This window comes from Pseudochelatococcus contaminans (genome assembly GCF_014195635.1).
Lineage (GTDB): Bacteria > Pseudomonadota > Alphaproteobacteria > Rhizobiales > Beijerinckiaceae > Pseudochelatococcus > Pseudochelatococcus contaminans.
Window position 1 is genome coordinate 1 of the sequence record NZ_JACICC010000011.1, and the last position, 57671, is coordinate 57671.

44 protein-coding genes, 1 tRNA gene and 4 pseudogenes are annotated in these 57671 nt (G+C 60.3%); 20 read left to right on the forward strand and 29 right to left on the reverse strand.

Annotated elements, in window-relative coordinates; translation table 11 throughout:
• Window positions 1–18 precede the first annotated feature (18 nt).
• Window positions 19–95, forward strand: a tRNA-Met gene (locus FHS81_RS15570).
• A 367-nt stretch (window positions 96–462) separates the two neighbouring features.
• Here the strand turns inward: FHS81_RS15570 and FHS81_RS15575 are convergent.
• Both FHS81_RS15575 and FHS81_RS15580 read right to left on the reverse strand, forming a co-directional pair.
• Entirely contained in the window at window positions 463–687 is a 225-nt protein-coding gene (locus FHS81_RS15575; protein WP_183754519.1) for a hypothetical protein, read from the reverse strand.
• A gap of 236 nt (window positions 688–923) precedes the next feature.
• Window positions 924–2275, reverse strand: a protein-coding gene (locus FHS81_RS15580; protein ID WP_183754520.1) for an IS3 family transposase whose coding sequence is annotated in 2 segments (ribosomal slippage) — window positions 924–1939 and window positions 1939–2275 — 1353 coding nt in all. Because the reading frame shifts where the segments join, the coding sequence is not laid out codon by codon here.
• Between the two features lie 92 nt (window positions 2276–2367).
• On the opposite strand from FHS81_RS15580, the pseudogene FHS81_RS19040 reads away from it, so the two are divergent.
• The 6 genes and pseudogenes from FHS81_RS19040 to FHS81_RS15605 all read left to right on the forward strand — a co-directional run.
• A pseudogene (locus FHS81_RS19040) lies at window positions 2368–2505 on the forward strand (IS630 family transposase); the annotation flags it as partial.
• A gap of 107 nt (window positions 2506–2612) precedes the next feature.
• On the forward strand, window positions 2613–3443 hold the full coding sequence (locus tag FHS81_RS15585) for an IclR family transcriptional regulator (RefSeq protein WP_343052520.1): 831 nt from the start codon (window positions 2613–2615) through the stop codon (window positions 3441–3443).
• Window positions 3444–3743: 300 nt separating this feature from the next.
• Window positions 3744–4043, forward strand: coding sequence for a hypothetical protein (locus FHS81_RS15590; RefSeq protein WP_183754521.1), 300 nt, complete (start codon window positions 3744–3746; stop codon window positions 4041–4043).
• A 3-nt stretch (window positions 4044–4046) separates the two neighbouring features.
• Entirely contained in the window at window positions 4047–5192 is a 1146-nt protein-coding gene (gene ribB, locus FHS81_RS15595; protein WP_183754522.1) for a 3,4-dihydroxy-2-butanone-4-phosphate synthase, read from the forward strand.
• Window positions 5193–5517: 325 nt separating this feature from the next.
• Entirely contained in the window at window positions 5518–6060 is a 543-nt protein-coding gene (locus tag FHS81_RS15600; RefSeq protein WP_183754523.1) for a TetR family transcriptional regulator, read from the forward strand.
• A gap of 24 nt (window positions 6061–6084) precedes the next feature.
• Window positions 6085–7185, forward strand: coding sequence for an enolase C-terminal domain-like protein (locus FHS81_RS15605; RefSeq protein ID WP_183754524.1), 1101 nt, complete (start codon window positions 6085–6087; stop codon window positions 7183–7185).
• A gap of 298 nt (window positions 7186–7483) precedes the next feature.
• Here the strand turns inward: FHS81_RS15605 and FHS81_RS15610 are convergent, their stop codons facing one another.
• Window positions 7484–8344 carry an HpcH/HpaI aldolase family protein gene (locus tag FHS81_RS15610; RefSeq protein WP_183754525.1) on the reverse strand — a complete coding sequence of 287 codons (861 nt, stop codon included), beginning with the start codon at window positions 8342–8344 and terminating at the stop codon, window positions 7484–7486.
• A gap of 423 nt (window positions 8345–8767) precedes the next feature.
• Between FHS81_RS15610 and FHS81_RS15615 the strand changes: the two genes are divergently transcribed.
• The 7 genes and pseudogenes from FHS81_RS15615 to FHS81_RS15640 form a co-directional block, all read left to right on the forward strand.
• A complete protein-coding gene (locus FHS81_RS15615; protein ID WP_210281761.1) occupies window positions 8768–10207 on the forward strand; it encodes an LLM class flavin-dependent oxidoreductase in 1440 nt (479 codons plus the stop codon).
• A 660-nt stretch (window positions 10208–10867) separates the two neighbouring features.
• Window positions 10868–11455 carry a flavin reductase family protein gene (locus FHS81_RS18760; protein ID WP_210281763.1) on the forward strand — a complete coding sequence of 196 codons (588 nt, stop codon included), beginning with the start codon at window positions 10868–10870 and terminating at the stop codon, window positions 11453–11455.
• On the forward strand, window positions 11452–11868 hold the full coding sequence (locus FHS81_RS18765) for an ester cyclase (RefSeq protein WP_210281764.1): 417 nt from the start codon (window positions 11452–11454) through the stop codon (window positions 11866–11868). The genes FHS81_RS18760 and FHS81_RS18765 overlap by 4 nt, the downstream gene beginning before the upstream one ends.
• A 9-nt stretch (window positions 11869–11877) precedes the next feature.
• Window positions 11878–12666: a 2-keto-4-pentenoate hydratase gene (locus tag FHS81_RS15625; protein ID WP_183754527.1), complete on the forward strand. Its 789-nt coding sequence runs from the start codon at window positions 11878–11880 to the stop codon at window positions 12664–12666.
• The gene (locus FHS81_RS15630; RefSeq protein ID WP_210281765.1) at window positions 12667–14151 is read left to right on the forward strand and encodes an aldehyde dehydrogenase (NADP(+)); all 1485 of its coding nucleotides are present in this window, start codon (window positions 12667–12669) and stop codon (window positions 14149–14151) included.
• A gap of 565 nt (window positions 14152–14716) precedes the next feature.
• Window positions 14717–16204, forward strand: coding sequence for an MFS transporter (locus tag FHS81_RS15635; RefSeq protein WP_183754529.1), 1488 nt, complete (start codon window positions 14717–14719; stop codon window positions 16202–16204).
• 41 nt (window positions 16205–16245) lie between these two features.
• Window positions 16246–16581, forward strand: a pseudogene (locus tag FHS81_RS15640) (integrase core domain-containing protein); the annotation flags it as partial.
• Between the two features lie 151 nt (window positions 16582–16732).
• Here the strand turns inward: FHS81_RS15640 and dsbD are convergent.
• Window positions 16733–18547, reverse strand: a complete 1815-nt coding sequence (gene dsbD, locus FHS81_RS15645) for a protein-disulfide reductase DsbD (protein ID WP_183754532.1) — start codon at window positions 18545–18547, stop codon at window positions 16733–16735.
• Between the two features lie 71 nt (window positions 18548–18618).
• A complete protein-coding gene (locus tag FHS81_RS15650; protein ID WP_210281767.1) occupies window positions 18619–19254 on the reverse strand; it encodes a DsbA family protein in 636 nt (211 codons plus the stop codon).
• Between the two features lie 196 nt (window positions 19255–19450).
• Here FHS81_RS15650 and FHS81_RS15655 point away from each other — a divergent pair, with 196 nt between their 5' ends.
• Window positions 19451–20188 (forward strand): L,D-transpeptidase, encoded by a 738-nt coding sequence (locus tag FHS81_RS15655; RefSeq protein WP_183754534.1) that lies wholly within the window; start codon window positions 19451–19453, stop codon window positions 20186–20188.
• Here FHS81_RS15655 and FHS81_RS15660 read toward each other — a convergent pair.
• A complete protein-coding gene (locus FHS81_RS15660; RefSeq protein ID WP_183754536.1) occupies window positions 20148–21554 on the reverse strand; it encodes an ATP-binding protein in 1407 nt (468 codons plus the stop codon). The genes FHS81_RS15655 and FHS81_RS15660 overlap by 41 nt on opposite strands.
• A complete protein-coding gene (locus FHS81_RS15665; RefSeq protein WP_183754538.1) occupies window positions 21554–22216 on the reverse strand; it encodes a response regulator in 663 nt (220 codons plus the stop codon). The genes FHS81_RS15660 and FHS81_RS15665 overlap by 1 nt, the downstream gene beginning before the upstream one ends.
• 271 nt (window positions 22217–22487) lie before the next feature.
• On the opposite strand from FHS81_RS15665, the gene FHS81_RS15670 reads away from it, so the two are divergent.
• From FHS81_RS15670 to FHS81_RS15680, 3 genes are all read left to right on the forward strand, one after another.
• A complete protein-coding gene (locus FHS81_RS15670; protein ID WP_183754540.1) occupies window positions 22488–22694 on the forward strand; it encodes a YgaP family membrane protein in 207 nt (68 codons plus the stop codon).
• A gap of 114 nt (window positions 22695–22808) precedes the next feature.
• Window positions 22809–23066, forward strand: coding sequence for an ArsR/SmtB family transcription factor (locus FHS81_RS15675; RefSeq protein ID WP_428982460.1), 258 nt, complete (start codon window positions 22809–22811; stop codon window positions 23064–23066).
• A gap of 70 nt (window positions 23067–23136) precedes the next feature.
• Window positions 23137–23460 (forward strand): DUF5368 domain-containing protein, encoded by a 324-nt coding sequence (locus FHS81_RS15680; RefSeq protein WP_343052521.1) that lies wholly within the window; start codon window positions 23137–23139, stop codon window positions 23458–23460.
• 45 nt (window positions 23461–23505) lie between these two features.
• On the opposite strand, the gene FHS81_RS15685 is transcribed toward FHS81_RS15680, so the two are convergent.
• From FHS81_RS15685 to FHS81_RS15735, 12 genes are all read right to left on the reverse strand, one after another.
• A complete protein-coding gene (locus tag FHS81_RS15685; protein ID WP_183754542.1) occupies window positions 23506–24912 on the reverse strand; it encodes an SLC13 family permease in 1407 nt (468 codons plus the stop codon).
• 74 nt (window positions 24913–24986) lie between these two features.
• Window positions 24987–25418 (reverse strand): OsmC family protein, encoded by a 432-nt coding sequence (locus FHS81_RS15690; protein WP_183754544.1) that lies wholly within the window; start codon window positions 25416–25418, stop codon window positions 24987–24989.
• 59 nt (window positions 25419–25477) lie between these two features.
• Complete coding sequence (locus FHS81_RS15695) at window positions 25478–25879, reverse strand: DsrE family protein (protein WP_210281771.1); 402 nt, start codon at window positions 25877–25879, stop codon at window positions 25478–25480.
• Window positions 25866–27659, reverse strand: coding sequence for a SulP family inorganic anion transporter (locus FHS81_RS15700; protein ID WP_183754546.1), 1794 nt, complete (start codon window positions 27657–27659; stop codon window positions 25866–25868). Before FHS81_RS15700 ends, FHS81_RS15695 begins: the two co-directional genes overlap by 14 nt.
• Window positions 27660–27684: 25 nt before the next feature.
• Window positions 27685–28125, reverse strand: coding sequence for a DUF6691 family protein (locus FHS81_RS15705; RefSeq protein ID WP_183754548.1), 441 nt, complete (start codon window positions 28123–28125; stop codon window positions 27685–27687).
• Window positions 28125–28556: a YeeE/YedE family protein gene (locus FHS81_RS15710; protein ID WP_183754550.1), complete on the reverse strand. Its 432-nt coding sequence runs from the start codon at window positions 28554–28556 to the stop codon at window positions 28125–28127. Before FHS81_RS15710 ends, FHS81_RS15705 begins: the two co-directional genes overlap by 1 nt.
• Before the next feature lie 3 nt (window positions 28557–28559).
• Complete coding sequence (locus FHS81_RS19310) at window positions 28560–29456, reverse strand: MBL fold metallo-hydrolase (RefSeq protein WP_343052518.1); 897 nt, start codon at window positions 29454–29456, stop codon at window positions 28560–28562.
• Window positions 29457–29498: 42 nt separating this feature from the next.
• Window positions 29499–29927 (reverse strand): protein tyrosine phosphatase family protein, encoded by a 429-nt coding sequence (locus FHS81_RS19315; protein ID WP_343052519.1) that lies wholly within the window; start codon window positions 29925–29927, stop codon window positions 29499–29501.
• The gene (locus tag FHS81_RS15720) at window positions 29905–30279 is read right to left on the reverse strand and encodes a hypothetical protein (protein WP_183754552.1); all 375 of its coding nucleotides are present in this window, start codon (window positions 30277–30279) and stop codon (window positions 29905–29907) included. Before FHS81_RS15720 ends, FHS81_RS19315 begins: the two co-directional genes overlap by 23 nt.
• 468 nt (window positions 30280–30747) lie before the next feature.
• Window positions 30748–31065: a hypothetical protein gene (locus tag FHS81_RS15725; protein ID WP_183754554.1), complete on the reverse strand. Its 318-nt coding sequence runs from the start codon at window positions 31063–31065 to the stop codon at window positions 30748–30750.
• Window positions 31066–31218: 153 nt separating this feature from the next.
• Window positions 31219–33324, reverse strand: a complete 2106-nt coding sequence (locus tag FHS81_RS15730) for a hypothetical protein (RefSeq protein WP_183754556.1) — start codon at window positions 33322–33324, stop codon at window positions 31219–31221.
• A 290-nt stretch (window positions 33325–33614) separates the two neighbouring features.
• Window positions 33615–33866 (reverse strand): hypothetical protein, encoded by a 252-nt coding sequence (locus FHS81_RS15735; RefSeq protein ID WP_183754558.1) that lies wholly within the window; start codon window positions 33864–33866, stop codon window positions 33615–33617.
• 192 nt (window positions 33867–34058) lie between these two features.
• Between FHS81_RS15735 and FHS81_RS15740 the strand changes: the two are divergent.
• Window positions 34059–34815 (forward strand): annotated as a pseudogene (locus FHS81_RS15740) (IS5 family transposase).
• A gap of 180 nt (window positions 34816–34995) precedes the next feature.
• A complete protein-coding gene (locus tag FHS81_RS15745; RefSeq protein ID WP_183754560.1) occupies window positions 34996–35760 on the forward strand; it encodes a 4'-phosphopantetheinyl transferase family protein in 765 nt (254 codons plus the stop codon).
• A 236-nt stretch (window positions 35761–35996) separates the two neighbouring features.
• Here the strand turns inward: FHS81_RS15745 and FHS81_RS15750 are convergent.
• From FHS81_RS15750 to FHS81_RS15795, 10 genes and pseudogenes are all read right to left on the reverse strand, one after another.
• Window positions 35997–36149: pseudogene (locus FHS81_RS15750) on the reverse strand (transposase); the annotation flags it as partial.
• A complete protein-coding gene (locus FHS81_RS15755; RefSeq protein WP_183754562.1) occupies window positions 36140–36859 on the reverse strand; it encodes an alpha/beta fold hydrolase in 720 nt (239 codons plus the stop codon). The gene FHS81_RS15755 and the pseudogene FHS81_RS15750, both read right to left, overlap by 10 nt.
• A gap of 13 nt (window positions 36860–36872) precedes the next feature.
• Entirely contained in the window at window positions 36873–38648 is a 1776-nt protein-coding gene (locus FHS81_RS15760; RefSeq protein ID WP_183754564.1) for a fatty acyl-AMP ligase, read from the reverse strand.
• Window positions 38641–38910, reverse strand: a complete 270-nt coding sequence (locus FHS81_RS15765; protein WP_183754566.1) for an acyl carrier protein — start codon at window positions 38908–38910, stop codon at window positions 38641–38643. Before FHS81_RS15765 ends, FHS81_RS15760 begins: the two co-directional genes overlap by 8 nt.
• A 22-nt stretch (window positions 38911–38932) precedes the next feature.
• On the reverse strand, window positions 38933–40861 hold the full coding sequence (locus tag FHS81_RS15770; protein ID WP_183754568.1) for an acyltransferase domain-containing protein: 1929 nt from the start codon (window positions 40859–40861) through the stop codon (window positions 38933–38935).
• Window positions 40858–43662, reverse strand: coding sequence for a beta-ketoacyl synthase N-terminal-like domain-containing protein (locus FHS81_RS15775; protein WP_183754570.1), 2805 nt, complete (start codon window positions 43660–43662; stop codon window positions 40858–40860). Before FHS81_RS15775 ends, FHS81_RS15770 begins: the two co-directional genes overlap by 4 nt.
• The gene (locus FHS81_RS15780; RefSeq protein ID WP_183754572.1) at window positions 43659–48692 is read right to left on the reverse strand and encodes an aminotransferase class III-fold pyridoxal phosphate-dependent enzyme; all 5034 of its coding nucleotides are present in this window, start codon (window positions 48690–48692) and stop codon (window positions 43659–43661) included. Before FHS81_RS15780 ends, FHS81_RS15775 begins: the two co-directional genes overlap by 4 nt.
• Window positions 48689–50014 (reverse strand): flavin-containing monooxygenase, encoded by a 1326-nt coding sequence (locus FHS81_RS15785; protein ID WP_183754574.1) that lies wholly within the window; start codon window positions 50012–50014, stop codon window positions 48689–48691. Before FHS81_RS15785 ends, FHS81_RS15780 begins: the two co-directional genes overlap by 4 nt.
• A 38-nt stretch (window positions 50015–50052) precedes the next feature.
• Entirely contained in the window at window positions 50053–56760 is a 6708-nt protein-coding gene (locus tag FHS81_RS15790) for an SDR family NAD(P)-dependent oxidoreductase (protein WP_183754576.1), read from the reverse strand.
• Between the two features lie 180 nt (window positions 56761–56940).
• Window positions 56941–57639, reverse strand: a complete 699-nt coding sequence (locus FHS81_RS15795; protein ID WP_183754595.1) for an acyl-homoserine-lactone synthase — start codon at window positions 57637–57639, stop codon at window positions 56941–56943.
• Window positions 57640–57671: the final 32 nt, after the last annotated feature.

Sequence of the window (57671 nt, forward strand, 5' to 3'; positions counted from 1 at the left end):
AACCACCCAACATAATAACGCGGGGTGGAGCAGCCCGGTAGCTCGTCAGGCTCATAACCTGAAGGCCGCAGGTTCAAATCCTGCCCCCGCAACCAAAAATATGCAATAATGTCAAACGTTTAACCCGCCCCACAGGCGGGTTTTTGCGTTTATAAACCCATTGCCACCAAATCCAAAATTCTTCGTTCAGTACCAGCCACTTACAAATAATCCCCCAAACCGTACCATTCCGTACAAATTCCTCCGTGGCACACGCACAGCACATGAAACAGAACAAATAATCATAAAACGTTCCTCGTATGAGCTGTCAGGATGACTTGATTTACGGCCTCCTCATGAGCAGGAGCGATCATCACCTTTGCCCGGCGCGACGCGATTGCGACCGCGCCGGCATCAGCATACGGGTTGTAATCGACACGCCATACACAACAAGAGGAGGGCACAGCCTCTCCGGCGGCTGACCTACTGCTCGCATACGACCAAGGCTGAAAATGATTTCGCCCGGTCCGCAATGTCTGGCGGTTTGAGCGTCGTGGCACCGGGGGCGCCGATTTTAAGCTGAATGCCTTGGGCTTCCAGGAAGCCCTGTACGACACTTGCTTTGATGGCGAAGTTTACATTTTGCGCCAGATCATCTGTAGCCGCTGCAACTTTCAGGGCATTCAGCTTTGAAACTACCACACCCACGACATTACCGGCATCATCAAGCAGTGGCCCGCCGCTATTCAGGGTTGAACTGGTGCAGAAATCTGAAGCATACGGGTGTCGTCCCCCAAACTGACAAGCGCCGTCACGCTGCCTTGCGTGAAGTTGCCGCTCGATGTGAGAATACCCGTCAGAGGGTAGCCGTGTCCGTCGTCGAATGATTTGAGACTTTTTGGGCTCTGGAAGACTGGAGTTTCCGGCTCGGTTTGCGTGTTTATTTAAGCCGCTTTGGCTTGGTGGTTCAAGCGGCGCTGTTTGATCGTGTCTCGTTTGCCCCTTTCGCGTTCGAGCAGAATGGTCTGACCACGCCCGAAGTAGACGTCGGCCGGGGTGAGATTGTCGAGGCTCTCGTGGTATCGGCGATGATTGTAATGCTCGACGAATGCTGCAATCTGGGCTTCGAGATCTTCCTGAAAGAAGTAGTTTTCCAAGAGGATGCGATTCTTCAGCGTCTGATGCCAGCGTTCGATCTTCCCCTGCGTTTGTGGATGGCGGGGAGCGCCGTGGACGTGATCGATCTTGTATTTCTCCAGCCATTCACCGAGATCGGAAGCGACGTAACATGGACCGTTGTCGGACAGCAGGCGCGGCCGGTGTTCGACCTTGACATTGTCGCAGCATGAGGCTGCCAGCGCCAGGTCGAGCGTGTCAGTGACATCGTCCACCTTCATGCTGGTGCACAGCTTCCAGGCGATGATGTAGCGGGAGTAATCATCGAGAATGGTCGACAGGTAGAACCATCCCCATCCGATGACCTTCAGATAGGTGAAATCGGTCTGCCACATCTCGTTCGGCCTCGTGGTCTTGTCCTTGAACTCGTCATTAGCCTTGATGACGATATAGGCGGGCAACGTGATCAGGTCATGGGCCTTGAGCAAGCGATAGACAGAAGCCTCTGATACGAAATAGCTTTCCGTATCGGTGAACCTCATCGCCAGTTCGCACGGCAAAAGATCGGCATGATCCAGCGCCATGGTGATGATCCGATCCCTGATATCGTCGGGGATGCGGTTCCACACCCGTGATGGCGCGGACGGCCGGTCTTCCAGCCCCTCGACGCCATGGGTCAGGAAGCGATCATACCAGCGATAGAACGTCGGCCTTGGAATGCCCAGCTTGTCGAGGATTTGCCGGGCCGACAGATGCGACTGCTCCACAAGCCGGATGATCTCAAGTTTCTCAGCGGCGGGGTATCTCATTCGTCGTCGCCCCCATCCCCGATCATGCTTTTTTTGAGCAGGCGGTTTTCCAGGGTGAGGTCGGCCAGCGTCTTTTTCAGGTCGCGGCTTTCACGGCGCAGCGCCTTGACCTCGTCACTGATCGCCGGGCGGGCCGTGTCGCCAGCAAGCCGCTTCTTACCTGCTTCGAGAAATTCCTTTGACCAGCTATAATAAAGGCTCTCGGCGATCCCTTCCCGGCGGCAGATCGCAGCGATGCTGTCCTCGCCACGCAAGCCTTCCAGAACGATGCGGATTTTCTCCTCCGACGAATGGTGCTTGCGCGTGGCGCGGCGGATATCCTTGATCGTCTTGTCGGCCGCCGATGTCTGCGGCCCGGTTTTCTGTCTCATCTTCGCTTCCTTTGAGGGAGCTACGATGAGCCGAAAATCTTCTCTTCTCAATTAAACCAATTCTGTCTCATGGGCGCTGATGTCGAACAGGGGCCAACATCGCCGCCTTCATCGACGCGCACAACGATAACCCAAAACCCTACTGATGGGTTAAATCCGCCGAAGAAATCCTGGCCTCCATCAAACGATTCTACCAGCGAGCACAGCAGAACCTGTGCCGAGAACTTTAGATTCAAGTGGCCAGAAAAACTGGCGGGCGCAGACGAGTATGTGGGGCGCTTGAGTCAGAAGGAAGAATTCCCTAATATGCACGCCGCAATGGAAAAAAGGTTTGGGCGTGAAGATTAGCGATAAAGACACTGATGCCATCGACGAAACTATCGACGATCAGTCGGAGAATAATGACGCTCAGCCTGCCGATCTTATAAACAAATCGGTCATCAAGGCGGTGACCATTCTTAATGAACTTGGCCGCCATCCCACTGGTATCAGTGTTACAGAGTTGGCCAAGATTGTGCGTATGTCTAGGCCGACAGTCTTTCGACTGCTCCTCAGCCTTGAACAGACGGGCTTTGTCGAGAGGGAGGAGAATAAGTACACATTGGGCTGGAAAGTCGCGAGACTTGGGCGACTGGCTGACCCGCATGGGGGTATCATTGCCCGTGTCCAACCCGCTCTGCGCCAGTTGGCCGACACCTTTAATGAGATGATCGGCTACGCCGTTTATAATGGAGACGGCGAGTTCGATCTGATTGCAGAGGCTCATGCGTCGCGCATGGTAACCGTGCAAGGTTATCTCGGCACGGATTTCCCTCTACATGCCACTGCAACCAGTAAAATAGCGCTCTCAAACCTCACGGATAAAGAGATCATATCCCGTCTACCTAAGAAGCTGACGCGATACGCCAGTGCAACAATTGTTGATCACGATAAGTTTCTGCAAAATATTCATGAAATCCGCAAACTTGGATACGCTATTATTGATGATGAGCTTGAAGAAAGTCTATTCTCTCTCGCCGTTCCTGTGCGGGACAGGCGCGATAATATAATTGGAATTCTCTCTGTATCCGGCCCGTCCGAGAGAATGCGCCAGCGCCCTGCCGGGGATATAGCGCGCGAGTTGTCAGCCGGTAGTCATGCCATTGTCCAGGCTCTGTCGACGAAGTAGCTGTTTGGGATGATATTTATTCTGTATATTTATTGATGGGCAAAATATAATACATCATAAACGAGAATGATGTGATTTTAATGCATTTGACATTAGCCGATGTTCTTGTCGATATGGATTGTATCAATCTATTATACGCATTCCGCAATCTAGCTGCCGTGTGACGTTCGTTATCGCTGAGCCTTCTCCCAGATGGCACACACGCCGCATGTCCACCATTGACAGTTTCACAAAGAACCATTATTTGTGATCTCATAATGAACAATAAGTTCGATATGTGAACGATCAATGGGGAGCTTCATGGGATTTGGGTTAGGGCTGTCCTTGCGAGGAGACTTGTCCGCGGATCGGCATGCGGTTTTTCCGTGGCTTACACGCGGGAATGCAATCCAAAGCATCATCGATGAAAAAGATGTCAGTCAAGTGCAAGTGGTTGATATTCTCCAGCAAAAATTGATTCAATGTAATATTTTGCTTGCAGCCGCTGATGCAGTCTTGCTGGGAAGCCGCATTGATAGACACAAGCAAACCAATATCTCTGTATCGATACCATCGACTGACCGGCCCAAATTCGGCTTGCAATGCGTTGAGAAGGATTGAGTCATGGTTGCGCTTAGAGTTGCCGCTTCAAGGCCTGACGCTCTCTCCAGCATTGAAGAGATTATTGAAGAAGCCCGAAATGGCCGTATGTTTATTCTGGTGGATGATGAGGACCGCGAGAATGAGGGCGATCTAATCATTCCGGCCCAGATGGCAACCCCGGAAAAGATTAACTTCATGGCGACCCATGGGCGAGGGCTCATCTGTCTGGCCATGACCAAGGCGCGGGTGGATACCCTTGGCCTATCGCCAATGGTCAAGAAGAACGGAACTCGTCACGAGACTGCCTTTACCGCTTCGATTGAGGCGCGTGCCGGAGTGTCTACAGGCATCTCGGCTGCGGACAGGGCAAGGACGATTTCCGTCGCCATCGATACAGCCAACGGCCCGGAAGAGATTGTCAGTCCCGGCCATGTCTTTCCGCTGATCGCCCGAGATGGGGGCGTCCTTGTGCGTGCCGGACATACCGAAGCGGCTGTCGATGTGTCACGGCTTGCGGGGCTCAATCCGGCCGGCGTGATCTGCGAGATTATGAACGACGATGGAACGATGGCACGGTTGGATGATCTGATCGCTTTTGCCCAGCGCCACAACCTTAAAATCGGGACTATTCGCGACCTTATCGCTTATCGCCGCCGGTATGACCACTTGGTAGAGCGGAGGGCTGAAGCGGTTTTTACCAGTCGCTGGGGTGGCGAGTGGCGCGCGATAACTTTCCTGAACCGCGCGACCGGAACCGAGCAGATTGCGCTGGTAAAGGGTAGAATTGATCCTGCTCGACCGACCCTCGTGCGCATGCACGCCATTTCCGCATTTCGCGACATTTTTGGAGGAGATGGGCGCGGTGCGGGTATGCTTGAAGAGTCGATGCGCATCATAGGCGAGGAGGGCTGCGGCGTCATCATTGCTATCAGCGACATGCGTAGTGATCGTTTCACGGTGGCATTGAAGGTTCATGCCGGTGCGTTGTCAGAAAATGACATGGAAGAGCTGCGTGATTACGGCGTTGGTGCGATGATCCTCACGGAGTTGGGGGTGGAGCAGATGGTCTTGCTTACCAACTCTCATCATGCGCCGGTTGCATTGTCAGGCTATGGTTTGTCAGTGATTGCCGAGCGCCCGGTGTCGCTTCCGCCGTCTCCCATCTGACCAAATAGCAGCTTGGCCCAAATCGCGATCACGTTCAGGTTCCGCCAGCGTGCACACCTGCATCTATCTTTCTTTTCGTGACACTTTTGGCCTGACAACCGGCTATTTTCCCACCCGACGGAAGGCTGTGCCGCATGGCCACGAGGATTTTCCGACTCCATAGATTAGGGAGGAGGGCGCTTGAATGTGCCGGATGTCGGCTGTCGCATGAGCCCCGAAATATAATCAGCACGTCCCTTCATTCACGTGGCCAATCGGGTAGAATGATCTCTCTACTTTTTTCTTGACGCGGTAGAGAGATCATTCTACCTAAGAGGTGCTTGAAGTGAAAGACAAGATAGCGTGCGAACTGGAGCGCAGTTTTGCTGCGTACGGATTTGCTGAACAAGGCGTCGATGCACTTCGAACGCGGGCTGATGTTTCTTTTCGTACACTCTATAAGTATTTCCCAAGCCGAGAGGCGATGATTGTTGGAGCTCTCGAGTATCGCCACCGGCGATATTTTGACTGGCTTGCCGGCGGTCCTCAGACCGGCGTCGAGCACATTCTTCACCCGCTTGTGCGGTTAAGCGATTGGCTCGCCGAAGTTGCGAATACCGGGTGCCTTTTCATGAATGCGCTTGCTGAATATCCAGACAGCGAAATAATCGCGGCGACTGTAAAGTCTCATAAAAAAATGCTGGCTGACGAATTCAAACTTCGCTTGGAAAAGGTAGCGTCAGACCGTGATACCCGGCTTATCGCCGATACGTTGTTTCTTCTTCATGAAGGTATGACCCAGGCATCAAGACTTCAAGACCGAGAGAAGATTACGCAGGCAGCACTGCTCGCAGCCAGGGCGGCGCTGTTAGCGGAGAAGATCGAATAAGATTTTATCTGGGAGAGAAGCAAAGTGAAAATTAAGAAAATAGAGATTTACGCCCATGAGCTTCCGGTAAAGAATCCACCGCGTGTCATGTCGAGTGGTACAGTGTATTCATTGGATACAACGCTCGTCAGGCTCGTCGCCGAAGATGGGACAGAAGGCTGGGGAGAGACTTGCCCGGTTGGTCCAACTTATGCAGAAGCGCACGCCACGGGTGCGCGTGCCGCGTTGATCGAGATGGCGCCCGGCTTGGTTGGCGCCGATTTATGGCCCGTTGCGCTTCACCGGCGCATGGATTCTCTGCTTAATGGGCATCACTATGCCAAGGCGGCGGTCGATATTGCTGCCCACGATCTGATCGGTAAAAAGCTTGGTATTCGTGTCGCGGAGCTTCTGGGCGGCGGTGCTGTAGAGCGTGTGCCGACGTATTACTCCACCGGCGTAGGAGATCCGGACGAAATCGCTCGCATCGCCAAGGAGCGGATGGAGGAAGGGTATCCCCGTCTGCAAGTCAAGCTTGGCGGGCGCAGTGTCGATGCCGATATCGCGACGTTACGCAAAGTTTGGGAAGTTATCCGAGGCTCCGGCATGCGACTTGCGGCCGACGGCAATCGCGGCTGGAACACGCGGGACGTTTTGCATCTCACTCGCGTATGCGTCGACATTCCATTTGTCCTTGAGCAGCCCTGCAACAGCATAGAAGAGCTGATTAGCATTCGCAGGCTGATCCAGCATCCAATTTACATGGATGAAAACGGCGTCAATCTAAGCACAGTGATCACCGCGGCTGGGACAGGCCTTGTCGATGGGTTCGGCATGAAGGTTACCAGAATTGGCGGTCTATTGCAGATGCGAACATTCCGCGACATTTGCGCCGCAAGAAACTTGCCGCATACCAGCGACGATGCTTGGGGCGGCGATGTGATTGCTGCTGCATGCGTTCATTTAGGCGCAACGATCAGGCCAGATTTGAACGAAGGAGCCTGGATTGCTGCGCCTTATATAGAGGGACATTACGACAAGACCGGCGTGCGTATCGAAAGCGGTCATATCGCCCTTCCAAAAGGGCCGGGATTAGGCCTGACGATTGATCGGGAACAATTTGGATCACCTGTCGCCAGCTTTTAGAGCACCGAATACTCTGATGGAAACAGGCCGAGCGCCCTAAATTCTATATTTTACTATAAGTTGCGTTCAAGTCGATCCGTCGGCTTGAACGCAATCTGCTCTGCACGTGGTCTGATTCCTCAGACGGTCGAGGGCGCGCACCGTTGGCACATCCCTCAAAATCGTTCAGTCCATGGAGCGCCTTAACTGCATCAGATCATATGAACATGATCCAGAATGATCAAAAGCGGCTCCATAATGGCTCCGAAAAACCCGACGCGCATGCGCCGGGTATGATAATTGGCCGCGACAGAAGAAATCAGTTTCCGCCAAACAGCTTTCGGGCCGCTTCTACGGAATCGTGGGCGGCGATACCCAGCAGCCCTATGTCCGCAGCTATAGGCATGAAGCGGTAGCCGATGGCCGCCATCCGTCCGGCAAGTGTCACTTCCCCGGCATAGATGCCAGGTACGACGCCGGCCTCGTTGCAGCGGCGTGCGATCTTGGCCAGTGTACCATCTGGCTCTCCCCGCGTTAGTTCTGCCAGACTGACACCCAGCCCCAGCGCCAGATCGTAAGGACCAACGAGGATCGCGTCCGGCCGGGTTGCGAGTATATCGTCAAGATTTTCCAATCCTTGGGCTGTTTCTATCATCAGAATGCACAACGGATCGTCTTCCGGGTTGCCCGGGATCGGTTTTGGATATCGGGGGCTGCGGCGTGTCGGGCTATAGCTTCGCTTCCCACGCGGTGGGAAACGGCATCCCGCAATCAGTCTGCGAGCCGTTTCCGCATCCTCGACAGTGGGAAATACGATTGCACCTGCTCCAGCGTCGATCGCACGTCCAGCGATGCCTGTTTCATGCCCCGGCACGCGGACCATTGTGGGTACCGAGAAGAGGTGAGCAGCTTCCACCAATGCCTGAATTTCAGAAGCTTCAGGCCCGCCGTGCTGGGCATCAATGCAGATCCAGTCAAATGCTTCTGCAGCCAGAATATCAATCACCAGCGGATCGCGAAAACAGGACCATGCACCAAGATGCAGGTTGCCGTCTCCCAGGTTCAGCCGGGGTGTCCTCAATCCACTGTCCCGTTCACTTTGGCCGTGTATTTTCATGCTGTTTTCCTCTGAAAAGGAGGCTGTTGGTTTTTTATCGGCTGCTGCATGAGCCCAGCGCAAAAAAGCACCTTGGAAGACGGATGAATCTTCGTCTCAGGAGGGCTCAACTCTTATGAGTTTGGCTGCACCGATTCGTTCATATATTGGATGCAATGACCAATTTATGAATCTATCATTCCTGAGCGTCAATGGAAAACAGTTTGGTCCGCATTTAGCGTGGCCAAATGATAAGACTTTGATATTGGTGAATATAATTGTGCGATATCACGCCACCTAGCAATCCCATACAAGAGCGATGGTTTTAAACGAATAGCATTTGACGCCGAGGTTCGAAGCGATCATGGCGCTGGTGATTGAAACCGCATCTTGGCCGCACAGGCCAAAAATACTAACGGAGCCATCGGCGCCAGCTGATAGCCTTGACAATCACGAAAAACACATAGATAGTGAACATAACGTCCAAAAAATGAACGTATAAGTTCTATGAACGCTCAAGTTCAACATAATAGAAAATTAGCGGAGGAAAATGAGGCTATGTCCAATAAGCCATTGAGTTTGTTCGCTTTCGACGTGTTCGCGCCAACCCATCTTACTTCGGGATCCTGGAAAGAGCCGGGAGATCAGGGATACCGCTATACCGACCTTCGATACTGGACCGGTGTCGCCCGCATGCTGGAGGAAGCTAGCTTCGACGGTATATTCTTCGCTGATAACGTCGGCTATCATGACGTGTACGCGGCATCTGTTGCGGGTGCATTACGCGATGCGGCGCAGTGCCCGATCAATGACCCTCTCTTGCTCATTAGTGGAATGGCTGCGGTCACCAAGCATCTTGCTTTTGGCGTGACCTGCTCACTGACCTACGAATTGCCCTATATGTTGGCGCGCAGGTTCAGCACGCTTGATCATCTGACTGATGGTCGTGTGGGTTGGAATATTGTGACGTCTTATTCTGAGTCAGCTGCTCGTAACATGGGGAAGGTCGAGCAACTTGCCCCAGCTGAGCGATATGCCGTCGCCGATGAATATATGGATGTCGTTTACAAGTTATGGGAAGGGTCGTTTGAGGACGACGCTGTCGTTCGCGATGTGGAAAAATCGATCTATGTCGATCCCGATAAAGTTCACGCGATAGGACATAGTGGGAAGAACTTCACCGTCCCCGGAATTCATCTTTGCGAGCCATCACCGCAGCGCACGCCAGTGTTGTTTCAGGCCGGTTCTTCCGCCAGTGGCATAGCGTTCGGCGCCAAGCATGCGGAAGCAGTATTCATCAACACAAATACACTTGCCCAGGTCAAGCGCAGCGTTGACGGCATACGTAAAGCTGCAGCTGATGCAGGTCGTGACCCGCATGACGTGCACGTGGTTGCTCTCGTTACAGTTATTGTTGCCCCCACTGATGAAGAAGCGGAAGCGAAGTATCAGCATTACCTTAAGAACGCGACGGTCGAAGCTGTGCTGTCGCGCTTCAGCGGATGGGCAGGCATTGATATGTCACAGTACGATGTGGACATTCCGCTTCGCTCTGTTCAAACAAAGGCCAGTCAATCACTTGTCGATATGTTCTCAAAATCCGACCCTGACCGCGAGTGGACACCACGGCAGATCGCCGAATTTCTGACGATCGGTGGCACGGGGGCGACAATTGTCGGCTCGCCGACAACCGTTGCGGCCGAGTTGAAACGTTGGCGCGATGAAGCTGGGGTGAACGGCATCAATCTCAGCTATACGACCAAGCCGGGCAGCTGGAAGGAATTTATCGAACTGGCGCTTCCGGAGTTGCGGGCACAGGGGATTGTATCTCCAGCACGCGTGGCAGATGCGGAACCGACTACGCTGCGTGAAAAGCTCTATCCGGGCCATAAGCGCACCCTCGATACACATCCTTCCGCAGCTTTCCGCGCTAAAAAGAGTACGTAAGCTACGTTTCAGCATAGTGATGAGAGCCATCCATCCCTTCAGTTACATTGAAGGGATGGAATTATCTCATAGACTTCATTCGTTTAGGGCGGAGAATAATCTCGATTCCCTTAATGCTCTTTGCATTCATAATCGAGCTACAGCCGTTATGAATGGCACTTAATCCTATTGACACCGATCAAATACGCACTTATAAAATATCATATAAATGAACAAAACGTTCAAAAAATGAACGATAATAAAAGGGAAACCCAAGGATGATCAGGCATATGAAGCGATTCACATCTGATTTTGCGGCTGACTGTGCTGGAGCCAGCTTCCATAAGGCTAGCTGAAGGCGGCTTTGTGCGCCTTATGGCTGTCGATCCTGCCGCGTCTTCAGGTCTGGTATTCAGCCTGTTTTTCGAGAGGTTGCCCTTTACTCGATTGCGGGAACCGGCCGGATTGATTGGCTCGCGTCTGTTCCATTGAGAATATTTGTTGAGAGATACTGCTTCCATTGCATTTGTCGCGCGGCAGTTACAGAAGTGCGGCTCCGTTTGAACTGCATCCATAGTCAAAACCTTGCGCGAGAGGCCGCTCAGAGAAGGCAAATTCTGACTTCCCGATAAGCATCCGGGCACGCAGTGCCGTAATAACGTCGTCAGATGAACTCCTGTCATGACTGACATTATAAAGAGGGTTAGTGCTGTAATGACAAAGGTTCCATTCGCCGAGGACGGTTCCGTTTCCGCTAATGACTACCGAAAGGTTTTTGGCCTTATTCCCACGGCGGTTGCGGCGATCACCGGAATTTCTTCTGAGGGAAAGCCCGTTGGCTTCGTTGTCGGTACTTTTCAGTCTCTATCGATTGATCCCCCGCTTGCTGCGTTTTCCGTAGATAAGGGGTCGAGTACCTGGCCCACTATTCGTACTCTTGAGAGCTTTACGGCGAATATTCTGTCCGTTGAACAGTTACCCGTATGCCGCGCTTTGTCGCGCCGTGGCGTCGACAAGTTTGAAGGCCTTGAATACGCGTCCGGCCCCTATGGCAATCCGCGCTTACCTGGATCCACGGCATGGCTGGACTGCAAGGTTCTTTATGAGATCGTTGCTGGCGATCACTACATCATCGTCTCAAATATAACCGGAATGGAGATTGGTAGTGGTGACGCTCTTGCTTTCCGGGGCGGAAGGTTTGGCGAGTTCTTGGAATGGGACGAGCCCGCTCCTGCACCTAAACCCATTGCGGAGGATGTACAGGCATGAGTTCAATGCTGGAAAAAGTTGGGATTGCCTGGAAGCGCGCCTGGGGCGAAGGCGATACCCAAGCATTTCAGGATATTGTCGCGGACGGCTATGTCCGGCATTCCAAGACGGGTGAGGAGGGCATCGAGGACGTAATCGAGCAGATCAAATCCTCGCACAGAGCCTTTTCCGATTTTAAAGTCGAAATTTTGCAAGCTCTTGAGGATAGCGAGGCGATCGCAATCCTCTGGGAGAGCACAGGCATCCACACCGGTGAATTCATGGGCGTGCCGCCGACCGGTCGCAAGGTCGTTGTAAGAGGAGCCGCCTTCATCCGGCATGCCAACGGTCAAATTCTTGAAGAAAGTACCGTATGGGATCCGCGAGATCTTCTGGCCTCCATGAAGATCGTGCACCTCGGGAATAAAAGATAAGGAGCTGCGATGACTATCAATATAGATAAGATTGCCGATGTATTGATCGAAGCCAAGCGCACCGGCATTCCCGTAGAGACGCTCATTGGCTCCGGCGGGCAGGGTGAAACCCGTCTTGACGCTTTTCGGGTTGCACAGGAAGTCGTTCGACGTCGCGTGCAGGCGGGCGATCGTCAGGTGGGGTTCAAACTGGGCAATATCGCAAGGGCTATGCAGGAAAAATTTGGGGTTGATGAACCCGATTACGGTCCGCTTCTTGCCAGCCAGTTCTATTCTGAGAACCTGCGGATTTCGGAAAAAGAGTTTATCGCACCGTTTGTGGAGCTTGAACCTGCGTTCGTGTTGAAGGCAGATCTTGGCGGCCCTAATGTTACGCCTTTTGAGGTCATCTCTGCCACAGATTATGTAATCCCGGCTTTCGAGATTATCGACTCGCGTGTCAAGAACTGGAATATAGGCATTCTCGATACTATCGCGGATGGTGGTTCTGTCGGCGGTATCATTACCAGCGCAAAGCCTAGACGGCTCAGCGAGGTGGATCTGGCCAATACTGTGGGTGAGATTCGCTTTGACGGTAAGGTCGTTGCTTCAGGTAACACATCTGCAATCTACGGTAATCCGGTATCGGCGATTGCATGGCTGGCGCGTCGTGTGTGGGAATACGGTGTTACGTTCCGCGCGGGCGATTTTATTCTTCCTGGAAGCTGCCTGGCGGCAGAGAAACTTATTCCGGGCACCCGTGTTGTCGGCACTTTTGCTGGCTGGGGAGATGTTCAGTTCGAATACACAGCGGCGTAAATGCCTAACTCCGCGGAAGGGGAGCATCGAAAACAAATGAGTCATGTAGAATCAACCACGACTGATCGTCTGGAAGAAATTCTTTCGTCTGCAGATAATGCGGCAGCAGAGTTGCGGCGCAAGAACCGCACTACCTTGGCGGGATACCTTACAACTGTCGCAGATGCGCTTGACGCTACGGCTGACGTTCTGGTCCCGATTGGTCAGCGCGAGACGAACCTTCCGGAAGGGCGGCTTCGCGGAGAGCTGAAGCGCACCACCTTCCAGTTGCGCCTTTTTGCGGAGACGGTCCTCGACGGACGCTATCTGGATGCTCGCATTGACCATGCCGATCCGGAATGGCCAATGGGAGCGCCGAGGCCGGACCTGCGACGCACGCATGTGCCACTTGGTCCGGTTGCGGTGTTCTCTGCAAGCAACTTTCCCTTCGCATTTTCGGTTGCCGGCGGCGATACTGCTTCGGCGCTTGCTGGTGGAAACCCCGTTATCGTCAAGGCGCATAGCGGGCATCTCGAACTCTCCCGCGAGACCGCGCGCGTTGTGACCGAGGCACTTGCGTCAGTCGATGCGCCGAAAGGCACCTTTTCCGTTGTATTCGGCACGGATGTCGGGCGCGCATTGGTGCAGGATCGGAGGATCAAGGCGGTTGGCTTTACGGGGTCAATCGCTGGGGGCCGGGCTTTGTTCGATCTTGCGCAGGCCCGTCCTGATCCTATTCCCTTCTATGGCGAACTTGGCAGCAATAACCCGGTATTCGTTACCAAAGCGGCGGATGCCGCGCGAGGCGATGCGATTGCGCAGGAGTTCATTGCCTCGTTTACCTTGGGTGCTGGCCAGTTTTGCACGAAACCTGGAACGATCCTGGTGCCTCAAGGATCGCGTATTCATGCAGCGCTGAGCGCAGCCAAGCTGCCGGATGGTGTTGCATTGCTGAACGAGCGTATCCGCGACGGGTATATTCAAGCGTTACGTGACTTGCAGGCCAATGGAGCCGAACCTCTGAATGCCGGTTTGGATCCCTATGGCAATCTGCCATCACCGACATTGAGTATTGTTTCTGCTGCCGAAGTTTTGGCAAATCCAGAAAATCTGCTTCAAGAGACCTTCGGTCCGGCGTCGCTCGTTGTCGAATATGACGACGAGCAGCAACTGGTTAAACTAGCCTCTGTCTTCGAGGGGCAGCTTACAGCGTCTATCCAGGCAGAGAGCAACGACGATGTGACTGATCTCATCGACGTTCTTGTGACGAAAACCGGACGTTTGCTTTGGAATCAATGGCCGACGGGCGTGTCTGTGACCTATGCGCAGCAGCACGGCGGTCCATACCCCGCTTCGACGGCCAGCGGATCAACCTCCGTTGGCACTGCAGCCATTTCGCGCTTTCTGCGGCCGATTGCCTTCCAGGGTTTCCCAGAGAAGCTGCTTCCCGCTGAACTGCGCGACAATACCGTTGATCCAGTGTTTCGTCTGGTAGATGGGAAGTAGTTTAAACCTTTGGCGAGGGCACCCAGCCTGATGGCCTCTCAGTGATGGTCGTCATATTGGGTGCCCATGCCGACAATGAAAGCTATGGCTATGTTCATTACTTGAGCATAGCAAAGTATTTGAAGCAGTTAGTAGCGCTTGACCACCGCTTCATCAGGGTGCCGGCTGTTTAAATTCGACTACTGTCTTTCGTGCTCGTCTACCTCTGGCACCAACGAGGCGAATATACCGAACTGCCGGAAAGTCGATTGTCAGTTTTCATAAGTTATCCAAACTACCAAACGATACCATGGCCTCTACATGGAGTTTGTCGAGCAGTTAGATGACGCTGCTATCGCGGAAAACGCGTATTATTCGGAAAGCTTGCCGTGCATTGGTCGATATCGGCAAGATTATCGGGTTTTTTCCGGAAATTTCCGTTCGCACAAAGATGCGACGGCATGACGTTAGCTTGAAACATCAAGTATTGCTTCAGCAGGGCTAGCACGCCTCTGGAGGCGGATCACCGAAAATTAAAAACTGCAAAAAAGGCTCGCTTAGAAGCCATTGTAGGAGGAAACGACCATTGGCTAGACAAGAAACAATTCCTGCCGTGTCTCGGCCACTTCATGTCAACGATGTAATCGTTGCTGACAAGAAGGAGCTGAGACGAGCGCAAATAGGCGCCGGTGTTGGCAATTTTATCGAATGGTACGATATCGGGGTATATGGCTATCTGGCCGTTACCATGACCACCGTCTTCACTTCAGGCCTCGATCCATCTATTGGCCTCGTGATCACGTTGCTGGGCTTTGCCGTCTCGTTTATCGTGCGGCCACTTGGCGGTATGATCCTCGGGCCGTTAGGTGATAAAGTCGGTCGCCGGAAAATGCTTTTTTTCACCATCGCGCTCATGGCAGTCGCAACAACGTTGATCGGTTGTCTCCCAACGTCGGAGCAGGTGGGGCTATGGGTTATTATCCCGCTCTATTTGCTTAAAATGGCGCAGGGGTTCTCGACAGGTGGTGAATACTCTGGCGCATCGACGTATATTTCCGAGTTCTCTCCCGATAGGCGCCGCGGCTTCATGGTAAGTCTGCTCAATGTCGGCTCCCAACTCGGCTTTGCTGCGGGTGCGGGCATTGTCGCGCTTACGACCTGGCTGTCTACGTCAGCCTGGGGTGAGACGGCAATGGTGGATGGCGCATGGCGGATACCGTTCCTTCTTGCGTTTCCGTTCGGGATTATCGCTATCGCCTTCCGTAGCCGTATTCCAGAGTCTCCCGCGTTTGAGCTCGCAGAATCCGTGCAGGAAGCTGACGGGACAGAGCACGAGGCGGATTCATTGTTCAAGCGCTACGGTCTTGGCGGAATCTTGCGGCGCTACTGGCCTGCAATTCTTGTCGGTATAGGCATTATTGCCGCGGACGGATCGGCCGTTTATCTGCTTCAAAGCTATATGCCAACCTATATGGAAGTTCAAATTGGCATCCCCGTATCGCATACAGCTTTGGCAGCAGTCATTATTCTTGTGATCCAGGCTATCCTTATTCCGTTCTTTGGATACCTTGGCGATAGAGTAGGCCGCAGGCCAGTTCTGTTTGTGGCGGTCATCGCCAACGTTATTATTCTGATACCGGCGTTTACCGTTGCACAATACGGAACGATATGGGCGCTTTACAGCACGTTGCTCATGCTCGCAATTCCCAGTGCCATGATGTTGGCAAATACTGGCGCGCTCATGTCCGAGCTGTTTCCCACAGCATCGCGATACGGCTGTGTCGGTTTCACCCATAACGTTGCGATGTCCGCATTTGGTGGAACAACACCTCTGTTCAGCCAGATGTTGCTGAACGGCACTGGAAATCCGTTTGCGCCGGCGTTTTATGTGATGTTTTTCTCGGTCATCGCTATCTTCGCAGTCTGGAAGTTGAAGGAAACTGCGGGTCGTCCCTTGCTAGGGTCAGTGCCGGTCGTGGAAACGTGGCAGGAGGCTGAAGCACTCGTCGCAAACCAGGCCAGTAATCCGAAGATCGATCCAAACACCATGCCTTTGGGCGCTATCTCGCGATAGTCGCAAGTGCTTTGCGGCCCGGATGTCCGTGCCGCGAAGCATCCGGCGAACTGGCGGAATATATCGAGGCCAACAAGATGAGCCACGTCCGCGGCGCCCCGATGCACCCCCAGACCCAAGGCAAGATCGAGCGCTGGCACCAGACCCTGAAGAACCACATCCTGCTGGAAAACGACTTCCTACCCGACGATCTCGAGGCCCGGATCGAGGCCTTCGTCGAGCACTACAACCACCAGCGCTACCACGAGAGCCTGGCCAACGTGACACCCGCCGACGCCTACTTCGGCAGAGCGCCGACCATCATCAAACAGCGCGAAAGGGTCAAGCGACAGACCATCGAATATCGGCGCTTGCAGCACCGCAGGCTCGCCGCCTAACATCCAACCCCAGACGAGGCCCGCACTCCGCTAATCTACGCCGCGATCTGCGCCAAATGTGCTGACGACGGACACGTCTCGTCATGCCCACTCTCCAGTTCCTTGGTCACGATCTTATCTTCGTGTCCACAAAACCGGCAGCAGCTCAATATTATTGTCTTGCGCGGGCGATCGATGCCTGAAGGGAAGCGGTGGTGATGTCGCCGATGAGACGGGTGCCGCCTGCTTCCGCGGTCTGCCGGTTGAAAAAGATCATGGTGGGCGGGCCGATCACGGCGAGGTCGTGCATCAATGCCTTGTTGGCCGCGTCGAGGGTCGTGAGGTCAACCTTGAGGCGTTGAAAGCCGCTGAGCCCGGCAATGACATCGGCGTTGGGGAGAACGTCACGCTCAATCGCTTTGCAGACCATGCACCAATCCGCTGTGACGTAAATCATCGTCGGGTGGCCGTTGGCTGAGGCAAGCGCGTGCTCGATATCCGGCGTTGAGCCAGCCTGTGTGAAGGTGAGGGTGGTGGAGGGGGCGTTACCCGGCGGTGACTGCTGATTGTCCAGAGCGTCCGCGCGCAGGTGAGCGAGCGGGCGCAGCGGGTCGGTTCCACCTGATGCTGCGCCGATGGCGAGGATCACGCCGCCAAGGGACAGAACAAGCCCCGCCGCTTTGCGGAGACGGGGTCCGGCAGAGGCATCTGTCGGCAATCGGTCTGCAGCCCCCATGAATATCGCCGCTGTCAGGAGCAGGATCGCCCATAGCGCCATCGTTGCTTCCGGTGGCAGGAGGCGCGAGGCCATCCAGATTGCGACGCCAAGGAACACGAAGCCGAATACATATTTGATCTGCACCATCCACAGCCCGGCACGGGGCAGAGCTTTGCTGCCGAAGGCGCCGAGGACAATCAGCGGAATGCCCTGGCCAAACCCGAGCGCGAACAGCGCCGCTGCGCCGAGATAGGCATCGCCGGTCTGGGCGATGTAGAGGAGGGCGGCGGCAAGTGGCGCGGTGACGCATGGCCCCACGATCAGCGCCGACAGGAAACCCATACCGGCAGCGCCGCCGAGGGAACCGCGCATGCCGGTTTTCACGCCCGCGATCCGGTTGATCCAGCTGGAAGGCAGTTGCAGCTCGAACAGGCCGAACATCGACAGCGACAGGATGACGAAAAGTACGCTTACGGCGGCGATAATGACAGGTGACTGCATCGCCATTTGCAGGTTCTGGCCCGACCATGCGGCGACGAGGCCCAGCATGCCGAATGCTGTCGCCATCGCCAGAACATAGACGGAGGAGAGGATCAGACCCCGGCGTGCCGTCAGCGCCTCACCCTCGCGCGCCAGCATCGCACTCAGAATTGGATACATGGGCAGCACGCAGGGGGTGAGCGACAGAAGCAGGCCGAAAGCGAGAAAGCTCACGATCACCCACAACGCCCCGCCGCTCGCCAGCAGCGAACCGACTACGCTTACCTGACCGGCCAGAGTGAAGCCGCGCTTTTTACCTGCTTCTGAAGACGCAGCAGGTATTAATGAGACATTGAAACCGATGGCGGCCTTTGAAACCCGCAGGTTCTGCGTATCCAGCGATACGGTCAGCGGCGGATAGCAGATGGAATCCTTCTTGCACCCCTGATATGTGATGGCGACATGTTGTGGTGCGTCACCGCCAAGGCGCGCAATAGCCTCGCGATAATAGACCTCCGACGGGCCGAAGCTGGCATCGGCTGTTTCCATTGTGCCGGGATCGGTTTGCAGGGTAACCGCTTTTCCGGTCGCTGTCTCGTTGGCTTCCAGGTGGTTGCGGTAGAGGTAATAGCCGTCCGCAATTGTCCAGCGGAGCAGCACGTCCGCGTTCTCCCCGCGTTCAGCGGAAAGCTGGAAGGCATCGTCCGCCGTCAGAGCCTGCTTCTGCGCGAAGGCTGGAAGCGATAGGGCGATAAACAGCAGGCTTGCGAGGAGGCGAAGAGTGAGCATTCGGAAGCTGGCCTGACCCGGATTGTCTTTGTCGCTGGAGTGCCGCCCGGATAACGATATTCCGCCCGGCATCAGCGGGCCGCACGGGCATCGGAGATGACCTGCCGAAACCCGGCCGCGTCCAAAGCAGTCGGAATGAGAAAGGGCTCGATCATGAATGACGGCGTTCCCCGCAACCCGAGTTCTTCCGCCTGAGCGTTATTGCGTCTTAACAGGGCGGTGATTGCGCGATCATGCGTGCGGGCGTCGGCCTCCAGACGTCTCATATCAATGCCGGCCGCTGCGACCGCGCGGCGCATCGCATCTTCGGAGGGGCGAGAGCCAAGCGCCATGAGTGCGTGATGGGCGTCGAGGTATTTGCCCTGATATCGCGCGGCCAGCGCCAGTTTCGCGCCATACACGGAGGACTTCGCTAGTATCGGCCATTCCTTGTAAACAACACGCACCTTTCCATCGGCGCGCACGACATCGTTCATCGGCTTCACCGTGCGCTTGCAGAACGGGCAGTTGTAGTCGAAGAACGTCACGATCGTTACGTCGCCGCGCTCATTGCCGCCGACGGGAGCCTCGGGGTCATGCAGGATCAGATCCTGCTGCGCGGTTTGTGCGCTCACCTTCATGGCCGGCCCTGCCACACCCAGCACCATCAGGCCAGTCAGAAGGGTGCGCCGGTGGATTGTGGCTCCGGTTTTCGCGTCAGATCTCATGAGAATTGCCATCCCCGCACGTGTCACTTGTTGGTTTCGATGGTGCGACAGGGAGCGGCTGACCTTAAGGCAGCCTTAAAAAGGGTTTTTCGAGAATAGCTTCTGCTGTTTGCGCTGCGTGGCACCTTCTTAAGATCGGCTTAAGGTGCGTCTGAAGTTTGGGGAATTCGAGCAACGCGACAGGATTATCATCCCGATGCATTTACAAGACCGAGTTCCCGGAGAAGACAGACTATCCAACGCCCCCGCCCGGCGGACCTTTTTGCTGGGCATGAGTGCGCTTTTGCTTGGTGGTTGTGTCTCAACCCGGAGAACGGTCCCCGCGCCGGCGGTCGCGCAACCTGTTCAGCCTCCGCTGACGCCGCTTATGTATGCCGCAATGCCGGATGAACGGTTTCCAATTCCGGAAGTGGACGTGACGCAGATCGACGAGCGTTTCTGGCGCACGGATATTGATTATCCGACATCGGAGAAGCCCGGGACTCTCATCGTCGATACACCGGCCAAGTATCTCTACCACGTTAAGCCGGGTGGCCGTGCGACCCGCTATGGTATCGGTGTCGGCCGGGAGGGGTTCGCCTGGTCCGGTCGTGCTGTGGTGGCGTACAAGCGCGAATGGCCACGCTGGACGCCGCCCGACAGCATGGTGTTGCGACAGCCGGAGCTTAAACCCTACAGCATTGCCAATGGCGGCATGCCTCCCGGTCCAAACAACCCGATGGGCGCACGGGCGCTTTATATCCATCAGGGCGGCAGAGATACGCTTTACCGCTTGCATGGCACGCCGGAGGCCGGCTCCATCGGCAAGGCGGTTTCGTCAGGCTGCATCCGTCTCCTGCATCAGGATATCATTCATTTGCATGGCGATGTGAGGGACGGCAGTACCATCGTGGTCATCCCCGACCCGTCCATGAGCCTCCCTGAAATGGGGTGACGGGAGCATCGACCTGTCGAACGAGGACCTGTGGCGCCACGATGCCCGCGCATACCCCGCCATCGGCGTCATTGCGCAGCTCAAGCGAACATCCGGCGCGCTCAAGGGCCAGCTCGACGATTGCAAGCCCCAAGCCGCTGCCAACGGGCGCGCGGTTGCGCCCCCTGAAAAAGCGTTCTCTCACGCGGTGCAACTCGTCCTCGGGTATGCCCGGTCCTTCATCTTTAATGGTGACGATTACTGCGTCACCGCGTGTTGCGAGATCGCAGGTGATGGTTCCGCCGGGCAGCGAGTGATTGGCTGCATTCTCCAGCAGGTTTCGCGCTGCGAGCCGGAAAAAGTCGGGGTCCATCGCAAGGCGTATCGTTTCCAGATCTGGCCCCACCGTGATCGACAGGCCTTTTTCTCCCCGCGGCAGTTCATCGCCCAGTGCGCGCAAGATTGCAGCCGGGTTGACGGGGCTTGCGGGCGCGGTTTGCTCGGTGGCTTCCAGTGACGACATATCGAGCAGTTGGCGGACCAGCCGTCCTGTGCGGTCGACGCCGGAGACGATCTGGCGCAGCGCCTGGTTGCGGATGGCCGGATCGTCGCTCGCCAGCGCCACCTGTGCCTGCGTCTTCAGCCCCGCAATGGGCGTTCGTAACTCGTGAGCGGCAAAAGCTGTGAAGTTGCGCTCGCGTTCGCGCAGGCCAGCCACGCGGGCGAACAGCCCGTTGAGGGATCGCAGCACTGGCTCGATCTCACGGGCTGCGTCCGCGCCGTCAAGCGGGCTCAGGTCCGATGCGGGCCGCGCCGCGAGATTGCCGGCGATCCTGCCGAGCGGTGCAAGGCCGCGTCTGATGCTGAGCCAGATCAGGCCCCCCAACACGGGCAGAATGAGCAACGCCGGCAGCAGTAGTCCACGGATGACATCGCTGACCAGCCGGTCTCGAATGCGCATATTATCCCCGACGAGCACGCGCACACCCAGCTTGGCATTTTCGATGGCGAAGACGCGCCATGTCTCGCCGTCGATCAGGGTCTCGGAAAATCCGTCGCCATGATCCGATAACTTGGCATCGGGCGCGCCATCTGAGCGGCCAATCAACGTGCCCTGCAACGACCATATCTGGCATGACAACTGCCGCTCGTAGGTCGATGGCAGGTGAACAAGCCCGCTTGCCTCGGGCCTGTGCGCCGTCGCGACATCGATCTCCTGACTGACGATCAGCGAGTTGACCATGCGTCCCGCTTCCATGAGGCGGGCGTCGAGCACCCGTTCGATCTCGGCACGGGTGCTGACAAAAATCCAAGCAACGGCCGATAGCCACACAAGCCCCGTGGTGATGAGCAGAATAACGAAAAGCCGTGTGCTGATGGAGCGCATCAAGACTCCCCGCCCAGCCGGTAGCCCGCGCCGCGGATTGTCTGGATCATTTCCGCGCCGAGCTTCTGGCGCAAGTGGTGGATGTGGACCTCGACGGCATTGCTCTCCACTTCTTCCTGCCAGCCATAAAGCTTGTCTTCCAATTGGGTCTTGGACAGAACTGCGCCGGGGTGGCTCATAAGGGCGCGCAGAATGGAGAACTCCCGCCGCGACAGGCGTATCGGCACACCATCTTTTTCCACGTTTCGGGATGACAATTCCACGGTCACGTTCTGCCACTGAAGAACGGATTGCGAGCGTCCCTCCGCCCGCCGAATGAGAGCCCGCAGACGCGCGGCGACTTCATCAAGATCAAAGGGCTTGCCGAGATAATCATCGGCGCCCCTGTCAAGCCCATTGATGCGATCTGCAACGCTGTCGCGTGCCGTCAGCAGCAGCACGGGGATTTTATCGCCCCTTTCGCGCAACGCTTTCAAAATATCGAGGCCGGAGCCATCCGGCAGCATGAGGTCGAGGACAATCGCATCGAAACTGTGCCCGATCAGCACGGCATTGGCTTCATCGCAGGTTTCGATAGCATCGGTGGTGAAACCGGCCAGCGACAGGCCAACCCTCAGCCCGTCCCGTAGTGCCGCATCGTCTTCGATAATCAATATCCGCATCACAGTCCCGCTTCGAATGGCATCCTTTGTTCCAGATCCTTAAAGCAGCCTTAAGATGGAACGGTGGCACGCGAACATGTTTGTGCGGCCTGGCATGGCGCCTGTCGCATTTCGCCGTCACTGTGACCGTCCGGCGCTGCGGCTAATAAAATATATTTTATGATTGCATTTATTTGATAATAAAGTTATGACAGCCGCATGGAACAAGAGCTGTCAGATCCTCCTGGTGGCCGTCAGACAGACGACTCGGTGCGTGGATAAGGAGAGTTTCATGGTCAGCAATGTTGGCGGTATTGACCGCATTGTGCGTATCGTTATTGGAATCGCTCTCCTGTCGCTTTTGTTCATTCTCCCGGGGGATGCGCGCTGGTGGGGGCTTGTCGGTCTGGTTCCGCTGGCGACCGGGCTTTTCCGCAACTGCCCGCTTTACGGGTTGTTCGGGTTTTCGACCTGCCCGTTGAAGAAATCGGATCGCTGACAGAACCTGTTTTTGAGCGACGACGTGTCCAGAAATTCCCAGGAAGACCATGACACCGGACATCTTCTCTCGGTCGCGGTATTACAGGCCAACGTCGGTGAAGCATCGCAGTTTCTGAAAAAGCTGTCCAATCCGGACCGGCTGATGGTGGTTTGCGCGCTGGTTGATGAGGAATTGTCCGTGCGCCAGATGGAAGACATGCTCGGCATCCGCCAGCCCGGCCTGTCGCAGCAACTGGCCGAATTGCGCACAGCGGGCTTGACAGCGAGTCGGAAGGAAGGCCGGGAAGTCTTTTACCGTCTTGAGGACCCGCGCGTGCGTGCGTTCATGGAAACCATGCATCGATTGTTCTGTGAGCATGCATGTGAATGACGACGTGAAACGATAGCGCGTTTCGGGCATACGACCACTTTTCTGGCGACCACTTTTCTGGATCGGAAATATCGCCGTGCTGGAGGAGATATTCGGGCGTGGGATTTTCTGGACGATGGTCATCGCCGCGGTGGTGATTACGCTCGCCTATTTCTATGTCCTGTTCCGTGATCGGGCGATTTCGGCGCGGAAATTCCTTTGGGCGCAGGTGTCCATGCCGTTCGGGGGGATTGCCGCCGTGCTGTTCGTGCTGGGGGTGACGAACTCCGGTTTCCGCGACATTGGCGGGCCGATCGATGTGATCGTGTTGTTCGCCGTCGCCGTGCTGGGTGCCGTGGGCTGTGCGATACTGGTTTATACAGTCCAGTCGCTGTTGCAGCGCAAGCCGGTATAAAATAATCGTTTTGCCGGCATATCTGTCTCCCGATAATGTGTTGATTCATATCCAGCCCAGTAACCGCCACCACAGGAAGTCCAGCGGAACGAGGGCGACGACTGTGATCAGCGCCAGCGGTACGGTCAGACGCACGAGATGGCTGAGCTTCTCGCCGGACAACTGCATGGCCACGATCAGCGGGCCGACCTGATAAGGGAAAACCACCGTCGAGAAGCCGATGACCTGCGTCATCAGCACCGTCTGCAAATCGAGCCCGGTCTGGGTGGCCAGATCCTGCGCCATCGGCGTGAGCACGGCTGGCGATCCCGGTATCGTCGTAAACAGGCCCGTCACGACCGACATCACGGACAGCAGGACGAAGTTCAGCGCGTCCGTGCCCTTCTGCAATGGCAGGGCCTGCTCCAGCGCCGTGCCGAACATTGTTCCCAATCCAGACGTATCGACGATCGTGCCCAGCGCCAGCGCCCCGGCGACGAACAGCAGCGTGCCGAAGTCCACCGAGCTTTTGAATGCCGGCGGTGGTACCACGCCAATCCCCGGGAAAAGCAGTATGGAAGCCGTAACCAGTCCGATCCAGGCCGCGTTGATGCCGTGCACACTGTCCGTCATCCACAAGGCCAGCGTCACCAGCAGGATCGCACTCACGCGGATCTGCGTTGCCAGGTTCGCCTCGGCAGGGGGAGAGGTATCTACGCCGGCGGTTTCGGTGACGGCGCTCGTCGTTTGCGCGGGGAACAGGCGGATGACCAGCCACACGGTCAGCATCGATTTCACGATGCCAAGCACCGGATAGTGCAGGATCAGATATTCCATGTAGCTGAACCGCACGCCATAGATCGTCTCGGCCGCGCCGGAAAAGATCATGTTGGGAATGTTCGATGGCAGGATGGCGAAGCTTGGCATATTGCAGCCGACGGCAAGGATGACGGCAATCCCGACGCGCCCGTTCGATCCCCGGCCAAAGCCGACGCGATCGGCCAGTGCCATGCCGATGGGGACCAGCACCGCCGCCCGCCCGACAGACGACGGCATGAGAAAGCCCAGCAGCATCGACACCAGCATCAGTCCGCCGATCAGCCGTGCATAGCTTGTGGTCAGATGCGGGCCGATCAGAGCCGCAAGGCGCTCTCCCAGACCCGAGATGGTAATCGCCGCGCCGATGACGAAACCCGAGACGATCAGCCAGATGGCCGCTGAGCCGAACCCGGCGAAGACCTTGTCTGGCGCCGCCAGGCTCAGCACCAGCACCACGGCGAAGAAGATCAGGCTCGCCAGATAGGGTGGCACTACGCCGGTGCTCCACAAGGCCAGCGTGACGAGTACGATGGCGAGCGTCTGCGCCTGCGGCGTGGTCAATCCGCCGGGGGCGAGCAGCGCGATCAGCAATGCAGCGAGAACGACAAGGCCAGCAATGAAAGGCTTTGCCGGAAGGGAAGGGGATTTCTGCATCTCGGCCATCCATCTGGCATCAGGCGGTGAGAAGGCGCGGATCGTGTCCGCGCCGGATTTTTTGCGATACGGGATCAGGCCGCCGCAGCGTCGGACGCCTGGGTGGAGATTTCGGCGCCGCTTTCCAGCATCTTGTGGACCGGGCATTTGTCCGCCATCTCGATCAGGATGCGCCGTTGTTCGTCGCTCAGCGGGCCGGTGAGGGTCACGATGCGCTCGAATTGATGGGGCGTGCCGGACGTGGCGGCGGCAGTCTGCCGAACCTCTACCCGCACGTCCTCAAGCGGAAACTTCTTGTGATTGGCGACCATGCGGATCGTCATCGTTGTGCAGGCGCCAAGCCCGGCCATGATCAGCTCGAACGGGTCCGGCCCGGTGTCCCGCCCGCCCATCGCGCCTGGCTCATCCGCGCCGATGACATGATGACCGATGTTGATGTACTGGCCAAAGGGGCCGAAGCCGCTTTCGCGGACGTTAACCAAATTGCGCAGGGGCTTGTCAGACATGTCAGGTTTCTTCATCTATAAAGAAATCGATGTTCGGGATGTCAGTTAAAATTCGGATATCAGGTGATTTGCAGCGAACCCTTGGCCGCCATCAGCACCTCGACGACATCGGGAGCGGTGATGATCTCGTAATCCGGTGCCATCTGCCCGGCGGTGAAACCATTATGGATCATGCACGAAGCGCAGATCGCGATGCGTCCACCCTTGGCGCGGAAGTCCGCCAGCAGTTCCGCCACCGGGAGGAAGGGCTTGCCGATATCCATGCCGTCCGCTGCGCCGGGCTGGCCGAGTTCGACGGCGTCGACCATCAGCAGGATGATTGCGCTGTGGCCCTTGTTGAGTGCGTTGACCGCCATCGTGAAGGCGACTGTGACCTTGGCAGGGTTGGATTGGCCGTCGAAGATCGTGGCAACGAAGTCGGCTGGCTTTATTTCAACGGCTTTCGTTTCAACACTTTTCATGGAACTCTCCTGTGCTGGAAGGATCGGGTCGCGCCGCGGCAAGCGCGGTCACGGCCTCGTGTTGGCTGAGAAAGATCTGACCGGTGAGGCGTTCGAGAAAATCCGTCCGGCGGAGACGATCCATGACCGGCCCCTTCACCTCGGAAAGATGAAACGTGACCCCGGCGTCGGCGAGACGGCGGTTGATGTCCTCAAGGCTGTCCAGGGCGCTGGCGTCGATCTCGTTGACGGCGGAGCACATCAGCACGACATGGCGGACATCCGGCTCTTCAGCCACGAGCGCGGCGATCCGGTCCTCCAGATAGCGGCTGTTGGCAAAATAGAGGCTTTCATCCACACGGATCGACAAGATTCCCGGCTCCGTCACCACACGATGGCGTTCGACATTGCGGAAATGCTGCGTGTCCGGCACCCGGCCCACGACCGCCATATGCGGTCGGCTCGTGCGGTAGAGGTGCAATGCCAGTGACAATCCCACGCCCGCGACGACTCCAGGTTCGACGCCCCACAGCAGCGTGACGAGGATCGTCGCGGCCATGGCGGCGAAATCCGCTTTTGAGTAGGCGAGGACGCGCTGGATCTCGCGCAGGTCCACCAGCGACAGGACGGCGACGATGATGGTGGCGGCAAGCGTTGCCTGCGGCAGGCTGGCGAGCAGCGGCGTCAGGAACAGCGCGGCAAGCGCAATCCCGAGCGCGGTGAACACGCTCGCGGCCGGCGTTTCGGCGCCGGCATCGAAATTGACCACGGAGCGCGCGAACCCGCCCGTCACCGGGTATCCGGACGAGAAGGCGGCGGCGATGTTGGCGGCGCCCAGCGCGATCAGTTCCTGATCCGGCTCGATCCGTTGCCGCCGCTTCGCCGCCAGTGTCTGCGCAACCGATACGGATTCGACGAAGCCGATGATGCTGATAAGAAAGGCAGGAACGGCAAGAGCTGTCAGCATATCGAGGGAGATTTGCGGCAAACCCGGAACGGGCAGGCCCTGCGGGATCGCGCCGACGAGGACCACGCCTTCCGAAGCCAGATCAAGGCTGCCCGCGAGCAGGATCGTCACCGCGACGGCGACAATGGGCGCTGCCCGCGTGGTGATGTCCGCCGATCGCTGCGGCACGCCGAGGCGGGTGAGCAGAGGTCTCAATTGACTGCGGGCGAAATAGAGGAAAACGAGCACGCTAACGCCGATCGCGACGGTGATCGGATTAGTCATGTCCGCACTGGCGGCCAACGCGGCAATGATGCCGGGAAGGGTGTCACCGCCTGCCGAAACTCCCAGAATATGCTTGAGCTGGCTGGCGGCGATCAGAACCCCGGAGGCGGTGATGAAACCGGAAATGACCGGGTGGCTGAGAAAATTGGCGACAAAGCCGAGCCGGAATATCCCCATCAACAGCAGCATGACGCCCGACAGAAGCGCCAGCAGGATGGCGGCAGTCAGGTAATCGGCGGTTCCCTGCGCCGCCACTTCGCCCACAGCCGCTGCCGTCATCAGCGACACCACGGCGACGGGGCCGACGGCAAGCGTGCGGCTGGTGCCGAACAGCGCGTAGGCGACGAGCGGCAGTATCGAGGCGTAGAGGCCGATTTCGGGTGGCAGGCCGGCCAGCATCGCATAGGCCAGCGATTGCGGGATCAGCATGATCGTCACGATGACCGCCGCCACCAGATCGCTGGTCAGGGTAGCGCGGCTGTAGGAGCACCCCCATTCGAGGATCGGCAGAAACCTGCGGATCGACGGGAGCGCGCGTGCCGGCCGGGGAAATTGGGGGCTGTCGTTCATTGTTGCGCTCATTTGCCGGTGAAAGTCATTTCCCTGCGGACGTTTGCGGCGCAAAGGCCTTGCGCATCAAGCGTGCAAGGACGATCCCGGCGAGCATCGCGGCCACGAAGATCACGGCGCTGATCTCGCCCAGGCCGAGCGCGGGGATGGAGCCGCCGGGGCAGAAGCCGGCGATGCCCCAGCCGGTGCCAAATACGGCGGCCCCCGCCAGCAGAGGAAGATCCAGATCCCGCTTTGTCGGTAGGTGGAACGTCTTGTCGAACAAAGGCTTTGGCTGTTGCAGCACGAAGCGGTAGCCAGCGGCCGTGACTATCAGCGCCCCGCCCATGACGAAAGCGAGCGACGGATCCCACGATCCGGCGAAGTCGAAGAAGTTCAAAACCTTCGCCGGGTTGATCATGCCGGATATTGCGATTCCAGCGCCGAAGACGAGGCCGGCGATGAGGGCTGAAAGAACGCGCGCCATCAGAAGCCTCCCAGGCCATGCCGGATGACGAACACCGTGATGGTTGTCGTCGCCATGAAAGTTAGGGTCGCCGCGATGGAGCGGACCGACAGCCGTGCCATGCCGCAGACGCCATGCCCCGAGGTGCAGCCTGAGCCGAACTGGATGCCAACGCCGACGATCACGCCGCCGACAACGAGCCATGGGGCCGGAACCGGGCTGTCGAAAGCGATGACCGTGTTGCCCGCGACTGCCACGATGAGCGCCGGCGCGGCAATCGCACCGATTATGAAAGCGGCGCGCCATGCCCAATCTGCTGCCGTGGGTGGCAGCAGGCCGGACAGGATGCCCGATATGCCCGCGATGCGCCCATGCATCGCCATGAGGATCACGGCGGCGAGACCGATAAGCGCGCCGCCGAGAAGAGAGGTGATGGGGGTAAACACCGTCATGGCTCAGTCCCGGTCCATTTCATCCCACGCCGCGCCGGTCAGCAGGTCGAGCGGTATCTTGAGATAGCGCCGGCCATTGGCTTCAGGGACGGGCAGGCGGCCGCCGTTCATGTTGATTTGCAGCGACTGGAGGATGAGTTTCGGCATCGCCAGGGTGCGGTCGCGCGCTTCTCTCGCGGCAACGAAATCGTCCTCGATCTTGTACCGGGCCATATGGATGTTCGCGGCCTTCTGCTCGGCAACGGTCGATTCCCACTGCGGCTCGCGTCCGCCGGGCTGATAGTCGTGGCCGGTGAAGATGCGCGTCTCGTCGGGCAGGGCAAGGATCGCCTGGATCGAGCGCCATAGCACACGAGCGTCACCGCCGGGAAAATCGGCCCGCGCGGTGCCGCTGTCCGGCATGAAGAGGGTGTCGTGGACAAAGGCAGCATCGCCGATAACATAGGTGATCGAAGCCAGCGTGTGGCCGGGCGAGAACATCACCTTCGCATCGATATTGCCGACCTTGAACGTATCGCCATCCGCGAAGAGCCGGTCCCACTGCGAACCGTCGGCGGGGAAATCCGGCCAGTTGTAGAAGCCCTTCCAGAGCTTCTGGACCTCGATGACCTTCTCGCCGATGGCGGTTGGCGCGTCGGTCTTTTCCTTGAGGTAGCGGGCGGCGGAGAAATGGTCGGCATGCGGGTGCGTGTCGAGAATCCACGCAACCGTGTAGCCCTTGTTGTGGATGAAATCGAGGATCCGGTCGGCATTGGTCGTGGCCGTCTGGCCCGACTTCTCGTCGAAATCGTAAACCGGATCGACAATGGCGCATTGTTTCGTTTCCGGATCGGCGACGACGTACTGGATTGACCAAGTGCGGGGGTCGAAAAAGCCGGTGACTTCGGGGTGTCCGGGCATGGGTGTTTCCTTCTGGACTATGGAGTTGCGATGACTGGCAGATCAGTAACCGTTTTCGGTCAGCCAACCCACGGCGCGGGATAGGTCAAAGCCGCGTGCATTTCCGAAGGGAACGAGATCTTTTTTCCTCATGCGTCCGTCGAAAACCTCGCCGATGGCCCACAGGATCAGGGAACGCGATCCCGAACGGCAGAAGGCGAGAACAGGCCCCCGGCTCTCGGCCAGCACCTTCTGCAGCATGCGGACCTTCGCCTCGGTGATGTCCGGACCGGCTATGGGAATATTGACGCTTTCCATTGCGGCGCCTTGGGTGGCTGCGGAGATCGCAGCGGCGGACGGTTGCAGGAATACCTCGCCATCGGGCCTGTTGTTGATGATCGCCGCGTATCCCGCCCGCGCGATATCCGCGATGTCCTTCGGGCGGATTTGCCCACAAACGGCGAAACGCTCATTGATTACGACTGGGTTCACAGACGCTCTCCCCATCTGCAGCGGTAAGCACTTGATGGTGATGTAAATTATATTTCAATATAATGCAATCAAAAAAATGCAATAAATTAAATGAATAAAAACAGGCGCTGGTAAGAGGCATGGGTACAGGACGACAGGTGACTAGGCTGCTCCACCGTGCCAAATTTGCGTGATTGCCCAGCAAGTCGCGCTTTACATTAAATGCTTGCCAGATCGTTCTATCCGCCTGTTCCGGATGGCACCGGCCCAGAACAGGCAATACATTTGTAGAGAAGCCTTGGCGCATGCAACTCGCCCGCTTGTGCGGCCGCATATATAAATCGTAGAGGCGTTTCTTGCGTAATGCGCTCATTTTGCGCGCTTGCGTCACTTGGTTAAGCAGAGTAATCGACAGGCACTTTTGGAACAGAAAAGGTCGCGCAGATCAATTTTCCTCGATCTCGTCAAGCATTGCGAGCACACCGATTAGGTGAAAGAAATACCGTGGATACCCGCCATATCTTTCTAATGCTCTTTCATCCTCTTCGACATGGCTGACATGAGCACGTTCTTGACGAGGCATCCTCAAGTCTGGATGCCGAGAACGAAGGGTTTTCTTTGAGAGTAATGCCAAGCTCAAATGTAACCATACAGTAATTATTGTTGCTCACCGGCCATCTATAATGCAAAGTGCCGATTGCATCCTGGTGCTTGATGGCGGGCGTATTGTCGAGGCAGGAGGTCACGATAAGCCGATCGCGTTGCATGGAGCATATTCACGTCTGATGTCACCAGAATATAAATATAATTATATTTGATATGACACTCTATCTGTCAATTATTATGTCACGGAAATCATTTCTACCAGCTCATTTGTTGAAAAAATGCTGGCGGTGATATTGCATAAACTGCGAGTGCGGCCTGTTTTCAAGCTATGACGGGATAAATGGCCGGCTCTCAGGATTGATGAGCCACGAGACCCTGTCCGGAGCAGCGCCTCTGACGGCAGCGCACGGTCACGAATGCGTCTTTCGCGATCGAGGAAGAATCGAATTGCCCAGATCTGCTTCGGGGTGAAAGGACGCTTGGTGCTGACCTTCTTTCCGGTATTCCAAGCTGCACGCTCGCGGCTGGCATCATCAAATTGAGAATGGCCCATGTGAGTTCTCCTCGGCCTTGATTGGCCGAGTAAGAAACGCGGGAGTCCCAACCGTTCGGAGAGCTGGTTGCCAACCAGACCGGATCTCAGGTCGGCAACACAATCCCGGGCAACCGTCTATCGCCAATCGAGACGGTGACATCCTCCTCCTCCTCAGGCCCGAGGCTCATCGAGTGCGTCGAGAAAGGTCGATCTCGTCGGAAACCTCTCGATATTGCGGAGCGCAGTCAGGAGTGCAGGCTGGGCATAGGCCGCAAGCGCGCCCAGCAGATCGGTCTCGCTGGACGTGAGCGGCCCCACTTTGGGGCTCTTAAGCAGCGCATATCCCCGCATCACGGTTTCGCCCACACCCCCCGGTTCGCCGGGAGGAGATTGGAAGAGGAGCTCCATCCGGCGCGCCACGCTCGGTTCCCGTGGCTCCACGCTGTGCCGCAGGAGGATGGCTTCCAACGCCGCGAAACTTTGGGTGAGGCGCACCAGTGGATCGGGTGAGGTTAGTCCCTGGCTGAACCGGATCAGGCTTGCCCGCACGTCGAGCGCGAAAGGGGTGAGCCCCTCGATCGCGATCAGGCGCCCGGCCAGCGCGAGACCCTGCTCCATTATCCGCTCGCGGGCGGCATCCGAGAGCCGCCAATGCACGATGTCTTTGACAAGCAGACTGTCTGTGAGACTAGCCTCGTTCTCGGAGAGAACAATCAGTTTGGATGAGGGCATGATCTCGGCGCCCATAAGTGCCATCGGACAGAGGAGGGCGGCAACAATCGATTCCGGACAGAAAACGCGCAGGAGAGCGACGCAATCCTGCGCTATTAGAAGTGCCTTTTCCTGCGCGAAGTGCGGCTCGGCTATGAGTTCGATCGCGATTGCGGCGTGACCCACAAAATCTCTTTCCATCTGCAAAAGGAGCGCGTCCACATCCGCCGCCTGTTCGGGTGACGGCTCGCCTCCCCGGCTGCGGAAATCTTCGATCAGTTGGATGCCGAGCGGCTCGATGGCGACAGGACCAAGCTGGAAAGCAGATTGGACTTCGAGATAGGCAACCGGCGCCAGCACGCGACATGTCCGAACTGTGTTCCTGGCTGCGGCACTGAGTGCGTCCGAGTAGCTTTCTGCATCCGAGCCAGAGAACGCAGAACGAGCCCAGATGATGAAAGTCTGTTGGATAAAGCTCTGCCCAAGCGACTGGGCGGCCCACGGTGTCTCGCGGACGAGATCGGCTAGCGTGGCAACGCCAGAAAAATCGTCCTCGGCCAAGCCGTAGGGCGTCGTGTCAGTGTGGATGAACGCGACGACACGCATGCCGTCCGCATCTTGGCCGGTAAAAACCGGCGTATCGACGAGATCATCTGGCGTGATCGTGGCAGCTGCGTGCCGCTGGCTCGGAAATGAGGGCGACGGCCGAGCTGCAAAACGAAGGGCTCGTATCTTTGAGACAAGCTTGATAGCGGCTTCGTCTATCGCACGCGCGTGTTCGGGGCTCCATTGGAACCTCTCGACAGACGCCGTCTCGGGGTTCGGCAGTGAAGGAGGCGCCATCCCACGTCCGCGCTGTTCAAGTTCGGCTTCCAGTCTCGCCGTCTCGATCAGATCCTCCCGATGCAGCGTCTCCAACTCCTGATCGAGCCAGGCATGCAGCGCGCGGACATGGGTCAGATAGTCGTCGACGAACTGCCGGAAGTCGAGCTTGTCGCCTTTATCAGCGATGAACTGGCGTGCTCTTGCACTCAACTTGGGCCACGCTGCAAGGGATGTCAGCTCCAGATGTATGCCGGTCTTGATCGTCGCATCCGTGTCAGGATCGTTCCGGTCGAACCGGACAAACATGCTGGTGCCGGGCGGCCCCCTGTGCAGCATGTAGTTGCGCAGGTCATGGATGAAGGCCACGACCGGTTCCCTTCCAGGACCGGCATTGAGACGGTCCTGATAAGCGGTCTGGAGGGGTGTCCCATCATAATGCTCCGCGACAAGCGCGCGCGTATGGTCGACAAGCGTCTTGGCAGCAGCCAGGAAATTGTGGAGATGGCGAGAAATCTCACGATGAGCCTGTTGGCTGGCCTCCCTGTTCTTCTCGAAGAAGAGGTCGAGACTGAGTTCTGCATCGTGCGCGCGGATGACGGCTTCACGCAACTCGAGCGCATTCATTTCGAGAATATTGAGTGAGAAGGTCCGGGCATGGGCCCGGTTGAGATACTGAGCACCGGGCGAGGCGTGCAGCGCGTCTACCGCGGAACGGCCGAGGGTGGATGGATCTGCCATCATAGAACATACCTCTTTGCAGGTGCAGAACGCGATCTGTATCGAGAAATCGGTTGCGACTGCGAGCGATAACAGTAGAGCGCCTCAATACGGGCACCCGCCACCACATCAGTGCGAAGGGCAGCCTTAATCACTTATCGCTAAATGCCGCCTAGCAAATAAGCACGCTAGCGATCATCCCCGATAGTACCCTTGGCGGATGAATGAACGACCGGCTTTAGGATCGCCCCAGTGGGGCGCTAACGGCGAAAATGGGGCGCTGAGCTGCCGAGTGCACCTGATATGCGAGACATCTATTGTCTCGCACACATAATCTCCATTTTTCCCGTCTCAGCAATGATCCGTGCGGCGAAGGCGGACACGTAGCTGCGGCGAAAGCCATGTCTTCGCTCCAGCAGGCGTTGCTCTGCTACCTTGATGATCTTGCGCACCAACGAAGGTGGAATGGCTAGGAAGTCAGCGTGGTTGAGCTCGGCGTGAAGGCTTCTGATTTCTTCTCCCGTTCGAGTTTGCAACGCCTGAAGATATGCCAGCCGCTCCTGCAACGCTGGTTCATCCAGGCTGAGCGCCCCATCTCAATCGCCTTGAGGAGTCGTTTCAGGCGCAGTCACACCTCCTCACCACGCCGGGTCAATTCCTTAAGCCGGTCATTTCCGTCACGCTCTAGGCTGTGTCTGCATTCATGGATTCCGTTTCAGTCTCTGATCTGATTCAACGTCTGCGAAGGAGATCGGACCTTGAGCAGACGGACACTGACTCATGAGCAATGGACGCGGATCGAAGGGTACTTGCCGGCCGTGCGGGAACCCCGGTTCGCAGCGGCGTCGACAACAGATTGTTTGTCGACGCTATCTTATGGATGGCTGGTGACGCAGCTCGCTGGCGCGATCGGCCGCTTACGTTCGGCAAGTGGACAGCGGTTCATGCCCGCTTTCGACGCTGGTCTCATGCCGGGGTTTGGGAGAGCCTTTTCAAGACGTTGGCTGACGCTCCCGATTTTGAGTATGTCCTGATCGACAGCACGATCTGCAAGGTGCATGCCGATGCGATGGGAGCAAAAAGGGGGCTCAAGCTGCCGCGATCGGCCGCTTGCGCGGCGGCCTGACAACCAAGCTGCACGTAGCGGTCGACGCGCTCAGCTTGCCTGTACAAACCCATCCAACTGCTGGGCAGTGAGGAGATTGTCCTCAGGCGGAAGGGCTGTTATCCGGGCTCAGGGGCATCGGTCATGTCATTGCGGACGCAGCCTGCGATGCGGATCGGCTGCGGACTTTCATCGCAAAGGATCTCGGAGCCCAAGCCCAGATCAAGGCCAATCCAACGCGAAAGCGCGCTCTTCCTATTGACTGGCCGCTCTATAAGGAGCGTCATCAGGTTGAGTGTTTCTTCAACAAACTCAAACGATTCCGACGCATCGCCCTGCGTTGCGAAAAGTCACTTACAGCCTTCATGGGCTTCGTTCACCTAGCTTGCGCAGTGATATGGCTCAAGTGAATGCAGACACAGCCTAGTTTAACCCGATGTCCACAAAAACCGGCAGCAGCTCAAGTTCAGGCACCCGAGGAAAAGTTTATTCGTGATCTCGCTTGCAATGCTTCATTCTGCTCAAGATTTGGAGCTTCCCCAAAAAACCGTCGCGGTTCGAGAAAAGCAAGTCAGAATGCCATGCCAAGCTTGGAAATATACGATGGTGATCCGCCGATCTCACATCTCGCCCGCGAACGTATCGACGTTTGGCTTATCCGTCTCGATAGCACCTTCTACCGGCAAACGGCAGGTTTTGAGGACTTTCTCGACCCTTGGGAACTAGAACGGTATCGGCGCTTCAGGGACGAAAAGGCCGCGCTGCAGCATCTCATGGGGCGTGTGCTCGTCAGGACCACCCTTTCCCGCTACGTTGACGTACCGCCAGCGGCGTGGCGCTTTGTCGTGAACGCTTTCGGATGCCCGTCGATCGCGACGCCCTCTGGAACCGGACTAACTTTCAATTTGTCCCACACCGCCGGGCTGGTTGTATGCGCCGTGACCCGCGGAATGGACGTCGGCGTGGACGTGGAGCGGGCGAGGCGCCACGCCGATATCGAGAAACTTGCGCGGCACAGCTTCGCTCCGGCGGAAACCGCGTCCATTTTGGCCGCCCCTCCCGAGGAGCGGCACGAGTTGTTCTTCGCCTACTGGACGCTCAAGGAATCCTATATCAAGGCGCGCGGAATGGGGCTCGCGCTGCCACTGGACGGCTTCGCCTTCGATCTCTCGCAACCGTCGCCCCGAGTCTCCTTCACGGAAAAATGCCCCGACGACTCCGGACGCTGGGCATTTTTCCGGGAGCGCCCGACACTCGAGCACCGCTTGGCATTGGCGGTCTCGGGTGGCGGCGCCCCATGCGTTGCCTATCGGTGGGCCGTCCGGCGCGGGAGCGCGCTGTTCCCGCGCCCATGAGCCTTCGCGCCAGCGGCGAACTGGACGACGCTATAGGACACCAGGCGCGCCCCGCACGACCGGCTCTTACTCGGGGCAATATGGACGAGGCAGCCGACGTTGGCGTCGCCCAATGTTGGGCTTGGCATTGACCAGCTAGACTTTCAAAAAGGCCGCACATGCTTTCGAGAAGGGGATGCGTTCAACGGCGTTGAGCCGTTTGAGCGCAACTGCCGGTTCAGGAGTGCGGTGATCCGGCGATATAAGTCGGCAACGCCATCGCGCCGCGCCACGATCGAGATGCTGTCATGATCTTCCAGCGTTTCTTCGACGATCCGCCGCTTCTCCGCCGCGCTGCAGCGCCGACGACGGCCGCCATCAGTGACGATCTCTATGTTAGCTATATGCATGTGCTCAGGCTGTGCAGCACGCGGCCGGGTTGCTCCATGACGGCGAAGTGACCGCCGTCGATCATCTCAAGCTCGAAAGCGCGCTCAGTCGCGCGACTCCATGCCAGCAGCGACTCGAAAGGGACATGCGCGTCGTCGATACCCCCCAGCACCGAGATGGGTATGGGAAGTGGCAGGGCGGGCGTGTAGCGATAGTTGTAAAGCAGCTCGAGGTCAGCGCGCAGCGGGGGGAGGGCCATGGCGACCAGTGCCGGGTTTTCCAGCACTTGCCGGGGCGTGCCCGCCATGTCCTGCAGGTACTGCTGCAGGGCGACGTCGTGCAGTTCCGGCAGGCCGCTGTGGACGGGGCGCCAGTCACAGCTCTGGCGCGAGGAGAGGATCAGCCGGCTGGGCGTGGGCCCGCCGAGGCGCAGCAGCGCGCGGACGGTCTCATAGGCTAGCAGGGCACCGAGGCTGTGGCCGAAGAATATCAGCGGTTTCTCCGTCAGGCCGATGGAGGCCCGGGCGATCTCGGCCGCCAGCTCCGGGATCGAGCTGGCGAATGCCTCCTGGTAGCGCCGGCTGCGCCCAGGCAGCTCGACTGCCAGCAGGTCGCAAAGGCCGCGGGCGGCTGCTTTCCAAGCAAAGAAGCTCTGTGCGCTGCCCCCTGCGCAATGAAAGCAGAGCAGGGTGACAGGCGTGCGGGGATCGGTGAGCCAGGGTACGAACACCCTAGCCTGTGGCTCAGATAGCCTCATCTATGCCGTCCAGCTCGGCCGCCAGGTAGAGTTCGCGCATTTTTCGCCGCTGGATCTTGCCGCTGGTGGTCTTGTGCATGCTGGTCGGCTGGGCGAACATCAAGCGGTGGACCGGGATGCCATGCTGATCGACCACCGCCGCCCGAATGTTGGCCTTCAGTGCGCGAGGATTGTCCGTCAGGAGCCGCTTCAGCTCGCGGTTCAATTCGATCACCGCGACGATGATCTGCCGCTGCTGCTCGTCGTCGTGGCTGAACACCGCGCAGCTCTGCGGGCGTGTTTCGGCGAGAGCCTCGATCACGCTGTGCTCGATGTCTTCCGGGTGGATGTTGCGGCCTTCGCAGATGATCAGATCCTTGAGTCTGCCGCATACGTAGAGTTGCCGATCCTCCGCGCCGATGAACCCGAGGTCACCAGTCCGCATGTACTCGCGGCGCGGATCCTCGGCGATCGTGGCGTGAAAGCCCGCGACGCTCGCGGCGTCGTTGCGCCAGTAGCCACGGGCGATGGAGGCCCCCCGCAGCCAGATCTCGCCGACCGTGCCCGGCGCGCGACGCTGTCTGGTGGCGGGGTCGACGATGGCGACCTCTACCTCCCAGGAGGGTTCGCCGCAGCCGATCATGGTGACGGCGTTACCGCTTTCCCGAGGCGGTGCGACCCGTTGCTCGGAGGACAGCGTTGCCTGGTCCGCGGTCACGCTATGGACGGGGAGCCGATAGGGTCCGCCGGAGACGAACAGCGTTGCCTCCGCAAGGCCGTAGCATGGCATGAAGGCATCCATCGAAAAGCCATGGCGGGCATAGCGATCGTGGAAGCGCTTGAGGCTGCCGGCGCGGACGACATCGGCGCCGTTGAGCGCATGGGTCCAGCCCGAGAGGTCGAGGTCGCCCAGCCGCTCGGCGCTGTAGCGCTCTGCCGCGAGGTCATAGGCAAAGTTGGGGCCGCCGGCGAGCCGGGCCTTGTAACGCGAGATGGCCTGCAACCAGATCAGCGGCTGGCGGACGAAGGTCGATGGCGCCATGACCACGGTATGGTTGCCCAGCATGATCGGCAGCAACTGGCCGAGTATCAGCCCCATATCGTGGTGGTGCGGCTGCCAGGTGACGAAGTCGCTGCGCGCGTCCAGCTCCCATGCGTCGCGCATCATGCGCAGGTTGGCCGTGATGTTGGCGTGGCTGACCATCACACCCTTGGGTGCCGAGGTGGAGCCGGAGGTATATTGCAGGAACGCGATCTGCTGCGGGTCGAATTCTGCCCGAGGTTCCCAGGATGCCGTCGCGGCCGCCGCCTCCAGGTTTGCGATTTCGAGCAGGGGCAGGGCCGCCGCTTCGGTCCCGGCGAACGCCCGTTCCAGTTGCGCATGTTCAGTGGCGTCGACCAGAGCCAAACTTGCCCCGCTGTCGAGCAGGATGCTGACGCAGCGCTCGACGCGGCGGCGGTTCGGCAGGTTGATCGGCACCGCGATCCGCCCGCTCATCAGGCATGCGAGAAAGCAGGCGATGAAGTCAAGGCCCTGGGGAAAGAACAGCGCGACCCGGTCGCCCGGCTGGCTGACGCTCTCGAGCTGCCGGGCGATGCTTCGTGCGTTGTCGTACATCTGCAGGTAGGTCAGGCTCTCCTGCTTCGCGCCCTCGTCATCGAGGAAGGTGAAGAGCACCTTGTCCGGATGCGCCCAGGCACGCAGCGCCAGGGTCTCGTGCACCGGCAGGGCGCCGCTGGCACTGGATAGCTCGTGGTCGTTGAAGCTGCTCTTGTCAAACATGGGCGGCGCCCCCGTGCTGTTCCGCGGCGATCTGTGCGATGGCCTCCGCCAGTCTGGAGATGGACGGGTGTTCGAAAACCATGGTCGGCGACAGGCGCAGGGCGAACGTTTCCTCCAAGGAGCCGATCAACCGGGTGCTGGCCAGGGAGCCGAGGCCGAATGCCCCCAGGTTGAGGTCGGGATCGATGTCTTCTGGAAGCAGATCCATCTCATTGCAAATGAAGCGGCTGATATGGGCTTCCAACGTGTCGATGGAAATCATGCGGCTTTCCTCGTCTATCGTTTCATGGATGGGTGGGGCAGAGCCAGTCGACCAGTTCCGCTGTTGTGGGCAGGTGGGCGCTCGCGGAGCCCGGCCACCCCGCCAGCCAGTTGTTGAGCATCCACAGCGAGGCATCGCCGGGGACCAGTTCCGCGTCAGCTCCGTCTGCCGGCTGCGCAGCGGGCGCCTGCAGATAGCGTGCCTGGCGGCGTTCAGCCCGTTCCGCGGCATCTGAAGCCAGCACATATGCGGCGGAACGGCTCGCGAACTCGGGGAAGCGTCCGTCGGGAAGAAGACGATGCTGCGCCATGCCAACCCGGCGCAGGGCTTGCCGCGTAGCCTCGGGCAGGCCACTTTCCCGCGTGGCGAGGAAGGCTGCGCCGGAAACCACGAAGTCGACCCCTAACTCCCGCATGCCTTGTGCGTTGGCGGGCGTGCCGACGATTCCGCCGACGCCGACCAGCGGCCCTTTCCCCTTCGCCCCGTCCCCCTGCAACCGGGTATTGCGCCTGTGCAGGGCCGTGCTCAGCAAAGGCAGCTCTGCGCCGCTGCCCTCGGGCCCGCCGATTTCGACATAGATGGCGTCTGCGCAGGGCCAGGCGAGGGCAAGAGCTCCCTCGTCGCGCACGCTGGCCAGCAGGAGCGGGGGCCGGGCCGGGTGGCGGCTCAGGCCGGCGAAAAGCGGGCTGCCCAGAAGTTCGCCTGGCACCAGCAGACCGTGCACGGCATGCCGGGCCAGCAGGCCGAGCAGGGGGGTGAGCGGCAGGTCTGGATTCAGCGCCAGGGCGAAGCGGCTGCGCAGCCCGGGCTGGCCAGCAAGTCGCTCCAGCAGTTGCGAGAGTTCTTCCAGGGCGGTCCCTTCGCTGTCGAGGATTGCGAGGGCACCGTGGCGGCTCAGCGCCCCGAGGAGTTCCACGCTGGCCGCAGCGAGCGGAAGCGGGCCGGCAAGGAGGGGACGCTGGCAGCCGAGCCGGTCCTCCGTCGCGGCGTATTCGGACGGTTCGGGTTGGATCTGGACGGGCTTGGTCTGGGCAGATCGGTACGAGGCGCGTTCGAGCGATGCGGACGGTGCCTGCCCGGGCCGGGGCGAGGCGTAGGCTTCCGCCTGTCCTTTACGGATGTCCTCGATCATCGGGGTGAGGATGGCGGGACGGCCGATTTCCACGAAGTGCTCGACACCCTGCGCCAGCATGTTTTCGATCAACGCCTGCCAGCGGACCGGGTGGCTGATGTGTCGCGCAAGGGTTTCGGCTAGCGCGTCGCGGCGGTGGGGCTGTGCATCGAGGTTGGCGTAGACGGGGAAACGCGGGTCGCGGAAGGTCGCCTGCAACGTATCGAGGAAAGTACGGAACGCTCGTGCCGCGGTAGCCATCATGCTGGTGTGGAAGGGACCGCTGACTCTCAGCGGCACGACGCGTTGTTCCACACCGGCGCAGTGACGGACGAAATCCGCCAGCGCCGCACGCGGCGCGCCAACGACGACTTGCCGGGGGCTGTTGATGTTGGCTATTTCGAGGCCCGGCACTCCGGCGTCGGCGATCAGCCGTTCTACCTGCCGCTCGTCGCAGCCGATAACTGCGGCCAGTCCACCGCCTTCGATTGCCGCCATCAGCCGCGCCCGTTCAACGACGATGCGCAGGCCGAGTTCGAAATCGAAGACACCGGCCGCGGTCAGGGCCGTATATTCGCCCACGCTGTGCCCGGCGGCCATGTCCGCCGACCGGCCGTCCTCCAGCGCGGCGAGGCAGGCTAACCAGGATACGACGTAGATGGCCGGCTGGGTATAGGCGGTCAGGTTCAGGCAATCGTCGGGGTCTTCCAGACAGAGGCGGGTGATCGAGTAGCCGAGTATCCGGTCGGCCTCCTGGACCTGCTGCGGGAAGCGGGGGAAGAGTTCCTCGCCCATACCCCGACGCTGGCTGCCCTGTCCGGGAAATACAAATGCCTTCATGCTACTGCTTCCCGTACTTGTGCATCCAGCCGGTTAAGGGGATGCCAGCTGCGCAGTTCGATCCCGTCCAAGCGTAGCAGCGGCAGGTTGTCGGCATCGCTTACCCACAGGTCCAACAGCCCGTTTGCGGACGCCGGGGATATGCGCAGGAAGTTTGGCGCGGACGCCTGCGCCGCGACGCTCAGGTGACTGATGCGGTAGGGCAATTGTCGGGCACTGGCAGAGCGTGTCAGGCGCAGGGCGCTGATGAGTGCGTGCAGCAGGCCGCTCCAGAAGCGCTGGCCGGTGTCGGTCCCGCAATCCGGTTGCAGTTCGGCGCTCAGGCCGGCCGCCGAGCGCCTTACATTGCGCAGCCAGCCGATGTCTTCGCCGGGCTGCGTGGTGCCCTCCCGGCTGTCCAGCAGGATCAGAGGCGGCAGCGGAGATGGCGGGGCGCCCTCGCTTGCCTGTAGCAGCACCTGACCGCCGGAAATCACCTGGGTCTTGCGCCGGCCGTGACTGGTGAAGCTCCTGCATTCGAAGGCGGCATCGCGGGTCAGCGCGGCGGGCGGGCCGAACTGCAGGTCGCTCCATTGCCTGATGTTTCCGCCGGTGCTTGCTTGCGCCTGCATGATCAGGCAGGGCAGGGCCATCAGGCTGGCGGGCAGCTCCGCACCGTGGCGCTGGCGCTCCGCCCAAGCAATGACGGGGAGAAGAGACGTGCTGTGGCTGGCCTCGGGCTTCTCGTACCAGACCCGGGTCAGCGCGAACGGATAGGCTGGCAAAGGCAGTTTGTGCGGTCGCGGTTCCTGCCCATAGAGGTCTTCCCAAGCCGGGCTCGGGGCCTTGCCGCTGCACCAATGGGCGGCCCAACGTTCCAGTCCGGCGGCGTCAAGACGCGTCGTGGTGGGCGCCGGCGCGTCGATTGCGGGCTGGCCGGGGGCGCTGGCATGCCAGCCGGCATTCTCTTTATGCGCCGCGGCGAGGTAGCGCGCCAGAATTTCCAGCAGATCTTCCCGGCGCGTCGCGACGAAGGCCAGGCGCTCGGCCATCGCATCTCGGCCCTCCTGCAGACTACGGGCTATGCGCGCGAGTCCGGCGCCGTGGCGCTCGTGTTCGGGGAGCACTGGAGCGCAGGCCAGATGTTCGTCAGGCTGCCCGGGTTGCTTGGCTTCATGGCTCAGCCGCGCGGTGATTTCCCCGACGCTGAGGGCGCCGCGCCAGGCGCTGCCAGGATGGGGCAGGCCGAGGTCTTCCGTGGACTGGTGCAGTGCGGCGATGAAGCGATATGCCGAAACCGGCAGGTCGGCGAGGCGGGTAGCGCCGGTCCAGGCGTCGTCGTCGGGCAGTCCCAGGCGCTGCCTGAGCCGCTCCAGCAGGCTGTCGTGCTGCGTCGCTGATGGCGTAAGGAAGGCGTGCAACTGCCTGACGCGCTCGCGCAGTGCGGCGGGTGTTTTGGCCGAGAGCAGGATCAGGTAGGGCGCCGCGTCGGCGCTGTCCTGCGGCGTATCGTCGGCAGCGACATGTGCCTGCAGCACCACATGGGCATTGACGCCACCGAAGCCGAACGAGCTGACGCCGGCGAGGGCCGGCCCGTCCCCGAGTGCCGACGTGCGGGTGGGAATATTGAAAGGCGTCTCCTCGAAGTGGATATGCGGGTTCAGTTGCCGGTGATGCAGGTTGCCGACGACCTGGCACTGCTGCAGGCTGAGCAGGGTCTTGACTACAGATGCAACGCCGGCGGCGGCTTCCAGATGGCCGATATGGCTTTTGAGCGCGCCCAGCGCGATGCCGTCCCGGGCGGCTGCGAGCGCAGCGGGCGCTGCCCGCCAGGCCATTTTCAGCGCGTTCACCTCTATCGGGTCGCCCAGAGGCGTGCCGGTGCCATGGGTTTCGATCAGGACGGCCTGACGCAGCGACTCGCCGGCGCTGGCCCAGGCCCGGCTGATGACATCGGCCTGTGCTTGCGGATTGGGGGCGGTAAAGCTGTGGGCGCGGCCGCCGTGGTTCAGCGCGCTGCCGCGGATGTGCCCGTAGATGTACTCACCATGGGCAATCGCCCGGCGTAGCGGCATCAGCACCAACGCCGCCACGCCCTCGCCACGCACATAGCCGTCGGCGTCGGTGTCGAAGGTTCGGCAGCGGCCGCCCTGGCCGAGCATCCCGGCCTTGTCGAAGGCGACGAACAGCTCCGGGCCGAGCAGCAGGTTGACGCCGCCGACGATGGCCAGTTCGCATTCGCCGTCGCGCAGGGCTTGCGCGGCGCGGTGGATGGCCACGAGCGAGCTGGAGCAGGCGGTATCGATCGACTCGCTCGGGCCCCGCAGGTCGAGGCAGAAGGACAGCCGGTTGGCGATCGCGGTCAGCGCAATGCCGGTGCCGCGCCAGGGGTCGCTTGGCACGCCGTCGCGGCGCAGCAGCACCGGGTAGTCCGCATGGCCCACCCCGACGAACACGCCGACCGGGCGTTGCGCCAGATGCGACGGCGCCTGACCGGCATCTTCAAGCGCGCCCCAGGCGGCCTGGAGGAACAGCCGCTGCTGCGGGTCCATCGACTGTGCTTCCCGGAGCAGGATGCCAAAGAAACGATGGTCGAAGCGGTCAACCCAGGGCATGAAGCCACCTTGGTAGACCCGCTCCGGCTCATGCACGTCCGGGCCTGCCTCGTCCCCTTCACCGGATTGCCAGCGCTCGCCCGGCACCGGGCCGACGGCATCGTGGCCGGCACATAGGTTCCCCCAGAACGCGCGCAGATCCGTTGCGCCGGGGAAGCGCCCGTACATGCCGATCACCGCAACGGGCTCGTGTCCGGGGCCGCTCATACGCGGGCTTCCGCTGCGTGTTGAAGGTGCGGCCGGCTGCCGTCCGGGGCCTTATCGTCCTGGTTCCATTGCCAGACTTTCGGCTGCACGGGGCGGGTATGGCCGGCGTTGCGCGCGCGTGCCTTGCCCTGAGCAAGTTCCTTGCGCAGGCCGTGCATGTAGGTCGGGCCGTGCATTTCATAGTTGTTGCGCAGGGTGGGCAGGAATTCGCGCTCGATGACCTTGTGCTCGCGGGCGATGTGGCGCCGTTCTTCCTCGGCGGAGGGGCGCTGGTACTGGCCGGTGAGATAGTCGGCGACCAGGATCGCCTGCCGCTCCATCATATCGAGAAAGCCCCAGGTGACGGCCTGGAAGAGGCCGATGAACGCCAGGTCGTTCACCTCCGGCAGGAAGATGCGCTGGAACAGCGGGATGCGGTTGTCCGTGATCTGCAGCAGCTCCTCGTCGAGGAACGGCAGGTCGGTCTGGTAGCCGGTCGAGTAGATGATGGCATCGACCTCGAGCTGGCTGTCGTCGACGAAATATACGGTATTGCCCTCGATGCTGCGGACTTGGGGCACGATCTTCAGCTTGCCGTCGCCGACCCGGTTGGCGAAGTTTTCTGACAGCGTCGGCAGGCTCGACATCATCAGGTGGTCCGGCTTGGGCATGCCCAGTTGCTTGCGCTTCGCGATCAGCAAATTGTAAAGGCCGGTGAAGGTCAGGCCTGTCAGAGGATAAGGAAGCAGCTTCTTGACCCACCAGTCGTTGAGGAAGCCCATGGCCTTGTCGATGCGGATGCCGAACAGGTAATGCGGCAGCACATAGACGCCGCGACGCAGCGACAGATAGCTGATCTGCGCGTCATGGCTGACGTCCACGGCGATCTGCGCCCCGCTGTTGCCGACCCCGACCACAAGCACGCGCTTGTCACGATAATCATGGCGGTAACGGTAATACTTGGAGTGGATGCTCGGGATGGTGGTGTTTTGCTCGGCGTAGTCTGGCAGGTTCGGCGTGTTGTGGTGGCCGTTGGCGACGATCATCGCGTCGTAGTTGCGGACCTCGCCGGAGGCAATGGTCACGCGCCAGCCTCCGCCCGGCAGACGCTCGGCATCGTCCACGGCGCAGTCGAGGTGGATTGAATCTCGCAGGCCGAAGTGCTCGACGTAGCTGTCCAGGTAGTCGAACACCTGCCGGTGGGAGGGAAAGTCCGGGTAATGCGCCGGCATCGGAAAGTCTGAAAACTGGTATAGCCCCTTGGGCGTATTCATGTTCATGCTGGACCAAACCGAGGTGTGCTCGCCGGATTCGTCGAAGCCCCAGATGCCGCCGATCTTCGCGCGCTTCTCGAAACAGTCGAAGGCGATCCCGCGCTGTTTTAGCTGCTTCGCCATCGACAGGCCGCCGACGCCCGCGCCGATGATGCAGACCAGCGGACCCTTTCCGTCCAGCGGGGGAAGGGGCGTGCCGCGCCGCGGGCGGGTTTTCAGGTCTTTCTCGGGAAATTCCTCGCTCACGTCTTCCCTTCCTTTCTGTTGGCCGATCTGGTTTTCGAGGAAGCCGGCGGTACGTACATCGCCCAGATGCCGGTTATGCGCTGCGCAGTCGCGCAGGATGCCCGCGACGCCGAGTTGCAGCGCACGGCGCAGGTTGGCGATCATCAGGTCGATGTCATCACGGCTGACGGTGAGGGGCGGCAGGTAGCGCAGGCAGTTGTTGTAGATCGGGCAGACGGCGGCCGCGACGCCGCCCATCGGGTCGCGCAGCATGCTGCCCCACATTAGGTAGCCGAAGCTGCGCTGGACGAAGGGAGGCTCGTTATCGAGATCCAGTTCCACGGTCAGCAGCAGGCCAGCGGCACGGATTTCCCTGATTAGAGGGAATGCCTGCCGGAGTTCTTCTAATTGCTCACGGAAGTATTCACCCTGGGTCCGGGCCTGTTCCAGCAGGTCTTCGCGCTCGATATCCTCAAGGCAGTTCAGCGCGATATGCGCTGAAAGTTGCGAAAGGCTCCGGGTTTCCAGATTTTCCAGCCGCGAAGGCTGGCGCAGGTAGGCGCGCTGGCGAACCTGCTTGCTACAGAGCACCACCCCCATGGGTAGCAGGCTGTCGCACAGGGCGCTGCCGAGGGCGACGATGTCCGGCGTGGCCAGCAAAGCCTGACTGTGCAGAAGCGATCCGGTCATCAGGTTGGTCTGGGTCTCGTCGATGCCGACCAGATAGCCGCCACGCTCGCGATGCTGCTCGACCAGGGCGATCAGGCGTTCGGGGAGCGGCCGCGAGGCGTTGGCGTCGACCTGGATGGTCTCGAACCAGACCATGGCGACCTCGCCGCTAAGAAGCGCCTCTTCCAGGCGGGCATCGGCATCCTCCTGTTGCGGGTCGATGAACAGGCTGTGCGGGTAGAGCGGCTGGAATGGCTGGCGGAAGATGTCGAATTCCGGGTCGCTGGAGGAGGCCGCGCTAAGCATGGAAAAACCGAGCCCGCCGGTGAAGCAGAGCAGCTTGCGGCGCTGTGGCGCGGCTGCCAGCAGGCCAAGGGTCAGCGCGGCCTCGACCGCTGTGACGTTGCTCGAGGCCGGGATGGCGTGGGGCAGGCCGGTGGCGTGGGCGAGGTGCTGGCGCAGCGCCTGCCAGTAATCGTGCTGCGGATCGTGCCGCCGCGCAATGGCTGCGATCACGTCCGGCGGGTTGAGGCCACGGGCGCAGGTGCCGACGTTGACGAAGCAGTCGACGATTTCCCGCGAGGCTTCCCCGTCGCGCACCAATCGCGAGCGCAGGCCCCGCCCCTCGTGGAAGCGGGCATCGAAGCCGTGCATGCGCGCGACTTTGGCGTAGCCGCCGTTGCCATGTTGCATATGCGCGGCATAGGTGGCCTCGTGGCTGGCTGCGATGCGGTGCAACCGGCTCAGCAACTCGGGGGGAAGGCTGCCCGCCTGGCGCTGCAGCAGGTGTTCGAAGGTCAGCCGGAGCGGCAAGCCGAAGTTAGTCATGACATGGCGGACGTAGCTTTCGTTGGGCGTCATCAGCCAGGGGTTGTCGAACCGCTCGCTGACCATGCAGGCACCCACCGGAGCCTGGAAGCCGCTGATGCATTCGCCGAAGACGATCAGGTCAGCGGCTTCCCTAAGCCGTTGCGGAAGCCAGTCTTCCCGTTCGCCCTGCTCGACCACGATGCTGAGCACGCCAAGGTCGCGCAGCTGCCTGATCAGCGCGTCGCAAGCGGCGGGGCTGACATCCCCTGCTTCGATGACGACCACCGCGGCGGGCAGTTCCGCGTACTGCTCAAGATGGCGGCGGGCCGCTGCAAGGCTGTCGACGACATGCACCCCGGGCACCAGCGCATCCGCTGCGCCGTCGCCGAGGGGGTCGAAATAGCCTTGCCAATAACCGCTGTTGTCGATCAGCAGCAATTGCCCCCGGGCGTCCGGCCTGTGGTTGCGCGCATGGTGGCGCGCGAGGCGCAGCGAGGCATCGAGGGCCTCCTCCAGCGACGTCATGAAGTAGCTGCGGTAGCTGACGGGCTGGCTGCGGCCCTGATTGCATAGACTGTCCAGCAGCACCGCGGACTGGGCCGAAGGTGCGGAGAGGATTGCGCAATGCCCCTGTTCGCCGAGTGCGACATAGACCGCGAGGGTGTCCAGCGTCTGTGCGGTGGCCGGCATGAACCGGCTTGAACGTGCCGTTTCGCGGCTGTTCACCGGGCGTGGCAAGCCTTGCAGGAAGTCGAGCAACAGGGCGTTGTAGTCTTTATGATGGGTGAAGCCGAGCAGATGCCCGGCGCCGGGCATTTCGATCAGTTCGGCATTCGGCAGCTCGTCGGCGATCTGGCGCGAATAAGCTGGCGGCTGATAGGCATCGTCGCTGGCGCAGATGATACGGCAGGGGCAGCGGATCTCGTGCAGGCGCGGGCGCAAATCGAATTGGTCGATGACCCGCTGGTAATGCGGCAGCGCCGCCATGTTCCAATCCCGGTTGAGCGCCATGAAGCGCGCGCTCTTCTGCAACTCGCGCATCAGCGCCGGGAATTCCGTCGCGCCTTCGGAGGAGGGGGAACTGACCGCGATGCAGAGACCGGCGCAGCGTTGCGGATGCGCCAGGGCGAAGGCCTGGGCCAGCACGCCGCCGAAGGAGTAGCCGATGACCGGCACGGGCTCGTCAACCTGCGCATGGTCGAGGACCACGGCGATGTCCTTTGCCAGACTGTCCAGACTTAGCTCGTCGTAAAGCTCAGCCCCGCCGCAGCCCGCCGGGTGGAACATGATCAGCCGGTGATGCCGGCCCAACGGTTCCAGCTGCAGGCGCCACATCACATCGTATTGCATGACCAGCCCGCCGAGCAACAGCACAGGGCTGCCCTCGCCATAGATCGCGTATTCGAGGCGCGGCGCGCCAGGGCGTTCGATCTGCACCCGTTGCGCTCGTGCGGCGACTTTCTGCTGCGCGTCCAGCAGGGCCTGCGAGGGTTCGCCGATGGCGGCAGGCTCTGGCTCAGGCGCAGGCTCTTGCTCAGGCGACGGACCGGCTGCGGCGCTCACCGACTGCTGGTGGATTTGCCACATGGCTTCGATCCCTGCCGGACTTTCGCTGTCCGGGGTCGCCGGAACTCCTTCGGGCGGCGCGGGGTCGGCAATAGGGGCGTCTGGTTCCGACGTGCGGGCGATAGCTGCACGGGAGGTGCTGTTCGCGGTATCGCCGTAGAACTCCCGCAAGGCTGCGCCGTGGTTGTTGATCAGGTAGGCGACGAAGCGCCGGAGGTCTTGGAACTCGAAGAAGACCGTCGGGGGCACCTTGATATCGAAGCGCTCGTTGAAAAGCACGCCGATCTCGGTCGAGGCAATGGAGTCGAGCCCGTAGTCCATGAAGGCGCGGGTCGGGGAAAACTCTTCCGCCTCGATCTTCAGGACACCGGCGATCAGTTGGCGCAGGTCCGCGGTCAGGCGTTCCTCGATATTCGCCGGGGCCAGTTCGGCGCCGAGGCCGTCGAGCAGGCGCAGGGCGTCGATGGCGCTCAGGTCGTCGGGCGGGAAAACGGCGTTCTGGTTCATTGCACAGCCTCCAGTGGCGCGGTCTGCGGCAAGGTCTGCAGACGGGCAGTGAGGAAGTTGAGGGTCTTTATGAACTTCCACAGATCGACTTCATGGGCATGGCGGCCGGTGTCCATGAAGCGCTGCTGGCCGAGGTCGAGCTGGCCCGGCTGCTGTTTCATCTGCATGAGTGTCCGCCAGGCGTCGCTGCGGTGCATGCGGGCGCGGACATAGGCGGCAACGAAGCGCCCGGTGATATTGGCGAGGTTGCCGATGCCCGAGGGCGTGTTGAGGTAGCCGACGAACAGCAGGTCGTCGTGCAGCGCCGGCAGCATGCGCAGGAACAGCGCGTTGAACTCGTTCTGCCAGTCGTAGACCTCGGTCGGGATAAACGGCAGGTCGACGCGGTAGCCGGTTGCCCAGACGATCAGGTCGATGGTCGCGCTGCCGCCGTCGCTGAAATGCACATCCTGGCCATCGATGCGGCTGATGTCCGGCTTGGGCGTGACGTCGCCGTGACCGATGTAGTAGAGGATCTGCGAGTTGAGGATCGGGTGACACGCGCGGATGTCGTGGTCCGGGGCGGGCAGGCCGAAGTCGCGGCCATCGTAGCCGGCGAATTTGAAGCTCTTCTGCACATGCTCCCAGTATTGGTCTTCTTCCGGGAAGCGGGCGGCCTCGTCCATCAGCCATTCCTGGGTCGGCCGGCCGTCGATGAACTTCGGCATGTAGTGGTAGCCGCGGCGGGTGGAGTGGTAGGCGCGTTGTGCCGCCTGCGCCGCGTCCACGGCGATGTCGCAGCCGGAATTGCCGCCGCCGACCACCAGCACGCGCTTGCCCCGCAGTTGTTCGCAGGAGCGATATTCGCTGGCATGCAGGCTCGGGATAGGGCAGTTTCGCGCCACGGCGGGCAGCTCTGGCCGGCCCAGCAGGCCGTTGCACACCACCACCACATCATAATCGGCATGCCGGCCGTCATGGAACTCCAAGCGCCAGCCACCGACAGTTTTGTCCATGCGGGTCACCCGGGTATTGAAACTTGTATGCGCCGGCAGCCCGTAATGCTCGGCAAGGCTCCGCAAATATTCGAAGACGAGGGCATGTCCCGGGTAGTCCGGGTAGTCGTCCGGCATCGGGAAGTCGGCGAACTGGGTATTGCGCCGCGAGCTGATCAGATGCGCCGAGTCGTACATTTTCGATGTGGGGCCATCGGGCTGCCAGTTGCCGCCGAAGCGTCTGCTGGCTTCGATGATCTCGAAATCGAGCTCGGCTTCCTTCAGGGCCTTGGCCACGCCGATGCCGCTTGCCCCGGCGCCGATGATCGCTATGCGCGGATTTCTCATGTCGGTCTCTTCTCCATGTTCGAGGCGAACTTCGAGATTCAGATCATCGCCTGCAGAAGCTCTCGCGCCTGCTCAATACTCATCTGCTTGCGCTTCACCCGTTCGAGGATGCTCTGGGGCGAGGGATGCTCCGGCGTCTGTGGGACTGTCTGCGTCTGCGCGGGGGCTGGCGCCGGCGTGGCGGATTCAACGGGCGCCGCGAAGGGGATGGCGGCCTCATCGACCCAATAGCGGCGGCGCAGGAATTCATAGCCCGGGAGCGGCACCTTGCGCAGGACATGATGCTCCGGGGCGAGCAGGGCGATGTCCTTGCCCTCCAGCCACTGCCGGGCCAGAACCTGAAATGGCTCGCCGGCCGAGCCGTCGTGCAGGATCTGACCCGGCTGCGGGTCGTTTTCCGTGAGCCATTCGCCCAGCTTCTGGCGAAGCGCGTCGAAGTCTTCTGCCAGCACCACCAGGCGCGCCTCTTCGCAGCGCATCCGACCATTGAGCAGGGTGTGTGCGACGTCCAGCGTGGTGAACCCCGGCCGGCCTATATAGTGCTCGGGGTCTGGCCGGACGAAGCCGCGTGCGTCTTCGAGAAAGGTCGCGAAGCGTCGCAGGTAGGCTCGCAACTGGGCGGCGCTGCGCGCTGAGAAGACGAAGGGCTGCATGCCGGTAGCGGCTGCGGTTTGGGTCGGCAGCGGGTGTTCCTCGACAATGAGGTGGGCATTGGCGCCGCCGGCGCCGAACGAACTGATCGCCGCGACCCTAGGCAATGGCTGGTGTTGTTCGTCCAGTCTGGCTGGCCAGGCGTCCAGCGTCTGCTGAACGATGAAGTGGCTCTTTTCGAAATCGATGTTCGGATTGGGCGGCTGTGCGTGCAGGGATGGCGCAAGCTGCTGGTGTTGGAGTTGCAGCAGCACCTTGGTCAGCGCGGCGATGCCGGCGGCGGACTCGAGATGGCCGATGTTCGACTTGATCGAGCCGATCGGGCAGCGCCAGTCGGGCTCTACCGCTTGACCGATAGCCTTGTCGAGGCCACGGATCTCAATGGGGTCGCCCAGGCTGGTGCCGGTGCCGTGGGCCTCTACATAGCCAAGCCGATGCACCGGCAGGCGCGACTTGCGGAGCGTCCGGGCAATCACTTGGGACTGGGCGTCGGCGTTCGGGACCGTGTAGCCCGATGTGCGCCCGCCGTGGTTCAGGTCACTGCCGCGGATCACCCCGTAGATATGGTCTCCGTCGCGGCGAGCCTGGCTCAGCGGCTTGAGCAGCACCACGCCTACGCCTTCGCCCGGCACGTAACCGTCGCCTCCTTCGCCGAAGCTGCGGCATTGCCCTTGTGACGAGGCGAACCCAAGTTCGCAGAGGGTGCGGTATTTATAGGGGTGCAGCGACAGGTTGACGCCACCTGCCAGCGCCAGATCGCAGGTGCCGCTGCGGATCAGGTCGCAGGCCAGGTGCAAGCTTGTGAGCGAGGAGGAGCACATGCTGTCGATGGCGAAGGAGGGGCCATCGAAGTCCAGGCAGAAGGACACCCGGTTGGCGATGGATGCATAGGAGGAGTTGGTCAAAATCTCGGGGCGTTTTGGCCAGCTCTTCGCGCCATAGAACTGGTATTCGCCATACATGACCCCGGCGATCACCGACACCCGGCGCCGCTCCTCGGGTTTGCTCCGCGAGCCGCTGAGGCTCTGCGGCGTGTAGCCGGCGTCCTCCACGCAGTGCCAGGCGGCCAGCAGGAAGAGCCGTTCCTGGGGGTCCATGCGTTCGGCATCGCGCGGGGAGATGCCGAAGAACAGCGGGTCGAAGCAATCGAAGTCGTCGATGAAGCCGCCCCAGCGCGCATAGAGAGCGTCGCTGCCGTCGGGCTGCTGCCAGCGCTGCACTTCGCTGATCAGGTTACTGCCTGCCGCCAGGTGCTGCCATAGCGCCTGCGGATCGGGGGCGCCGGGGTAGCGCCCGGCGAGCCCGATGATGGCGATGCCCTCGTCGTCCTCAGGCGCGCTCGGCCCGGTGCAGTGGGTGGCCTGCGGGGCGCTCGCCGCCGGCGGCGCGTTCCGGGGCGGTGCCGCTATGGCCTCGGTCGGTGGAGCGGCCGGGGCCAGCCGCGCCGCATCGTCCGGATAGTCGGCCTGCAGCGTGGCAGCCAGTTCGCGCAGGCTGCGAACCTCGAACAGAAGCGTCTTCGGGATCGCCGGGAAGATCTTTTCCAAGCGGAGGTTCAGTTCCATCACCAGGATCGAGTCCAGACCGAAAGCTTCCAGAGAGGTGTCCGGATCGATTTTCTCCAGGACAGTTCCGGTGACCTCCGACAATTGCCTTGAAAGGTAGTCGAGAAGATATGGCAGGCTCTCTGTCGCTTCGCCGGAGGTCGGCGCCTCGGGCGGGCTGGCGGCGCTGTGTGGGTCGGCCTCGATGGCGAATAGCTTGGCGATCGCCTCGCTCCGCCCATATACCGGCACCAGCAGCGACTGGGGCATGGCGATGGCTTGCAGGAAGGTCGCCGCGCCGAGGTCTTCCGGCAGCAGGCCGAGCCCGTTATCCTCCAGCCATTGACGAACCGGCGCTGGCGCCTGCATGCCTTGCTCGGTCTGCCACAGCGGCCAGGCGATCGACAGCGAGCGGCCCTTCCGCTCGCCACGCTGCACCTGCGTTTCGCGCTGCGCGATGAACTGGTCGAGCCAAGCGTTCGCGAGAGCATAGCCGCCCTGGCCCACATTGCCGTAGATGCCCGCAAGTGACGAGCAGGTCATGAACAGCTTGAGATCGTCCTCGGCCGTGAGGCTGTTCAGGGTGTTGGCGGCGAGGGCTTTTGTGCGCAGGATCGCGTCCCAGTCGGTATTTTCCTGACGGGTGAAATAGCCGTCCTGCAGGGTGCCCGCGCAATGCAGCACCGCCCTGATCGGCCCCGAACGCCGGCGGATGTCGTCCAGAACCGCGCGCAGGCCGTCGCTGTCCGCACAGTCCACCGGCCAGTAGCTGGCGCTGGCGGCACCCAGTCTCTCCAGCTCGCGCAGCCAGTCATTATCCGTGTCGCTTGGTGCGCTACGGCCGAGCAGGGCAAGATGCAAGCCTCCGACATCGGCCAAAGTCCTGCTCAGCACGCGGCCGATGGCACCGAGACCACCGCTGACCAGCAGGATATCGCCCGGTTCCAGCCCCCCGGCAAAACCCCCGGCTGGCGCCGCGGGCGTTTCGGCGAAGCGCAGGCTGCGCTCCTGCCAGCGGCCTGCCTGCAGGCGCAGGTGGCGCATGCCGGGCTGCGCCAGTTGGCTCAGCCCAGCCAGCAGAGCCGGTCGCTCCGTCGCGTCCCCGGTTTCGATCAGCGTCGCGCTGAGGGTCGGTATTTCCTGGACAATAGTGCGCAGGAGGGCCGCGAGGCTGGTAGCGGGTCTGGGCGGCGTCAGGACGTGGATATGCAGCTTCGGCGGCGACATGGCGCGACAGAGGTTGCGAACCATCTGGCTGACTTGCAGGGCCTTGCCCAGCCCGAGCGTGTAGCGCCAGTCGGCAGTTTCTATTTCGGGCAGCGCGCTGAGGTCGAAGACCACCGCGCGCGGCTCTTGTCTCTGGGCACGCAGCAGGCGCAGCAACAGTTCCGCATGACGCGGATCGCTGAGGTCGGCTTCCAGAGAATGGCCGTCGCGATAGTGGAAGCGCTGACCCGGGAACACCCGCCAGACTCCATCGGGGTAGGTCATCGCGGCATCTGCACCTACCAGCAGCGTGGTTTCGGCCCCGCCTTGGCCCTCGTCCGGCGTGGGCAAGTTGCGCCAGTGGGCTTCCAGCAGATGGACGGCCATCCTGGGTTCCGACTGGTAGACACGAAAGGCGAAGCCCTCGATTTCAACCAGCAGGCGTCCTTCGTTATCCGCCACCGCGAAGTCGAAGACGCGGCTGGACGGTCCGCTGGCGCGCGTCTGCACGAGTACGAACAGTTCGCCGCCGAGCGCAGCGTGGCAGCGCAGGCTCTTGCAGGCATAGGGGACGAAGGTCATCCCGTCTGCGCGGTCGGACGCGCGGATTGTGACGAAGGCGCTTTGCAGCACGGCGTCGAGCATGGCGGGGTCGAGCGCGCTGATCGGTGCCCCGCCGCGCTGCGGCAAGCGGCAGGTCACCTGCGTCAGGGCCTCTTCCTGGCCTAGCCAGGCGGCGTCTAGGCAGCGGAAGCTCGGGCCATAGTCGATGCCCATGCGTTCGAGGTCGCGATAGAGCGCCCGGGTGTCCAGCGCCTTTGTACACTTTTCGCGCAGCCGGCGCAGGTCGAGGCTGCGCGGCGCGCCAGCCGCCAACGGGCGGCATTTCCCGCGGAATGAACTGGCGGCCTCGGGCGTGGCGCGCAGCTCGATGGTGAGGGCGCCATCATGGATGTCGAACTGCGCGGGGATGCTCAGGTTCTGCCTGCCCTGCTGGATGATCGGGCTGGCCCAGGTGATGTTGTCGAATAGCAGGGGCAGGCGCAGGTCGTGCCGTTCTGCCCGGGTGCAGAAGAAATCCATATAGGCGGCGGCGGGCAACACTGGCGAGCCCTGGATAACATGGTCGCGCAGGTAGAATGCGTCGCCGGGTACGATCCATTCGAACTTGCCTGATGCGGCTGTCCGGGATACGGCTCTCGCGTCGGTCGCTGGCCAGTGGCGTTCCCGTTCGAAGGGATAAAGCGGGGCGGCCATCGGCAGCGGGGGCTGCGGCCAGAAGCGGCCCCACTCGCTGAAAGCTCCCTCGACCCAGCGCCGTGCCAGCGCGCGCGGGGTTTCGTCCTGCGGGAGGGCCACTGCGGTCGTCGCCCGGTGTGCGATGAAGCGAGCGGTGAAGATGCCGTCGTCTTCCCTGCCGTCGAGAAAGTCCTCCAGTCCGCGCATCAGAGCCGCAGACTCGTCTGCCAAGAGGGCCAGCCGGTATTCAAACGCCTGCCGGCAGCATTGCAGCGTGTAGGCGAGGCTCTGCCAGTCGGGGCAGGGCTGCTGGCGCAGCAAGTCGAGCAGTTGGCGCGCCTGTTCGCGGAGTTGCGGCTGGCTTCTGGCCGAAAGCACGAATACGCCAATGCCGGGGGAGACGTTCGAATTGTCGAGCGGCGGTGCTTCCTCGAGGATCACATGGGCGTTGGCGCCTCCCGCGCCGAACGAGCTGATGCCCGCCCGCAGCGGCCCTTCGGGTGACGTCCAGGGCTGGGCCTGGCGCACGATCCGCAGACGGGTGTCTTTCAGCGCCAGGTCGGGGTTGGGGATGTCGGCGTGCAGCGATGGCGCAAGACGACGCTCCTTCAGTTGCAGGATCACCTTGGTCAGGCTGGCCAGCCCGGCGGCGGCTTCCAGATGACCGATGTTCGACTTGATCGAGCCGATATGGCAGGGCGCTGCTGCGCTGTCCTCCCCGAGAGCCTGACGCAGACCTTCCACCTCGATCGGGTCGCCCAGACGCGTGCCGGTACCGTGCGCCTCGACGTATCCGATGCTCCCGGGGGCGACGCGAGCATCGTTAACGGCGCTTATTATAAGCGCTGCCTGGGAGGCCGCGCTAGGCACCGTGTAGCCGTTGCTGCGGGCACCGTGGTTGATGGCGCTACCCTTGATCACGGCGAGGATCCGGTCGCCATCACGACGGGCATCCTGCAGTGGCCTGATCAGGATCGCGCCGACGCCTTCGCCGGGGACGAAGCCGTCGGCGGCCTCGCCGAAGGCATGGCAGCGTCCGGTCGGCGAAAGCATGCGCTGCTGACAGAGCTGCACGTATTTGGCGGGATGCGTATAGAGGTTGACGCCGCCGACCAGCGCCGCCTTGCACTCCAGGTTGCGCAGGCTGGCTACCGCCATATGCAGCGCAGTGAGCGAAGACGAACAGGCCGTGTCGATCGCTAGGCTGGGGCCGAAGAGGTTGAGCGTGTAGGATACCCTGTTGGCCACTGACCAGGGCATGCCGGTGGGTATCGCCGTATCGCCCGCCTGCCACAGAGCCGGGCCAAGCAGGGGAAAAGTATTGCTGGTGATGCCGACGAACACGCCGATATCGAGCGCTGCGCCATTCGCCTGCCGCAGCAATTGGGCGCGCTCGCCCGTATAGCCGGCTGCTTCAAGAGTGTGCCAGGCGCATTCCATGAAAAGCCGCTCCTGGGGGTCGAGATAAGCGGCCTCCCGCGGCGTTATGCTGAAGAACTCTGGGTCGAAGCGTTCGATTCCTTCGAGAAAACCGCCCCACTTGGCATAGCTGAGGCCGCTCTCGCGGGCATCGGCGGCGGGGGCGTAGAAGCCTTCAAGGGGCCAGCGGCCGTCGGGAATTTCGATGATCGAGTCGCTGCCAGCCAGAAGATTTCGCCAGAGCGTCTCGGGATTGTCTGCACCGGGGTAGCGGCCATGCAGCCCGACGATGGCGATGTCCCGCTCTGCGGGCGCTTCGTCCGCCACGAGCAGCGGCAGAACGGGCCAGTCGGCCTCCTCTACGCTGGCCGGCGCTTCGCGGGCCGCGGGGTGCTCCGGCGACTGGCGTTGCAGGATTCGCTCAACCGCCTCGCCGTGCTGTTCAATCATATGCATCGCCACGTCGCGCGGGCAGCGGCAATCGAACAGCAACGTTTTACTTAGTTGCGGGACGCTGGGTTGGATCAGGCTGTTGAAGCTGAGGATCGCCAGAGAATCGAGGCCGATCTCCTCGAAGCGGATATCGGCATGCATCCCTTCAATCTTACTGCCGGTGGCCTCCTGCAGGACCGACAATACAAAGCCAATAACCGCCGCAACTTTATTCTCCTCCTTGAGGGAAGCCATACGAAGTTCTCCGGAGCTCTGCAGGATTTCTATGGCGGTGTGCTTTGGTTTTAGACACGGTAAGTAGTTTAGCGTTATTTCTGCCTGTTCGTGGCGCCTGAAATGTTTTTCCGTCTGGCGGACAATGTTGTGTTTATTATCTTTTGCCTAATGGCGTAGTGATAACCGGTAAAAAGATGGCTAAAAAGAAATATGTGATATTTCTTGTTCGCGATTTATGTTCCCGCCATGCAACGGTGTGGTTGCAGATATTAGAGAAACAGATTCCCGATTGGGTTTATGTTTCCGTTTTATTCGGCCATCGGGAAAGCTGAGCTGACTAATTACGGTTTCGGAGACTTCGAAGAGTCCTCCAACTGTTTTCAGGTCGTCATAGGAGACGACCGGCCCAAGCCGATCGAAGAGACAGCCAGCGCGGCGAAGGATGCGCTCAACATAAACGTCATAGACCGAGATGATATTTAGTAAGCCGATCTCGCGCGCGGTGCTGAATAGGCCCAGGAGAATATCACGCGTGACGACATTAATTCCGTCCGAACTAAAAAGGCGGGCTGCCTCCGTATCGACGCAGAATCTGGAACTCTCCCATATCATGGGATGCCGAACGACTCCGGTGTCCCCCATCACCTCCGGGAAAACATCCGCGAGCATGTGTGGGCCTGTCGTGGGAAGGAGGCGAAGCGACGCGAGCAAGCGGTCCTTGTTAGTTAAGCATATGTAAATAGGTTCAAGCTCGTCGAAACGATCACATTCTTTCCCGTTCTCGACAGTGACCCTCCACCCCCTCCGGTCCGAAAAGAGCTTGGCGCGGAGCCTGAACATTTGGTCCGCAATGCCTTGATGGGAATGAATTTCATTCCCCTGCGCAATGATGAGCATCTCTTTTCCCCATGAATGCAACGAGGACAATA

Excerpts from the sequence above, each read along its gene's own strand:
- FHS81_RS15795 (WP_183754595.1), bottom strand. The coding sequence starts at position 57,639 with ATGCTCATCATTGCGCAGGGGAATGAAATTCATTCCCATCAAGGCATT.
- FHS81_RS15690 (WP_183754544.1), bottom strand. The coding sequence starts at position 25,418 with ATGTCTGACAAGCCCCTGCGCAATTTGGTTAACGTCCGCGAAAGCGGC.
- FHS81_RS18765 (WP_210281764.1), top strand. The coding sequence starts at position 11,452 with ATGAGTTCAATGCTGGAAAAAGTTGGGATTGCCTGGAAGCGCGCCTGG.
- FHS81_RS15665 (WP_183754538.1), bottom strand. The coding sequence starts at position 22,216 with ATGCGGATATTGATTATCGAAGACGATGCGGCACTACGGGACGGGCTG.
- FHS81_RS15670 (WP_183754540.1), top strand. The coding sequence starts at position 22,488 with ATGGTCAGCAATGTTGGCGGTATTGACCGCATTGTGCGTATCGTTATT.
- FHS81_RS15700 (WP_183754546.1), bottom strand. The coding sequence starts at position 27,659 with ATGAACGACAGCCCCCAATTTCCCCGGCCGGCACGCGCGCTCCCGTCG.
- FHS81_RS15660 (WP_183754536.1), bottom strand. The coding sequence starts at position 21,554 with ATGCGCTCCATCAGCACACGGCTTTTCGTTATTCTGCTCATCACCACG.
- FHS81_RS15655 (WP_183754534.1), top strand. The coding sequence starts at position 19,451 with ATGCATTTACAAGACCGAGTTCCCGGAGAAGACAGACTATCCAACGCC.
- FHS81_RS15770 (WP_183754568.1), bottom strand. The coding sequence starts at position 40,861 with ATGAAGGCATTTGTATTTCCCGGACAGGGCAGCCAGCGTCGGGGTATG.
- FHS81_RS15705 (WP_183754548.1), bottom strand. The coding sequence starts at position 28,125 with ATGGCGCGCGTTCTTTCAGCCCTCATCGCCGGCCTCGTCTTCGGCGCT.
- FHS81_RS18760 (WP_210281763.1), top strand. The coding sequence starts at position 10,868 with ATGACTGACATTATAAAGAGGGTTAGTGCTGTAATGACAAAGGTTCCA.
- FHS81_RS15780 (WP_183754572.1), bottom strand. The coding sequence starts at position 48,692 with ATGAACCAGAACGCCGTTTTCCCGCCCGACGACCTGAGCGCCATCGAC.
- FHS81_RS15685 (WP_183754542.1), bottom strand. The coding sequence starts at position 24,912 with ATGCAGAAATCCCCTTCCCTTCCGGCAAAGCCTTTCATTGCTGGCCTT.
- FHS81_RS15625 (WP_183754527.1), top strand. The coding sequence starts at position 11,878 with ATGACTATCAATATAGATAAGATTGCCGATGTATTGATCGAAGCCAAG.
- FHS81_RS15790 (WP_183754576.1), bottom strand. The coding sequence starts at position 56,760 with ATGGCTTCCCTCAAGGAGGAGAATAAAGTTGCGGCGGTTATTGGCTTT.
- FHS81_RS15630 (WP_210281765.1), top strand. The coding sequence starts at position 12,667 with ATGCCTAACTCCGCGGAAGGGGAGCATCGAAAACAAATGAGTCATGTA.
- FHS81_RS19310 (WP_343052518.1), bottom strand. The coding sequence starts at position 29,456 with ATGCCCGGACACCCCGAAGTCACCGGCTTTTTCGACCCCCGCACTTGG.
- FHS81_RS15650 (WP_210281767.1), bottom strand. The coding sequence starts at position 19,254 with ATGAGATCTGACGCGAAAACCGGAGCCACAATCCACCGGCGCACCCTT.
- FHS81_RS15615 (WP_210281761.1), top strand. The coding sequence starts at position 8,768 with ATGAACGCTCAAGTTCAACATAATAGAAAATTAGCGGAGGAAAATGAG.
- FHS81_RS15760 (WP_183754564.1), bottom strand. The coding sequence starts at position 38,648 with ATGTTTGACAAGAGCAGCTTCAACGACCACGAGCTATCCAGTGCCAGC.
- FHS81_RS15765 (WP_183754566.1), bottom strand. The coding sequence starts at position 38,910 with ATGATTTCCATCGACACGTTGGAAGCCCATATCAGCCGCTTCATTTGC.
- FHS81_RS15785 (WP_183754574.1), bottom strand. The coding sequence starts at position 50,014 with ATGAGAAATCCGCGCATAGCGATCATCGGCGCCGGGGCAAGCGGCATC.
- FHS81_RS15590 (WP_183754521.1), top strand. The coding sequence starts at position 3,744 with ATGGGATTTGGGTTAGGGCTGTCCTTGCGAGGAGACTTGTCCGCGGAT.
- FHS81_RS15720 (WP_183754552.1), bottom strand. The coding sequence starts at position 30,279 with ATGAGCGCATTACGCAAGAAACGCCTCTACGATTTATATATGCGGCCG.
- FHS81_RS15725 (WP_183754554.1), bottom strand. The coding sequence starts at position 31,065 with ATGGGCCATTCTCAATTTGATGATGCCAGCCGCGAGCGTGCAGCTTGG.
- FHS81_RS15775 (WP_183754570.1), bottom strand. The coding sequence starts at position 43,662 with ATGAGCGGCCCCGGACACGAGCCCGTTGCGGTGATCGGCATGTACGGG.
- FHS81_RS15730 (WP_183754556.1), bottom strand. The coding sequence starts at position 33,324 with ATGATGGCAGATCCATCCACCCTCGGCCGTTCCGCGGTAGACGCGCTG.
- FHS81_RS15695 (WP_210281771.1), bottom strand. The coding sequence starts at position 25,879 with ATGAAAAGTGTTGAAACGAAAGCCGTTGAAATAAAGCCAGCCGACTTC.
- ribB (WP_183754522.1), top strand. The coding sequence starts at position 4,047 with ATGGTTGCGCTTAGAGTTGCCGCTTCAAGGCCTGACGCTCTCTCCAGC.
- FHS81_RS15710 (WP_183754550.1), bottom strand. The coding sequence starts at position 28,556 with ATGACGGTGTTTACCCCCATCACCTCTCTTCTCGGCGGCGCGCTTATC.
- dsbD (WP_183754532.1), bottom strand. The coding sequence starts at position 18,547 with ATGCTCACTCTTCGCCTCCTCGCAAGCCTGCTGTTTATCGCCCTATCG.